The organism is Intrasporangium sp. (assembly GCF_035280925.1).
Taxonomy (GTDB): Bacteria; Actinomycetota; Actinomycetes; order Actinomycetales; family Dermatophilaceae; genus Intrasporangium.
In genome coordinates this window covers 1-40,739 of the sequence record NZ_DATEEY010000177.1, presented here as the reverse complement: position 1 = coordinate 40,739, position 40,739 = coordinate 1, and the positions used below count along the sequence as shown (strand labels likewise).

34 protein-coding genes are annotated in these 40,739 nt (G+C 68.7%); 17 read left to right on the top strand and 17 right to left on the bottom strand.

The window, feature by feature from the left end; all coding sequences use genetic code 11:
* Positions 1-470 precede the first annotated feature (470 nt).
* From VJN29_RS16085 to VJN29_RS16055, 7 genes are all read right to left on the bottom strand, one after another.
* The gene (locus VJN29_RS16085) at positions 471-1,760 is read right to left on the bottom strand and encodes a thymidine phosphorylase (protein WP_324144644.1); all 1,290 of its coding nucleotides are present in this window, start codon (positions 1,758-1,760) and stop codon (positions 471-473) included.
* Between the two features lie 37 nt (positions 1,761-1,797).
* On the bottom strand, positions 1,798-2,232 hold the full coding sequence (locus tag VJN29_RS16080; protein ID WP_324144643.1) for a cytidine deaminase: 435 nt from the start codon (positions 2,230-2,232) through the stop codon (positions 1,798-1,800).
* Positions 2,229-3,506 carry an ABC transporter permease gene (locus VJN29_RS16075; RefSeq protein ID WP_324144642.1) on the bottom strand — a complete coding sequence of 426 codons (1,278 nt, stop codon included), beginning with the start codon at positions 3,504-3,506 and terminating at the stop codon, positions 2,229-2,231. The genes VJN29_RS16080 and VJN29_RS16075 overlap by 4 nt, the downstream gene beginning before the upstream one ends.
* Positions 3,503-4,618, bottom strand: coding sequence for an ABC transporter permease (locus tag VJN29_RS16070; RefSeq protein ID WP_324144641.1), 1,116 nt, complete (start codon positions 4,616-4,618; stop codon positions 3,503-3,505). The genes VJN29_RS16075 and VJN29_RS16070 overlap by 4 nt, the downstream gene beginning before the upstream one ends.
* The gene (locus VJN29_RS16065; RefSeq protein ID WP_324144640.1) at positions 4,618-6,180 is read right to left on the bottom strand and encodes an ABC transporter ATP-binding protein; all 1,563 of its coding nucleotides are present in this window, start codon (positions 6,178-6,180) and stop codon (positions 4,618-4,620) included. The genes VJN29_RS16070 and VJN29_RS16065 overlap by 1 nt, the downstream gene beginning before the upstream one ends.
* A 209-nt stretch (positions 6,181-6,389) precedes the next feature.
* Positions 6,390-7,451: a BMP family ABC transporter substrate-binding protein gene (locus tag VJN29_RS16060; protein ID WP_324144639.1), complete on the bottom strand. Its 1,062-nt coding sequence runs from the start codon at positions 7,449-7,451 to the stop codon at positions 6,390-6,392.
* Positions 7,452-7,572: 121 nt separating this feature from the next.
* Positions 7,573-8,799: an amidohydrolase gene (locus VJN29_RS16055; protein WP_324144646.1), complete on the bottom strand. Its 1,227-nt coding sequence runs from the start codon at positions 8,797-8,799 to the stop codon at positions 7,573-7,575.
* Positions 8,800-8,862: 63 nt separating this feature from the next.
* Here VJN29_RS16055 and VJN29_RS16050 point away from each other — a divergent pair, with 63 nt between their 5' ends.
* Both VJN29_RS16050 and VJN29_RS16045 read left to right on the top strand, forming a co-directional pair.
* On the top strand, positions 8,863-9,519 hold the full coding sequence (locus VJN29_RS16050; RefSeq protein WP_324144638.1) for a (2Fe-2S)-binding protein: 657 nt from the start codon (positions 8,863-8,865) through the stop codon (positions 9,517-9,519).
* 106 nt (positions 9,520-9,625) lie between these two features.
* On the top strand, positions 9,626-10,531 hold the full coding sequence (locus tag VJN29_RS16045) for a DUF559 domain-containing protein (protein ID WP_324144637.1): 906 nt from the start codon (positions 9,626-9,628) through the stop codon (positions 10,529-10,531).
* Between the two features lie 55 nt (positions 10,532-10,586).
* Here VJN29_RS16045 and VJN29_RS16040 read toward each other — a convergent pair whose 3' ends face one another.
* Positions 10,587-11,186 carry a TetR/AcrR family transcriptional regulator gene (locus VJN29_RS16040; protein WP_324144636.1) on the bottom strand — a complete coding sequence of 200 codons (600 nt, stop codon included), beginning with the start codon at positions 11,184-11,186 and terminating at the stop codon, positions 10,587-10,589.
* 77 nt (positions 11,187-11,263) lie between these two features.
* Between VJN29_RS16040 and VJN29_RS16035 the strand changes: the two genes are divergently transcribed.
* On the top strand, positions 11,264-12,778 hold the full coding sequence (locus VJN29_RS16035; RefSeq protein ID WP_324144635.1) for an MFS transporter: 1,515 nt from the start codon (positions 11,264-11,266) through the stop codon (positions 12,776-12,778).
* Positions 12,779-13,030: 252 nt separating this feature from the next.
* On the opposite strand, the gene VJN29_RS16030 is transcribed toward VJN29_RS16035, so the two are convergent.
* Positions 13,031-14,623, bottom strand: coding sequence for an acyl-CoA mutase large subunit family protein (locus VJN29_RS16030; protein ID WP_324144634.1), 1,593 nt, complete (start codon positions 14,621-14,623; stop codon positions 13,031-13,033).
* Positions 14,624-14,763: 140 nt separating this feature from the next.
* Positions 14,764-15,306 (bottom strand): transcriptional regulator TrmB, encoded by a 543-nt coding sequence (locus VJN29_RS16025; protein WP_324144633.1) that lies wholly within the window; start codon positions 15,304-15,306, stop codon positions 14,764-14,766.
* A gap of 65 nt (positions 15,307-15,371) precedes the next feature.
* Here VJN29_RS16025 and VJN29_RS16020 point away from each other — a divergent pair, with 65 nt between their 5' ends.
* The 3 genes from VJN29_RS16020 (at position 15,372) to VJN29_RS16010 (ending at position 19,219) form a co-directional block, all read left to right on the top strand.
* Positions 15,372-16,322, top strand: a complete 951-nt coding sequence (locus VJN29_RS16020) for an ABC transporter ATP-binding protein (RefSeq protein WP_324144632.1) — start codon at positions 15,372-15,374, stop codon at positions 16,320-16,322.
* A complete protein-coding gene (locus tag VJN29_RS16015; RefSeq protein ID WP_324144631.1) occupies positions 16,319-17,920 on the top strand; it encodes a polyketide antibiotic transporter in 1,602 nt (533 codons plus the stop codon). Before VJN29_RS16020 ends, VJN29_RS16015 begins: the two co-directional genes overlap by 4 nt.
* 201 nt (positions 17,921-18,121) lie before the next feature.
* Complete coding sequence (locus VJN29_RS16010) at positions 18,122-19,219, top strand: mannose-1-phosphate guanylyltransferase (protein ID WP_324144630.1); 1,098 nt, start codon at positions 18,122-18,124, stop codon at positions 19,217-19,219.
* Positions 19,220-19,264: 45 nt separating this feature from the next.
* Here VJN29_RS16010 and VJN29_RS16005 read toward each other — a convergent pair whose 3' ends face one another.
* Positions 19,265-20,431, bottom strand: a complete 1,167-nt coding sequence (locus VJN29_RS16005; RefSeq protein WP_324144629.1) for a nucleotide sugar dehydrogenase — start codon at positions 20,429-20,431, stop codon at positions 19,265-19,267.
* 308 nt (positions 20,432-20,739) lie between these two features.
* Between VJN29_RS16005 and VJN29_RS16000 the strand changes: the two genes are divergently transcribed.
* From VJN29_RS16000 to VJN29_RS15965, 8 genes are all read left to right on the top strand, one after another.
* The gene (locus VJN29_RS16000) at positions 20,740-21,915 is read left to right on the top strand and encodes a glycosyltransferase family 1 protein (RefSeq protein WP_324144628.1); all 1,176 of its coding nucleotides are present in this window, start codon (positions 20,740-20,742) and stop codon (positions 21,913-21,915) included.
* A gap of 96 nt (positions 21,916-22,011) precedes the next feature.
* A complete protein-coding gene (locus VJN29_RS15995; protein WP_324144627.1) occupies positions 22,012-22,854 on the top strand; it encodes a hypothetical protein in 843 nt (280 codons plus the stop codon).
* On the top strand, positions 22,854-24,809 hold the full coding sequence (locus tag VJN29_RS15990) for a fumarate reductase/succinate dehydrogenase flavoprotein subunit (RefSeq protein WP_324144626.1): 1,956 nt from the start codon (positions 22,854-22,856) through the stop codon (positions 24,807-24,809). Before VJN29_RS15995 ends, VJN29_RS15990 begins: the two co-directional genes overlap by 1 nt.
* On the top strand, positions 24,806-25,561 hold the full coding sequence (locus VJN29_RS15985) for a succinate dehydrogenase/fumarate reductase iron-sulfur subunit (protein ID WP_324144625.1): 756 nt from the start codon (positions 24,806-24,808) through the stop codon (positions 25,559-25,561). Before VJN29_RS15990 ends, VJN29_RS15985 begins: the two co-directional genes overlap by 4 nt.
* Before the next feature lie 143 nt (positions 25,562-25,704).
* Positions 25,705-26,418, top strand: coding sequence for a succinate dehydrogenase cytochrome b subunit (locus VJN29_RS15980; RefSeq protein WP_324144624.1), 714 nt, complete (start codon positions 25,705-25,707; stop codon positions 26,416-26,418).
* A gap of 3 nt (positions 26,419-26,421) precedes the next feature.
* The gene (locus VJN29_RS15975) at positions 26,422-28,392 is read left to right on the top strand and encodes a fumarate reductase/succinate dehydrogenase flavoprotein subunit (protein ID WP_324144623.1); all 1,971 of its coding nucleotides are present in this window, start codon (positions 26,422-26,424) and stop codon (positions 28,390-28,392) included.
* 67 nt (positions 28,393-28,459) lie between these two features.
* Complete coding sequence (locus VJN29_RS15970) at positions 28,460-29,203, top strand: succinate dehydrogenase/fumarate reductase iron-sulfur subunit (protein WP_324144622.1); 744 nt, start codon at positions 28,460-28,462, stop codon at positions 29,201-29,203.
* Between the two features lie 139 nt (positions 29,204-29,342).
* On the top strand, positions 29,343-30,770 hold the full coding sequence (locus tag VJN29_RS15965) for a D-alanyl-D-alanine carboxypeptidase family protein (RefSeq protein WP_324144621.1): 1,428 nt from the start codon (positions 29,343-29,345) through the stop codon (positions 30,768-30,770).
* Between the two features lie 14 nt (positions 30,771-30,784).
* Here VJN29_RS15965 and VJN29_RS15960 read toward each other — a convergent pair whose 3' ends face one another.
* From VJN29_RS15960 to VJN29_RS15945, 4 genes are all read right to left on the bottom strand, one after another.
* Positions 30,785-31,825, bottom strand: a complete 1,041-nt coding sequence (locus tag VJN29_RS15960; RefSeq protein WP_324144620.1) for a YihY/virulence factor BrkB family protein — start codon at positions 31,823-31,825, stop codon at positions 30,785-30,787.
* A gap of 7 nt (positions 31,826-31,832) precedes the next feature.
* Positions 31,833-32,369 (bottom strand): 2'-5' RNA ligase family protein, encoded by a 537-nt coding sequence (locus VJN29_RS15955; protein ID WP_324144619.1) that lies wholly within the window; start codon positions 32,367-32,369, stop codon positions 31,833-31,835.
* A gap of 52 nt (positions 32,370-32,421) precedes the next feature.
* Positions 32,422-33,552 carry a glycosyltransferase family 4 protein gene (locus VJN29_RS15950; RefSeq protein ID WP_324144645.1) on the bottom strand — a complete coding sequence of 377 codons (1,131 nt, stop codon included), beginning with the start codon at positions 33,550-33,552 and terminating at the stop codon, positions 32,422-32,424.
* Between the two features lie 90 nt (positions 33,553-33,642).
* A complete protein-coding gene (locus VJN29_RS15945) occupies positions 33,643-34,482 on the bottom strand; it encodes a hypothetical protein (protein ID WP_324144618.1) in 840 nt (279 codons plus the stop codon).
* 115 nt (positions 34,483-34,597) lie between these two features.
* On the opposite strand from VJN29_RS15945, the gene VJN29_RS15940 reads away from it, so the two are divergent.
* The 3 genes from VJN29_RS15940 to VJN29_RS15930 are packed head-to-tail and all read left to right on the top strand — an operon-like array spanning position 34,598 to position 38,313.
* A complete protein-coding gene (locus VJN29_RS15940; RefSeq protein ID WP_324144617.1) occupies positions 34,598-35,866 on the top strand; it encodes a glycosyltransferase family 4 protein in 1,269 nt (422 codons plus the stop codon).
* A gap of 36 nt (positions 35,867-35,902) precedes the next feature.
* Positions 35,903-36,751, top strand: a complete 849-nt coding sequence (locus VJN29_RS15935) for a glycosyltransferase (RefSeq protein ID WP_324144616.1) — start codon at positions 35,903-35,905, stop codon at positions 36,749-36,751.
* Positions 36,748-38,313, top strand: a complete 1,566-nt coding sequence (locus tag VJN29_RS15930; RefSeq protein WP_324144615.1) for an oligosaccharide flippase family protein — start codon at positions 36,748-36,750, stop codon at positions 38,311-38,313. The genes VJN29_RS15935 and VJN29_RS15930 overlap by 4 nt, the downstream gene beginning before the upstream one ends.
* Before the next feature lie 90 nt (positions 38,314-38,403).
* Here VJN29_RS15930 and VJN29_RS15925 read toward each other — a convergent pair whose 3' ends face one another.
* Both VJN29_RS15925 and trpS read right to left on the bottom strand, forming a co-directional pair.
* Positions 38,404-39,261 carry a glycosyltransferase gene (locus tag VJN29_RS15925; protein WP_324144614.1) on the bottom strand — a complete coding sequence of 286 codons (858 nt, stop codon included), beginning with the start codon at positions 39,259-39,261 and terminating at the stop codon, positions 38,404-38,406.
* Positions 39,262-39,479: 218 nt separating this feature from the next.
* Positions 39,480-40,496: a tryptophan--tRNA ligase gene (trpS, locus tag VJN29_RS15920; RefSeq protein WP_324144613.1), complete on the bottom strand. Its 1,017-nt coding sequence runs from the start codon at positions 40,494-40,496 to the stop codon at positions 39,480-39,482.
* Between the last annotated feature and the right edge of the window lie 243 nt (positions 40,497-40,739).

Below are 40,739 nucleotides of genomic sequence, written 5' to 3'. Positions count from 1 at the left end.
TGACTGAGCAAGAACAACTAGCCAAAAGCTAGAAATTCACATCAACCAAAGGATAAAAAAACGCGTGGAGACACAACCAACCACCCCAAAACAAGGCAGCCAGCCACACCCCCACAACGAGGTAATTGGCATCGATCATTTGACACGCTGTTGAGTTCTCAAGAACCGGACACACACCATCAACCAGCCAACAGACCAGCCTCCGGGGCAACCCTTCAAGTTTGCCGCTCGTCTGCTTGGGAGTCAAATCCGTGACCGCCTCTTGGAGGCGCCGGACCCGCTCGCTTGGTTTCCCTTGCGGCAGAGAGAACACTACACGGCCCGCCGCCGATCTCCTAATCCCGTCTTGGACCGGTCCCAGACCGGCCACGGACCGGCCCCAGACCGGCAACGGACGGACCGGACACATGCCCTGACCTGCTCAAACGCGGTCCCCGGGGGTGCTACGGGGAGGTGACTTGGACGGCGGATCAGGCGATCCGGTCGATGACGATCGGGGGCAGGTCCGGCCGCGAGCCCTCAGGGGCGATGGTGAACCCGCCGTCGAGCGCTTCCAGAGCCCGGTCGAACCGCCCCGGGTCATCGGTGTGCAGGGTCAGCAGCGGCTCCCCGCCCCTGACGACTGCGCCGGGCTTGTAGTGCATCTCGACCCCTGCGGCGGCCTGCACCGGGTCCTCCTTGCGCGCCCGCCCGGCACCGAGGCGCCAGGCCGCCACGCCGACCGCGAGGGCATCGAGCTCGACCAGGACGCCGTCGGCCGGCGCGAGGAGGTGGTGGGTCTCCTTGGCCGTCGGCAGCGCCGCGTCGGGGTCACCGCCCTGGGCCCGGATCATCCGGCGCCACACGTCCATGGCGCGTCCGTCCTCGAGTGCGTCCGCAGGGTCGACGTCGCCCCTCCCGGCGGCGGCAACCATCTCGCGGGCGAGGGCCAACGTCAGCTCGACCACGTCCTGCGGCCCCCCACCCTCGAGCACCTCCACCGACTCGCGGACCTCCAGGGCGTTGCCGGCCGTCAGCCCGAGCGGAGTCGCCATGTTCGTCAACAGCGCCACGGTCTCGACTCCAGCGTCCGTGCCCAGCCGGACCATGGTCTCCGCCAGCTCGCGCGCCTGGCCGAGCTCCTTCATGAAGGCCCCGGAGCCCACCTTGACGTCGAGCACGAGGGACCCGGTGCCCTCGGCGATCTTCTTGCTCATGATCGACGACGCGATGAGGGGCACGCACGACACCGTGGCGGTCACGTCCCTCAAGGCATAGAGCTTCTTGTCGGCGGGGGCGAGGCCAGCCCCCGCGGCGCAGATCACGGCGCCGACGTCCTCGAGCTGGCGCATCATCTCGTCGCTGCCCAGCGAGGCGCGCCAGCCCGGGATCGACTCGAGCTTGTCGAGGGTGCCGCCGGTGTGGCCGAGCCCGCGTCCGGAGAGCTGAGGCACCGCGACGCCGCATGCAGCGACGAGCGGTGCGAGCGGCAGCGTGATCTTGTCGCCGACGCCACCGGTCGAGTGCTTGTCGCTGGTGGGCCGGGAGAGCCCCGAGAAGTCCAGCCGCTCGCCCGACCTGATCATCGCGTCGGTCCAGCGGGCGATCTCCTCGGCGCTCATGCCGTTGAGGTAGATCGCCATGGCCAGCGCCGACATCTGCTCCTCGGCCACGACACCGCGCGTGTAGGCGTCGATCACCCAGTCGACCTGCTCGTCAGTCAGCTGGTTGCGGTCTCGCTTGGCAGCAATGATGTCCACGGCGTCGAAGGCTTCGGTCACGGTGCCATCATGTCCCAGCCCAGCGGCATACGGCCGCCTATCGCGCCAGTGCGTCCAGGTCTTCTCGGCCGAACGCCTGGGGGAGCACCTGGGTCATGGGCAGGACGCCCTCGGGGGTCATCAGGAGGCACTCGGGCCCGCCGTTCTCCCACAGCAACTGCCGACACCGACCGCAGGGCATGAGGGCGGTGCCGTCGCGGCCGACGCAGTGGACCGCGACGAGGCGCCCGCCGCCGGTCGCGTGGAGCTCGGACACCATGCCGCACTCGGCGCAGAGGCCAACGCCGTAGGAGGCGTTCTCGACGTTGCAGCCGGCCACGACCCGCCCGTCGTCGACGAGCCCCGCGACGCCGACCGGGAAGCCCGAGTAGGGGGCGTATGCCCGCTCCATGAGCTCCACCGCACGGCGGCGGAGAATCTCCCAGTCGATGTCGTATGCCGCTGGGCTCGGTCCCGGCCCAGCCTCCGTCACGAGGCCTCCCCCTTGCGATAGACGAGGCCGTCGGCCTTGGGCATCCGTAGTCGTTGTGACGCGAAAGCCAGCACGATGAGCGTCGCGAGGTACGGCGTCATGCCGGTCAGCTCGCGGGGGAAGGTCGAGCTGACCATGAACCAGACGAGGACGACGACCGCCGTGACCGCACTGACCACTCCGACCACGCGCTGTCCGTTGCGGCGACGCCAGAGTGCCCACAGGCCCCACAGGAGGAGGAACACCCCGAAGGGCAGCAGGTAGGCACGCACGATGTTGCCACCGCCACGCAGGTTCACCGTGTCGGCGTAGCCGAACAGGCCGGCCCCGGCCGCGAGGCCTCCGGGGCGCCAGTTGCCGAAGATCATGGCCGCGAGGCCGATGTAGCCGCGGCCTCCGGTCTGGCCCTCGCGGTAGAGGTTCGACGCGACCATGGCGAGGAAGCCCCCGCCCAGACCGGCGAGCCCGCCGGAGACGAGGACCGCCATGAACTTGTACCTGATCACGTTGACGCCGAGCGTCTCCGCGGCCACCGGTGACTCCCCGCAGGACCGCAGCCGCAGGCCGAATGCGGTGCGCCAGAGGATCCACCAGGTGGCCACGAGGAGCAGCACGACGATGACCGTCAGGACGGACAGGTTGGTGACGAGGGCGCGCAGCACGCTGGCGACGTCGGCGAGGATGAAGACCCCACCCTGCTCGACGTCCGCGAGGGCGTCGGAGAGGGGCGTGATGGTCAGGCGCGGCAGCTCGGGCAGGCTCGGCGACTGGGTGCCACCGGTCTCCGTGAAGGTGCGCGTGGCGAGGTAGGCCGCCGCACCAGCACCGAGCAGGTTGAGCGCCACACCGGAGACGATGTGGTCGACACCGAAGATGACCGTTGCCAGGGCGTGGATGGCCCCGCCGATGACGCCCATCATGATGGCGCCCAGCACGCCTGCCCAGGCGCCGTAGTGCACCGCGAAGAAGGCTGCGCCCCAGGTGCCCATGATCATCATGCCCTCGAGGCCGATGTTGACCACGCCCGCACGCTCGGACCAGAGGCCGCCGAGTCCAGCGAGGGCGATGGGTGCTGCGAGGGCCAGGGCGGCGATGAGCGCGCCGGACGAGCTCATGTCGTCCGCACCCGTGATGACCCGGGTCAGGGAGACCACGACCAGGCCGACGGCGGCGAGGACGAGGACGCGACGCCACCCGACGAGGTTGGACAGTCCCCGACGCGGCGCACCGCCGGCGGGCGATTCGGGCGTGGTCTGCGTCGTCAGCTGGCTCATGCCGGCGCCCCTTCCTTCGTCATGGATCCTTGCTCGGCCAGCGCCTGCGCGACCTTGCGCTGCTCGAAGCGAACGTTGGCCCGGCGGATCACCTCGTAGGCGATGACGACCGACAGGACGATGACGCCCTGGATGATGAGCACGAGTCGGTCGCTCACCCCCGCGGTGATCTGCAGTGCGTTGGACTGTTGCTCGAGGAAGCCCCAGAGAAGCGCGGCGAAGACGATCCCGATGGCGTTGTTGCGACCGAGCAGGGCGATGGCGATGCCCGCGAAGCCGAGACCGGGCTGGAACGTGGAGCCGTAGGAGTAGTCCTGGCCGAAGAGCAGCGGCATGCCGACGAGCCCCGCGACGACACCCGAGAGCACCATGGACGTCATCACCATGCGCTTGACCTTGACTCCGCTCGCTACTGCCGCGGTCTCCGACCGGCCGGTCGCCCGCAGGTCGAAGCCGAACCGGGTCTTCTCGAGGATGAACCAGTAGAGGAAACCGACGATGACGGCCAGGAAGAGGAAGCCGTACACCTCGCGCGACACCCCTGGGATGAGCTGGATGCCGGGGACCCGGGACTCCTCGGTCAGCGGCCTCGTGCTGACGACGTTGGATCCCTCGGTCCGGAAGGCGACCTTCCGGAGCAGGAAGGCGACGAGGATCGTCGCGATCGCGTTGAGCATGATGGTCGAGATGACCTCGGAGACTCCTCGATAGACCTTGAGCAGACCCGCGATCCCGGCCCAGATCCCGCCCGCGAGCATGGCCACGACGAGGCCGAGCAGAATGTTGAGCGGCCCGGGCAGCCAGGCTTCGCCGACCACGACCGCCGCGGCGAACGCCGCGATCCGGTACTGCCCGTCGACGCCGATGTTGAACAGGTTCATCCGGAAGCCGATCGCCACGGCAATGGCCGAGATGTAGTAGACGATCGAGGCGTTGATGATCGCCACCACGACCCGTGGCCGCGGCACCGACAGGATGGTGCTCCAGACCTCGCCCACGGGGTCACCGGCCGCGACGAGGATGGCCGACGTGACAATGACGGCCACGACGATGGCCAGCGCCGGGGCGGCGAGGCTCATCAGGATCCGGCGCAGGTCGAATCGGTCGCTCATCAGGCTGCTCCGTCCGTCGCCGTTGCCCCGGTCATCGCCCCGCCGAGCTCTTCCTTCGTCACGGTGTCGGGATCGAAGGGCCCGGACAGGCGTCCTCGCAGGATGACCCTGATGGTGTCGGACAGGCCGATCAGCTCGTCGAGGTCGGCGGAGATGAGCAGGACGGCAAGGCCGTTGCGCCTCGCCCGCTTGAGCTGGTCCCAGATCGCCGCCTGGGCGCCCACGTCGACGCCGCGCGTGGGGTGTGCGGCCACCATCACCTTGGGCTCGCGACGCATCTCACGGCCGATGATCAGCTTCTGCTGGTTGCCGCCTGACAGCGAGCCGGCAGTCACGTGGATCGATGGCGTCCGGACGTCGTACTGCTTGACGACCTCTTCGGTCTCCTTCCGTGCGGCACCCGCGTTGACCAGCGAGCCCCCCGGCCCGGAGGCGTAGATCGGCTCGGTCTGGTGACCCAGGATGACGTTCTCCCACAGGGGTGCCTCGAGCAGCAGCCCATGCCGGTGCCGGTCCGCGGGGATGTAGCCGACGCCGGCCTCCCGGAGCTCCCGGGTCTCCCAGGTGGAGGTGTCCACCTCGCCGAGCAGGATGCGGCCCGATGAGGGCTCGCGGATTCCCATGATCACCTCGACCAGCTCGTCCTGGCCGTTGCCCTCCACGCCGGCGATTCCGACGATCTCGCCCGCGCGGATGGTCAGCTCGATCTCGCTGAGCAGGGGACGCCCGCCGAGGGGGTTGTCGAGGGAGGTGTCCTCGATGACGAGCAGGGGCGTCTCGGTGACGGTCGACTCCTCGGTACTCGGCGACGGCAGCTCTGAGCCGACCATGAGCTCAGCGAGGTCGCGAGCGGTGACGTCCTGGGGCAGGACCTCGGCCACCGTCGTTCCCCTCCGGATGACGGTGATCGCGTCGGCGACGCTGAGCACCTCGTCGAGCTTGTGCGAGATGAAGATGACGGTCAGGCCCTCCGCCTTCAGCTCCCGGAGGTTGTCGAAGAGCTCCTCGACCTCCTGGGGCACGAGGACGGCGGTCGGCTCGTCGAGGATGATGATCCGGGCGCCTCGATAGAGAACCTTGAGGATCTCGACGCGCTGCTGCGCTCCGACGCCGAGGTCCTCGACGAGGACGTCCGGGTCGATGCCCAGGCCATAGGCGTCGGAGATCTCCCTGACCTTCGCGCGGGCCGCGTCGCCGATGCCGTGGAGCCGCTCAGCCCCGAGGACGACGTTCTCGAGGACGGTGAAGTAGTCGGCGAGCTGGAAGTGCTGGAACACCATCCCGATCCCGGCGTCGATCGCGTCCGCGGGTGACTTCAGCGCTCGCACGGTCCCCTCGACGGAGATCGTCCCCTCGTCGGGCTGCTGGACCCCGTAGAGGATCTTCATCAGCGTCGACTTGCCCGCGCCGTTCTCGCCGACGATGGCGTGCACCGTCCCACGATGCACCGTCAGCTCGATGTCCTTGTTGGCGACGACACCGGGGAACCGCTTGGTGATCCCGTGCAGCTCGACCACCGGCTCCCCACGCGCCCCGGCCGGCTCCACAGTGGGCGCAGGCATCGACCCCCGGTGCGACGGGACGCTGGCGGTTGTGTCATTGGGGACGATGACGCACGCTCCTCATCAGGGCCCGACGGCGCGGGCGGCGACCGAAAATGAACCACCACGCCGAACGTACACAGTCGACAGGCGGCTGGGCGGTAAACGGCCCGGACAACGCGGGCGCGTCGTCCGGGCCGTCCACGGCTGACCGGATGGGGTCTCGAGGCTCAGGGAGCCGTGGGGACCTTGATCTCGCCGGAGATGATCTTCTGCTTGAACTCGTCGAGCTGGCCCTTGATGTCGTCGATCTTGCCGCCCGTCGTGGAGTAGTCCACGCCACCGGCCTTCAGGTCGAACACCTTGTTGCCGGCCGTAAACGTGTCGTCGCTGACCGACTTGATGAACTCGAAGACGCCGACGTCGACCTTCTTGATCATCGAGGTGATGATGACGTCGCGCACCGCGGCGTCAGCGGTGAGGGCCTGGTCGGAGTCGACGCCGATGGCCATCTTGTTCGCGGCCTTCGCGGCCTGGAACACGCCCCCACCCGAGCCGCCGGCCGCGTGGTAGACGACGTCGGCGCCGGCCTGGTACATGCCGTCGGCGGCCGCCTTGCCCTTGTCGACCGAGTTGAAGCCGGAGAAGTCGGGGACCTGGGTCAGGTACTGGATCTTGATGTCGATGTCGGGCTTGACCTGCTTGGCGCCCATGACGTAGCCGGCCTCGAACTTCTTGATGAGGTCGGTCTCCACACCACCGACGAAGCCGATGACGTTGGACGTCGACTTGAGGGCCGCCGCCGCGCCGACGAGGAACGAGCCCTCGTTCTCGGCGAACGTGATCTGCTGGACGTTCGGACCAGCCGAGTCGGGCGATGCATCGTCGACGATCGCGAACTTGACCTCCGGGTTCGCCTTGGCGACGATCCCGACGGACTTCGCGTACGCGAAGCCGACGGCCACGATGTTGTCGTAACCGGCGTCGATGAGCTGCTCGAGGCGCTCCTCGCGAGCGGACTCGGGCTCACCCGACGTGGCGGTCGCCTCTTGGCCCTCGACACCCAGCTCGGCCTTGGCCTTGTCGAGCCCGGCAGCGGCAGCGTCGTTGAAGGACTGGTCTCCGCGCCCGCCAACGTCGTAAGCGAGCCCGACCTTGATCGGCTCGCCAGCAGGCGCTCCGGTGCCGGTGCCGTTCGCCCCCGGGGTGGCGTCCGGGGTGTCACTGCCACAGGCAGCGAGTCCGAGCGCGGCAGCGGCGACGACTGCTGCGATCTTGGTTGCGTGACGCAAGGGTTGCTCCTTCACTCCATCGGCCGATGACGACATCGGCCCTGATGCCACGCACTGTAGACCCGGACAGCGCCACGATTTGGAGCACTCCGCCAAACTCGCCGCAAGTGTTACCGATCCGCTACCGCGTGCGAGGCGCACGCATCCCGGTCGGCCGGGGCAGGAGGTGGTGTGCGGCGGAGGCCAGCACACAGCCGGCCAGCGTGCTCGCGCCGACCGCGATCGCACCCTCGTCGACGACCAGGTCGCCCCGGTGCAGGTCGTAGGTCGGGCCCCCCGGTCGGCGGGTGCCGAGCCGGGCCATGGCGCCGGGAACGTGGCTCAGGTACCACGCGAAGTCCTCGCCGCCCAGTGACTGGGGCGTCGAGGCAACCGTCGCCCCCGCACCGACGACCGCGGCGGTCAGTGCGTCGATGCAGGCGGCGTCGTTGTCGACCGGTGGCACGCCCTTGGTGATCGTCACGTCGGCGGCCACGGCGTACGGCGCGACGACGGCGTGGACCACCTCGTCGAGAAGCTTCTCGACCCCCTCCCAGGTCTCGGCGTCGAGCATCCGGAGCGTGCCACCCGCCCTGCCGGTCGACGGGATGACGTTGTGCGCACCGCCGCTGTGGATGGAGCCCCAGACGAGAGCCGCCGCCGCTCGTGGGTCCAGCCGGCGTGACAGCGCCGCGGGCACGTCGGTGACGACCTTGGCGAGGGCGTACGTCAGGTCCTGCGTCAGGTGCGGCCGGGAGGTGTGTCCGCCGCGTCCGGTGAGCGTCACCTCGACCTGGTCGGCAGCCGCGGTGATCGGGCCGACGCGCAGGCCGACATGGCCCACGTCGAGGGCGGGGTCGCAGTGCAGCGCGAAGATCCGGTCCACCCCGGCCAGGCCGTCCTGGGCGACGACGTCCTGGGCGCCGCCGGGCATGAGCTCCTCTGCCGGCTGGAAGACGAGCCGAACACCGACGCCGTGGTCACGCAGGAGGTCCTCCACCGCCTTGAGCGCGAGGCTGGCGCCGAGCAGCGCCGTCGTGTGCACGTCGTGACCGCAGGCGTGGCTGACCCCGTCGGTGCGAGAGGCGAACTCGAGCTCCGTCTGCTCGCGAATCGGCAAGGCGTCGAGGTCCGCCCGCAGGGCGACCCGGGTGACTGGTTCGGGAGCGCCGACGTCCGCGACCAGCCCGGTCCCGTGAAGCGGACGCACTGCGATGCCGGCGCTGTCGAGGCGCTCCGCCACGAGCCGAGTCGTGCGCACCTCGGCCCGGCCCAGCTCGGGATGCCGGTGCAGGTCCCTCCGGAAGTCGATGAGCTCGCCCTCGTGCTCGGTCACGACACGGGAGATCTCGTCGAACGGCGGGGGCATGGTCACGAGTAGGAGAGTCTACCGAGAGGATGGGTGGCGCCCGACCACGTCGAAGGAGCAGCAGTGTCCTCGCGCCCGCTCGAAGAGGTCGTGCACGTCGTCGACCGCGCGCTCCCCCACGTCACCGTCTCCGTTGAGGCGACGGGTGCGGTCACGTGGGTCGCCGACGTCACCGCGCACGCTGCCGCCGGGGCCGACCCGCTCGCGCCATGGCGGCAGGCACTCGCCGCCCGACAGGGCTCCGAGCGCAAGCCGCACGTGGCGGCTGCCTTCGTCCTGCAGTGGTGGTGCGAGGTCGTCGCAACCCCGCTGGCGTATGCCGCTGAGCTGGCCTCCGTGGTCATCGACCCCTCCCCGACGGGACTGGGTTTCCAGCTCGCGCCGGGGCTCTACCCGTCCCGCATCGTCGTCAGACCCGGTCACGCCAGCGTCGTGGAGCCCGCCGGCCACTCGAGGGAGGCTGCGCTGGAAGCGAGCTCAGCGGCATACGGCCAACTGGTGACGCGTGTGGTGCGGGACTACGCGCCCGACGTCAAGATGAGCTCACGGCAAAGGTGGGGGGTCGTGAGCGACGTGTGGGCCATCGCGGTGCGCAGCGCTACCGGCGCGGCCGGGCGGTATGCAGAGCCAGCCAGGAGAACGTCGTGCTGCTTCATCGTCGCGCTGCCCGGCATGACCGCGTGCGCGGGCTGTCCCCAGGGGTCAACCAACCGGAAGTAGGCGGTGGGCGCTGGTCCGGTGAGCGTGGATGCGGCTGGCGTTCCGGTCGGTTGACCCCTGTGGACAATGTCAGCGCGGCGTGGCGGCTGAGTCAGAGGCTGGGACCATGCATCCGCAGACCGCCCTCCGCAGACTCGGCGGCATCGCCCGTCGGGACCAGCTCCGCGCACTCACCCACTGGCGGAAGATCGACAGCGCACTGGTCGACGGATCGATCGTGCGCACCGCCCACGGGTGGTACTCGCTGCCCATCGCGGAGGGGGGCCGGTTGGAGGCCATGCGCCTGACTGGAACCGCCTCCCACCTGTCGGCGGCCAACCACTGGGGCTGGGCGGTGAAACACACCCCCGACGTGCCGCACGTCACGGTGCGGTCCAAGCGCAGCCTGCCGGCCGGGTCGGGCGACGGGGTGGTGCTCCACTGGCGCGATCTCGCCGCGGAGGACGTCGTCGATGGCTGGGTGACCAGCAAGGAGCGGACCGTCATTGACTGTTGCCTGGACCTGCCGTTCGACGAGGCGCTGGCCGTCGCGGACTCGGCGCTGCGCTCTGGTTTCAAACGTGCAGCGGTGCTGGAACGGGCCGAGTGGCTCGGCCCGCGGCAGCTGGTCAAGGTGCGGTGCGTGGTGGCCGCTGCGAGTCGCCGTCCGGCCAACCCGTTCGAGTCGGTGCTGCGGGCCATCGCCCGGGGCGTTCGAGGACTTGAGCCGGACCCGCAGCACCGCATCCGCCATGACGACTTCTACGCCCGCGTCGACCTCGCCGACCCGGAGCTGGGCATCGTGCTCGAGGCGGACAGCTTCGAGTTCCACGGGAAGCGGCCTGCGATGCGACGCGACTGCAAGCGATATGACGAGCTGGTGGCCCGTGGGTGGCTGGTGCTCCGGTTCACCTGGGAGCAGGTGATGTTCGAGGCTGAGTGGGTGGCCTCCGTCATCCAGCGAACGGTGGCGCTGCGGCTCGCCGAGCGGGGTCAGCCAACCGGAAGCAAGGGCCGGGTGCGGGCTGGCTGAGCACGAGCGGGGGCTGGACTTCCGGTTGGTTGACCCCCGGACCCGGGTGCGGGGGTCAGCCGCTGACCGGGCGGAACTCCTGCATGGCGCAGGCCATCAGGTCGGCCAGCGGGCCACCTTCGCCCAGGTGCTCGGGCGCCCGCATGGCGACGAGGACGTTGATGAGCATGCCGTGGGCGACGAAGACGCGCAGCTGCTCGTCCGTGCCTCCGGTGCGGCGGAGGAGGGCGAAGATCCGCCCCATGGACTCGCGGGCGGCCACCCCGATCTCCTCGACGCCGGCCGAGGTGAAGCCGTGCAGCATGACGAGCAGGAAGTCGCGGTCCTCGACGAGCTCCTTGTAGGCGTGGCCGAGCCGCGTCCAGTCGTCCGGCTCGTCGGGGTCGAAGGGCTGTGCGTCGAGCTCGCGCCCGAACGCCTCGATGATCCGCGCGCCGGCGTGCTCGAAGACCTCGACGAAGAGCTGGAGCTTGGTGCCGAACATCCGCACCACGTAGGGCTGGCTGACGCCGGCCTCCCGGGCGACGGTGTCCGTGGTGGTCGCGGCGTAGCCCTGTTCGGCGAAGGCGCGGGTCGCGGCGGTGAGGATGAGCTCGCGGCGGGCGCCGGCGGACATGCGGGTGGCGGTGGGTGCAGACGTCGAGGCGGAAGACATGTTGACATGTTATCAGTCGATTACCTATTGTCGAGCTGTTCGTTAGTAATCATCCAATGCATAGAAGGGTCCTCGACATGAGCACCTTGACCGGCGCCCCCTCCACAGACTCGACAACCAAGGTCGAGAAGCCGCCTAGCGAATCCCGCGAACGGACTCGACCGGCCACCGCCCTGTGGCTCGTCCTCGTGGCCACCTCGCTGCCGATGTTCCTCGCCACGCTGGACAACCTCGTCATGACGACGGCCCTGCCCGTCATCCAGGCAGAGCTGGACGCCACCGTCGGGCAGCTCTCGTGGTTCCTCAACGCCTACACGCTGGCCTTCGCGGCCTTCATGCTGCCGGCAGCGACGCTGGGTGACCGGCTCGGCCGACGACGGGTCATGGCCGCGGGGATCGTCATCTTCACCATCGGCTCCATCGGCGCAGCGCTCAGCTCGACGTCGGAGGCCCTCGTCGTCGCGCGCGCCGTGCAGGGCTTCGGCGCCGCAGCGATCATGCCGCTGTCCCTGGCCCTCCTCGCCGGTTCGGTCTCGGAGCGGCTCCGACCCATGGCGATCGGCATCTGGGGCGGCGTGTCCGGGCTCGGCGTCGCCGTCGGTCCGGTCGTGGGCGGTGCCATCGTGCAGGGCATCAGCTGGGAGGCGATCTTCTGGGTCAACGTGCCGATCGCCGTCATCGCCATCGGGCTGCTCCTCGTCGCGGTGCCGGAGTCGCGGGGCACCTTCACGCGGCTCGACCTGGTCGGCACCGGCCTGCTCGGCGGCGCGGTGTTCCTGGCGACGTGGGGAATCGTGCACGGCAACGACGACGGCTGGGCCTCCCCCGGCGTGCTCACGCTGCTCATCGGCGCAGCCCTGCTGCTCCTGGCCTACGTGCCTTGGGCCGCCCGCCGGCACGACGCGGTGCTGCCGCTGCGGCTCTTCCGGTCGAGGAGCTTCTCGGCTGCGAACGTCGTCGGGCTCTTCTTCGCCCTGGGCATGTTCGGCGCCGTCTTCCTGTTGTCGCAGTACCTCCAGATCGTGCAGGGCTACAGCCCGCTCGAGGCGGGCATCCGGACGCTCCCGTGGACCGCGGCCCCGATGGCCATCGCACCTCTCGCCGGTGCGCTGGCACCGAGGGTCGGTGTGCGCACCCTGCTCGTCAGTGGGCTCGCCCTGCAGACCGTGGCCCTCGCGTGGTTCGCCGTCATCACCGAGGCCGGCCTCGACTACGGGGCCTTCGTGCCGCCGCTCGCGCTCGCCGGCATCGGCATGGGGCTGACCTTCGCCCCCGCGTCGACGGCCGTCCTCCAGGACCTCCCGCACGAGGACTTCGCCATCGCCAGCTCGGCCAATGCGACGATCCGGGAGTTCGGCGTGACCCTCGGCGTCGCGACGCTGACCGCGGTCTTCCTCGGCGCCGGCGGGCAGCTGACACCGGTCGGCTACGACGGCGCTGTCGGGCCGGCCCTGCTCACCGGCGCGGTCGCCGTCGGCATCGCCGCCCTCGCCGCACTGTTCCTCCCCCGTGGCAAGGGCCGTTCGCAATCGGCTGACGCAAGCCACGCGGGGTCAACCAACCGGAAGCAGGGCCGCGTCCGGGTCGCCTGAGCGCGGCCGGGGCTGGAGTTCCGGTTGGTTGACCCATCGCACCCGGCCGGAGCGGGACTCAGCGTGGGGCTGGGAGCGAGCAGGACGACCCGGCCGGAACGGGACTCAGCGTGGGGCTGGGAGCGAGCAGGACGACCCGGCCGGAACGGGGCTCAGCGTGGGGCTGGAAGCGAGCTGGACGACCCGGCCGGAGCGGGACTCAGCGTGGGGCTGGGAGCGGGCCCAGCGGCATACGGCCTGCTGGTTTTGGTTCTAGAAGGTCTCGCGCGGCTGGTAGGTGCCCCACACCTCACGGAGCGCGTGGGCGACCTCGCCGCCGGTGGCGCGGGCCTGCAACGCCTGCTTCATGGGGTACAACACGTTGTCGGTACCGCGGGCGGCCTCCTGCAGCTCGGCCAGGGCGGCCTTGACGGCGTCGTTGTCCCGCTCGGCGCGCAGCCGCTGCAGACGCTGTCTCTGGTCCATCTCGATCTGCGGGTCCACGCGGAGCGGCTCGTAGGCCTCCTCCTCGTCGAGCGCGTACTTGTTGACGCCGACCACGGTCCGCTCACCCTCGTCGATCTCGAGCTGGACGCGGTAGGCAGAGCGCTCGATCTCGGACTTCTGGAACCCCTGCTCGATCGCCGCGACGGCGCCGCCCTTGTCCTCGACGGCCTGGATCAGCGCCAGCGCCGCCGCCTCGACGTCGTCGGTCATCGACTCGACGACGTAGGAGCCCGCGAACGGGTCGACCGTCTTGGTGACGTCGGTCTCGTAGGCGATCACCTGCTGGGTGCGCAGCGCGAGGCGGGCAGCCTTCTCGGTCGGCAGGGCGATGGCCTCGTCGAAGGAGTTGGTGTGCAGCGACTGCGTGCCGCCGAGGACCGCGCCCAGGCCCTGGAGGGCGACCCGGACCAGGTTGACTTCGGGCTGCTGCGCGGTCAGCTGGACGCCGGCGGTCTGGGTGTGGAACCGCAGCATCTGGCTCTTGGGGTTCTTGGCGCCGAAGTCGTCACGCATGATCCGCGCCCAGATCCGCCGGGCCGCCCGGAACTTGGCCACCTCCTCCAGCAGCGTCGTGCGGGCCACGAAGAAGAAGGAGAGGCGCGGCGCGATGTCGTCGACGTCGAGCCCCGCGGCCTGGGCGGCGCGGACGTACTCCATCGCGTTCGCCAGCGTGAAGGCGATCTCCTGCACGGGCGTCGCACCGGCCTCTGCCATGTGGTAGCCGGAGATGGAGATCGTGTTCCAGCGCGGCAGCTCCTTGTGGCAGTACGCGAAGACGTCGGCGATGAGGCGCAGCGACTCGCGCGGCGGGTAGATGTACGTGCCGCGGGCGATGTACTCCTTGAGCACGTCGTTCTGGATCGTGCCGGTCAGCTGGTCCCCGGCGACGCCCTGCTCCTCGGCGACGAGCTGGTAGAGCAGGAGCAGCGTCGACCCGGGGGCGTTGATCGTCATCGACGTCGAGATCTTGTCGAGCGGTAGCCCGTTGAACAGGGTGCGCATGTCGTCGAGCGAGTCGATCGCCACGCCGACCTTGCCCACCTCACCGTGCGCGATCGACTCGTCCGAGTCGTAGCCCATCTGAGTCGGCAGGTCGAAGGCGACGGACAGCCCGCCGGTGCCCGCCCTGACGAGCTGGTGGTAGCGCTCGTTCGACTCCTTCGCCGTGCCGAAGCCCGCGTACTGGCGCATCGTCCACGGCTTGCCGGTGTACATCGACGGGTAGACGCCACGCGTGAACGGGTAGCTGCCGGGCTCGCCCAGCTTGGCCTCCGGGTCGAACCCGTCCAGCGCGCCGGCGCCGTAGACGGCCTCGATCGGCAGGTCGGACTCCGAGCGCGCGCCAGTGCTGTCAGCCATGCTGCCGAGCGTAGTGGCGTCGGCCTGCCCCAGCGCCGGCCGGGAGCCCGAACGTCGCCGATCTCACGTGGTGCGTTCACCCCTTGGTCGTATGCCGCTGTGCTCGCCTGCGCACGTCGGTTCCCGGTCGGGTGGCCGGGTCAGTGGTCGGTGGGCCAGTCGCGAATGACCTCGGCCTTGCGCTCCTCCCAGCCCGTCCGGATCGACTCCATCTTCTCGAAGAGGTAGTCGAAGTACTCGACGGTGAGCTGGAGCCGCCGCCCGGCCTGAGTGTCCGGGCCGACGGCCTCCAGACCGGATCGGACGCTCGCCTCCATCTGCGTCAGGAGCCGGTCGCGGCTCAGCATCGCCGTGTGCCAGGCGTCCGTCTGCACGACGTAGACGTCACGCCGGGAACCGCGCTCCCGTTCCTTGCCGATGAGCATCGCGTGGGCGAGATAGCGGATCGCGCCGGAGATCGCCGCGGGACTGACGCCGAGGGACTCGGTGAGCTCTGTGGACGTCATCCGGCCGTCATCGTCAGCGAGGAGCTGGGCGAAGACGCGCCCCGCGAGTCGAGGCATGCCGGCGTCGGTCAGGACGTCGCCGAACCGCTCGACGTAGAGCCGGACCGCCCGGTCGTCGCGGGCCAGAGCTTCGGCCCGCTCGTTGCGATCCGTTGTCCCCTCTTCCAGCAGCCTCATGAGGGGACGGTATCGCATCGTTAATAACATTCACTACTTGCTGAATGCTGTGTAGTGTGCCGCGTATGACCGCAGCGATTCAGGTCACTGACCTCCACAAGCGTTTCGGCACCACGATCGCGCTCGACGGACTCGACCTCGAGGTCGACGCGGGCGAGATCCACGGCTTCCTCGGGCCCAACGGCGCCGGCAAGTCCACGACGATCCGGATCCTGCTCGGGCTGCTGCGCTCCGACAGCGGCAGCGCGAGCCTCCTCGGCGAGAATCCGTGGCGGGACGTGGAGACCCTGCACCGGCGGCTCGCCTACGTCCCCGGCGACGTAGCCCTGTGGCCGAACCTCACCGGTGGCCAGGTGATCGACCTGCTCGGTAACCTCCGTGGCGGCCTCAACGAGCGGCGTCGGGCCGAGCTGCTCCAGCGCTTCGACCTCGACCCGACCAAGAAGGGGCGGTCCTACTCGAAGGGCAACCGGCAGAAGGTCGCGCTCATCGCGGCGCTCGCCTCCGACGTCGAGCTGCTCCTCCTCGATGAGCCGACGGCGGGCCTCGACCCGCTCATGGAGGCGGTCTTCAAGGACACGGCCCGCGAGCGACGCGACGAGGGCGTGACGATCCTCCTGTCGAGCCACATCCTGAGCGAGGTCGAGTCGCTCTGCGACCGCGTGAGCATCATCCGCGACGGGCGCAATGTCGAGTCCGGATCCCTCGCCCAGCTGCGGCACCTGGCCAGAACCACCGTGGACGCCACGCTGGCACAACCTGTGACGGCCGAGCAGCTGGCGACCGTTCCCGGGCTCGGCGACGTCGGGGTCACCGACCACCACGTCGTGTGCACCGTCGAGTCGAACCACCTCGGGCAGCTGCTCGAGCTACTCGGCCGCCACGGCATCAAGAGCCTGACCAGCGCTCCCCCGACCCTCGAGCAGCTCTTCATGGCGCAGTACCGCAGCTCTCCGAGCGGCTTGGCTGGGAGCGAGGGGGACCCGTCGGCCCCCGAGGCGGCGACGACCCGATGAGCGGCTTCACCGGCACGGGTGCCCTGCTGCGCCTCGCGGCCCGACGCGACCGGGTCCTCATCCCGGTCAGCGTCATCGCGCTCGTCGTCCTCGTCGCGGGATCGGCGCAGGCGACGATCGACCTCTACCCGACCACCGACTCAGCGCTCGGTGCAATGGGTGACATCTTCACCAACCCCGCGCTGGTGGCCATGTACGGCCCCCTGACCAGTCCCACGATCGATGCCTTCGCGGTCTTCAAGACCATCCTGCTCGGTGGGGTCTTCCTCTGCCTGCTCGCCTACATCGTCGTGCGACGGCACACCCGGACCGAGGAGGAGGAGGGGCGGCTCGAGCTCGTCGGGGCCGGCGTCGTCGGCCGTCGTGCGCCCCTGGGTGCTGCCATTCTGCTCGGCGTGCTCGCTGTGCTCGTCACCGGCCTGCTGACCACCATGTCCGCCGTCGCCGTCGGTCTCGACCGGACGGGGTCCGTCGCCCTGGGGGTCGCCTGGCTGACCATGGGACTGACGTGGGTCGGTGTCACGGCGTTCGCAGCGCAGCTCACCGAGACTGCACGTGGCACCGCCGCCTTCTCCCTCGGCGCCCTGGCCGTCGCCTTCCTGCTGCGAGCTGTGGGAGACACCGCCGAAGAGGGCAGCGCGCTGAACTTCCTCACCTGGCTCTCACCGATCGGTTGGGGCGAGAAGGTCTCGCCCTACGGCGCGAATCGGCTCTGGCCTCTGCTGCTGGGCATCGCGGCGTTCGGGCTGCTCTGCGCGACGGCCTTCATCCTGCTCGAGCGGCGCGACCTCGGCGCGGGCGTCATCCCGCCTCGCCCCGGCCCCGCCCGGAGCCGGATGCGCACGGTCGAGGCGCTCACCGCGTACCTCGCGCGGGGCACCGCCATCGGGTGGGTGATCACGGCGGTCGTGCTCGGCTCCGTCGTCGGCTCCATTGCCGGGAACGTCCAGTCACTCATGGACTCGCCGCAGACAGCGGAGATGCTGCGCAAGCTGGGCGGCGGAGCAGGCACGATCGTCGACGTCTTCTTCTCCGCCGAGCTGCACATCGCGTCGGTTGCAGTGGCGGCCATGGGCATCTCGCTCGTGACCCGACTGCGGTCCGAGGAGGCCTCGCTCCGCGGCGAGTCGGTCCTCGCGACGTCGGTGACGCGGCCCCGCTGGGCCCTGTCCCACGTCGGCGTCGCGGTCCTGGCGACGACGCTCGTCATGGTGCTCGTCGGCATCGCCGCCGGGCTGGCCGACAGCCAGCGAACCGGCGACGCCGCAGGGTCGATCGGCCGGCTCGTCGGCGCAAGCATCGTGACCCTCCCGGCCATCTGGGTCTGTGTGGGCATCGCCCTCGTGTTCGTCGGACTCCTTCCACGGCACACGGGGCTCGTCTGGGCGGTCCTCATCGGGTTCCTGCTGCTCGGCGAGTTCGGCGCGATCTTCGGACTGCCCGACTGGGTGCAGAGCCTGTCGCCCTTCGGCCACGTGCCAGGCCTGCCCGCGGCGGACCTCGTCATGACGCCCCTCATCACGCTGACGGCCATCGCCGCGGGCCTCGTGGCGGTCGGGGCGGGCGCCCTCCGGCAGCGCGACTTCCCGACGACCTGACCCTTCCCCTCGTCGTCCTCTCCTCCTTCGTCGAGTGTGCAGAAGATGATGCCGCCCGCTGGGCGGCATCTTCTGCACACTCGACGCAAAGGGAGGGTCCTCTGCACACTCGACGCAAAGGGAGGGCGCGCGGGAGGTTCGGTTCAGCGGAAGCCAGCCCAGCGGCATACGGCATGGCGGTTTGTCGGTAGGTTCTGCCCCATGTCTGAGGGAACCCACATCGAGGGACTGTGGGCGGTCATCCCCGCGGGCGGGTCAGGCACACGGCTGTGGCCGCTCTCGCGTCGGGCCTCCCCGAAGTTCCTCCACGACCTGACCGGGTCGGGGCGCTCGCTGCTGCGGATGACGTGGGACCGGCTCTCGCCCCTCGTCGAGGACCGCTTCCTCGTCGTCACCGGAGCAGCCCACGAGGATGCCGTGCGCAGCCAGCTGCCGATGCTGCGCCGCGACGACGTCGTCGCGGAGCCGTCACCCCGGGACTCGATGCCGGCCATCGGGCTCGCCGCGGCCATCCTCGAGCGACGCGACCCCGAGGCGATCCTCGGCTCGTTCGCCGCGGACCACGTCATCACGGACGTCGCCGCCTTTCACGCTGTCGTTGCGGAGGCGGCCGCGGCGGCGCGCACCGGCGAGCTCGTCACCATCGGCATCGAGCCGACGCATGCGGCCACCGGGTTCGGTTACATCAAGCAGGGCTCGGGCCTGGACATCGAGGGGGCGCCCCACGCCCATCGGGTCCTCGAGTTCGTCGAGAAGCCAGACCCGGAGTCCGCGCGGCGCTACGTGGAGTCGGGCGAGTATCGCTGGAACGCAGGGATGTTCGTCGCCGGCGCGACGACTCTGCTCGAGCTGCTGGCCGAGCACCACCCCGATCTCGTCGACAACCTCCGGATCATCGCGAGCGACCCGCGTCGCATGCAGGACCTGTGGCCCTCGCTGCGCAAGATCGCCATCGACCATGCCGTGGCGGAGCCGGCGGCAGCCGCCGGACGGGTTGCCGTCGTACCGGCGTCCATCGGCTGGGACGACATCGGCGACTTCGCTTCACTCGCAACGATTCTCGGCCGCGGCAAGGCTCGGTCGCTCGAGGTGATCACCGGCGTGGACGACATCGTTGCCGTCGACTCGACGGGCATCGTCGCGGCCGACAGCGGACGGGCGGTGGCCATCGTCGGGCTCGACGACATCGTCGTCATCGACACCGCCGACGCCCTGCTCGTGACGACGAAGGAGCGCGCCCAGGACGTCAAGCGGGTCGTCGACGAGCTGACCGGACGCGGGCTGACCGAGCTCACCTGAGGCGCTGCCTCGCCCGGCCCAGGGCCACTCGTGCCGGAGAGCCGATCAGTCGCGGCCGTAGATGTCCCGCGTGTAGACCTTGTCGACGACGTCAGCCAGGTCGTCGGAGTGCCGGTTCGCCACGATGACGTCGGCCTCCGCCTTGAAGGCGTCGAGGTCACGGACGACGCGCGAGTGGAAGAAGTGGTCCGACTCGAGCGTCGGCTCGTAGACGATGACCTCGACGCCCTTGGCCTTGATCCGCTTCATGATGCCCTGGATGCTCGAGCTGCGGAAGTTGTCGGACCCCTCCTTCATCACGAGCCGGTACATGCCGACGACCTGCGGATCGCGCCGGAGGATGTCCCTCGCGATGAAGTCCTTCCGCGTCGTGTTCGAGTCGACGATCGACCGGATCAGCGTCTGTGGGACCTGGTCGTAGTTGGCGAGCAGCTGCTTGGTGTCCTTGGGCAGGCAGTACCCCCCGTAGCCGAACGACGGGTTGTTGTAGTGCGCCCCGATGCGCGGGTCGAGGCCGACCCCCTCGATGATCGACTTGGCGTCCAACCCGTGGGTCGCCGCGTAGGTGTCGAGCTCGTTGAAGTAGGCGACGCGCATCGCGAGGTAGGTGTTGGCGAAGAGCTTGGTGGCCTCGGCCTCGGTGGGGTTCGTCAGCAGCACCGGCACATCGGTCGACTCGGCGCCCTCGACGAGGAGGTCGGCGAACTGCTTGGCCTCGGCCGATGTGTCCCCGACGATGATGCGGCTCGGGTGCAGGTTGTCCCAGAGCGCCCTGCCCTCCCGGAGGAACTCCGGCGAGAAGATGACCCTGGCCTGCGGATGCCGGTCGCGCATGCGGGCGGTGAAGCCGACCGGGACGGTGGACTTGACGATGATGGTGGCCTGGGGGGCGAGCCCGCAGATGTCCGCGATCACCGACTCGACGCTCGACGTGTCGAAGTAGTTCGTCCTCGGGTCGTAGTCCGTCGGCGTGGCGATGACGACGAAGGACGCGCCGGTGTAGGCGTCGGCCGGATCGGTCGTCGCGCGCAGGTTCAACGGCTTCGACGCCAGGTAGTCCTCCAGCTCCCCGTCGACGATCGGGGAGCGGCGCTGGTTGACCGACTCCACCCGCGCGGAGTCGAGGTCGAGGGCGGCCACCTCGTTGCGCTGGGCCAGGATGACGGCGTTGGACAGACCCACGTAACCGAGGCCGACGACTGCGATTTTCACACCGACACCTTAGACGGTGCGAGAACCGCGGCTACCGACGAAGCCTGCGCTGGGCGTGAAAGGTCGCCCACCCCTAAATGTGGGCGACCTTCCCCACGGGGGTGGCTGCGCGAGAGCTGTGGATGACGGCCATGTGTCAGGGCCGCGCCCAGTGGGTGTCCCTTCACAGAGGGACTGAAGCGGGACGGCGCTTGAGGCCGGGAGGCTGCTCAGCGGCATACGGCATGGGGAGCGGTCGTCACTGGGACGTCACCCAACACACCCTCCCGCGTCGCCCTCGCATCACCTGACCACGCCAGCGTCGAGGAGTGCGAGTCGCGATCGTCACCGAGTCGTTCCTCCCGAGCCTCAACGGCGTCACCACGAGCGTGTGCCGGGTCGCCGACCACCTCCGGGCGCAGGGCCACGACGCGGTGATCCTCGCGCCGCGCTCGCGGGACGCCACGCCCGAGAGGTACGCCGGCTTCCGTGTGCACCGCGTCGCGTCGGTGCCGGTGCGCAGCTTCGACGTCGGCCTGCCGACCGGGGAGATCGAGGCGATCCTCGCCGAGGCCGCACCTGACGTCGTGCACGTCGCGAGCCCATTCGTCGTCGGCGCGAGGGGGCTGCGCGCCGCTGGACGGCTCGGCCTGCCCACGGTGGCGATCTTCCAGACCGACATGGCCGGCTACGTCCGTCAGCACACGCCCGGCCCGGCGGGCGCCGCTGCAGGCCGCACGACGTGGCGCTGGATCCGACGCGTCCATTCGTGGGCGGATCTCACGCTGGCGCCATCGACCGCGGCGCTGGCGGACCTGCGGGCGCACGGGGTCGCTCGGACCGCCTTGTGGGGACGCGGCGTCGACACGACCCTCTTCAGCCCGGCGTGGAGGTCCGACGCGGTGACTCGGGCGATGCGGCGCGAGCTCGCTCCGGCCGGCGAGAGGCTCGTCGGCTACGTGGGCCGGCTGGCCCCCGAGAAGGAGCTCGAGCGGCTCGCCGAGATCGCGGACGTGCCCGGCACGCGCCTCGTCATCGTCGGGGGCGGCCCGTCCCGCGAGTCGGTCGGAGCCCTGCTCACCGAAGCAGTGGCTGCAGCAGCGGGTCGGCCGAACCTCCCGCCCGTCTTCCTCGGGCCGCGTCAGGGCGAAGACCTGGCGCGCGCCTACGCCGCTCTCGACCTCTTCGTCCACACGGGAACCCACGAGACCTTCGGCCAGACGATCCAGGAGGCGGGCGCATCCGGTCTGCCCGTCGTCGTACCGCGCGCGGGTGGGCCGATCGACCTCGTCACGGACGGCGACAACGGCCACCTGTTCGACCCCGCCGTCCCGGGGTCGCTCCGCGATGCCGTATGCCGCTCACTCTCCTCCCAGCACCACCTCTCCGAGCTGGGTCGGCGGGGTCTCGAGAGGGTCAGCGACCGTTCCTGGGCAGCCGTGGTCAGCCGGCTCATCGGGCACTACGAGGAGGTCGCTCGCGCGCGAACGCTCGTCGCCGCGTGACCTCGCTGTGCGGCCCGGCGCGAATCCCCCTCTGCCGCCGATGTTGCGGCTATGGTGTGGCACGGCGCCCGACCAATGACGGTGGAGGTTCGCACGATGAGTGACACACGGCTCGATCCCGGACCTCAGGGTGGTTCGGTACCCGGTGGCGTCGGCTCGCCCGGACGGGCGCAGATCAGTGCCGGGACCCTGCGGACCGACCGCTGGTGGCTCCAGCCGGCCGTCACGTTCACGCTCCTGACGATCTGGGTGCTCTACGCCCTGGTCCGGACCGCCTTGCAACGGAACTACTTCGTCGAGGCGTACGACTACCTGACGCCGTTCTACTCGCCCTGCGTCACGGCCTCGTGCGAGCCCGGCGCCCGCCACTTCGGGACGTGGTTCGGAGAGTTCCCGCCGCTCGTGCCGTACGCGTTGGTCGTGCTGCCGTTCCTGCTCGGTTTCCGGCTCACCTGCTACTACTACCGGAGGGCGTACTACCGGTCGTTCTGGCTGTCACCGCCCGCCTGCGCCGTCGCGGAGCCGCATCGGAGCTACACCGGTGAGACCCGATTCCCCCTCTTCCTGCAGAACTCGCACCGCTTCTTCTTCTACTCGGCACTGGTGGTCTCGTCGATCAACACGTACGACGCGGCACGGGCGTTCAAGGGCGTCGACGGCGGGTTCGGGATCGGCCTCGGCACGGTGATCATCGTGGTCAACGTCGCCTTCCTCTGGCTGTACACCCTGTCCTGCCACTCCTGCCGTCATGTCGTCGGCGGGCGGCTCAGACACTTCTCGAAGCACCCGGTCCGCTACCGCGCCTGGACGATCGTGTCGCGGCTCAACACCAGGCACATGGAGCTCGCGTGGATCACCCTCGGCACCCTCATGGTGACCGACGCCTACATCGCCCTGGTCGCCTCCGGGGCCCTCTCTGATCTGAGGTTGGTCAACTGATGGCTGCAGAGCTCGAGCGGCACGACTACGACGTGCTCATCATCGGGGCCGGCGGAGCCGGACTGCGTGCCGCGATCGCGGCCCGGGAGGCCGGCATGCGCACCGCCATCGTCTGCAAGTCCCTGTTCGGCAAGGCCCACACCGTCATGGCCGAGGGCGGCATCGCGGCGAGCATGGGCAACGTCAACAGCAGGGACAGCTGGGAGGTGCACTTCCGGGACACCATGCGCGGTGGCAAGTTCCTCAACTCGTGGCGGATGGCCGAGCTGCACGCCAAGGAGGCGCCGGACCGGGTCTGGGAGCTCGAGACCTATGGCGCCCTCTTCGACCGCACCCCCGACGGCCGGATCAGCCAGCGCAACTTCGGCGGCCACGAGTACCCGCGCCTCGCGCATGTCGGCGACCGCACCGGCCTCGAGCTGATCCGCACGATGCAGCAGAAGATCGTGTCGCTCCAGCAGCAGGACGAGCGCGAGACCGGTGACGCCGAGAGCCACCTCAAGGTCTTCGCCGAGTGCACCATCACGGATCTGCTCACCGACTCGCGCGGCGCTGCCGGCGCTGGCGGCGCTGCGGGCAGTGCCGGGGCCATCGCGGGCGCGTTCGGCTACTGGCGCGAGTCGGGGCGCTTCGTCCGGTTCGACGCTCCCGCGGTCGTGCTGGCCACGGGTGGCATCGGCAAGTCCTTCAAGGTGACGTCCAACTCTTGGGAGTACACCGGGGACGGGCACGCCCTCGCGCTGCGGGCCGGTTCGACCCTGGTCAACATGGAGTTCGTCCAGTTCCACCCGACCGGCATGGTCTGGCCGCCCTCCGTCAAGGGCATCCTCGTCACCGAGTCCGTGCGCGGCGACGGTGGCGTCCTGCTGAACTCCGAGGGCAAGCGGTTCATGTTCGACTACGTCCCGGACGTCTTCCGAGGGCAGTACGCCAAGACCGAGGAGGAGGGCGACCGCTGGTACACGGATCCCGACAACAACAAGCGCCCGCCCGAGCTGCTGCCCCGTGACGAGGTCGCCCGGGCCATCAACGCCGAGGTCAAGGCCGGACGTGGCACGCCACACGGCGGGGTCTACCTCGACATCGCCTCACGCCGCAGTGCCGCCGAGATCCTCAAGAAGCTGCCGTCGATGCACCACCAGTTCAAGGAGCTGGCCGACGTCGACATCACGGCGGAACCCATGGAGGTCGGCCCCACCTGCCACTACGTCATGGGCGGTGTCGAGGTCGACCCCGACACCGCTGCGGCCGCTCGCGTGCCGGGGTTGTTCGCCGCGGGTGAGGTGTCGGGCGGCATGCACGGGTCGAACCGGCTCGGCGGGAACTCGCTGTCCGACCTGCTCGTCTTCGGCGCTCGGGCCGGCACCGGCGCGGCCGCCTACGTCAGGGGCCTCGGGTCCGCCCGTCCGCAGGCCGACGAACCCGCCATCGACGCGGCGTCAACAGCCGCGCTCGCCCCGTTCGCCGAGGAGGGCGGTGAGAACCCCTACACCGTGCACCAGGAGATGCAGCAGACGATGAACGATCTCGTCGGCATCATCCGCACCGCCGAGGAGATCGAGCAGGCGCTCGCCAAGCTCGAGGAGCTCACGGTCCGCGCCCGGCGCCTCACCGTCGAGGGGCACCGCCAGTTCAACCCCGGCTGGCACCTCGCCCTCGACCTGCGCAACATGCTCGCCGTCAGCGAGTGCATTGCCCGGGCCGCGCTGCTGCGACAGGAGAGCCGCGGCGGACACACCCGCGATGACTACCCGGGCATGGACTCCGCATGGCGATCCAGGCTGCTCGTCTGCTCCATGGACGCAGACAGCATCAGCGTCAAGGAGCAGCCGGTGGAGCCGATGCGCGACGACCTCATGGCGTTGTTCACCAACGACGAGCTGGCGAAGTACCTCACCTCGGAAGAGCTCGCGGCCAGGCCGGCGCCGAGCGCCAGTGACGGGAGTGGATCATGAGCTACGACGCGAGGTTTCGGGTATGGCGCGGGGATGCCGACGGTGGCGAGCTCGTCGACTACACGGTTGAGGTGAACGAGGGCGAGGTCGTGCTGGACATCATCCACCGCCTGCAGGCCACCCAGGCCCCGGACCTCGCGGTCCGCTGGAACTGCAAGGCCGGCAAATGTGGCTCGTGCAGCGCCGAGGTCAACGGCATGCCGCGGCTGATGTGCATGACGCGGATGTCGACCTTCGCCGAGGACGAGACGGTCACGGTCACCCCCATGCGCGCCTTCCCGGTGGTGCGCGACCTGGTCACCGACGTGTCGTACAACTACGAGAAGGCGCGCCAGATGCCGGCCTTCGAGCCGCCGGCCGACCTGGCACCGGGCGAGTACCGGATGGCTCAGGTCGACGTCGAGCGCTCGCAGGAGTTCCGCAAGTGCATCGAGTGCTTTCTCTGCCAGGACACGTGCCACGTCGTGCGCGACCACGAGGACAACAAGGAGGCGTTCGCCGGGCCACGATTCTTCATCCGCGCGGCCGAGCTGGACATGCATCCGCTCGACGCGCGGACCGACCGGGTCCAACGGGCACGCACCGAGCAGGGCATCGGGTTGTGCAACATCACCAAGTGCTGCACCCAGGTCTGCCCTGAGCACATCAGGATCACCGACAACGCGATCATCCCGATGAAGGAACGCGTCGCCGGCGACCGCTACGACCCGCTCGTGTGGCTCGGCCGCAAGATCGGGCTGCGCAAGCCCTGAACCAGGGCGAGCCACGGGCGCCCGAGGACGAAAGGGCTGGGACGCAGCCTTTCGCGCGCGTCGAGCTCAGCGGCATACGGCATCTCGCCCGTAGTGGAAATGGTCACACTGCCGGCGTGCGGGCGCGACGATAGGGTGCGCACGTGGCCACCAACACTCTCCCAAGGACGGGACCCGCATCGGCGCGCCGCACCACCGTGTTCATGAAGGTGGTCATGGCCGCGTCCGGTGCGCTCTTCGTCCTGTACGTCCTCCTGCACATGTACGGCAACCTGAAGATCTTCAGCGGCGTCAAGGCGTTCGACGACTACGCGCTGTCCCTGCGGACGATGTTCACACCGATCCTGCCCTTCGGCGGGTTCCTCTGGATCATGCGCGCGCTGCTCGTCCTCGCGGTGCTCGGGCACCTGTGGGCCGCGTTCCACCTGTGGAGCCGCGCCAACGGGGCGCGCGGCTCGCGCTACTACGCCAAGGAGGCCGCCAAGGCCGCGGCCAGGTCGAAGATGATGCGGTGGGGTGGCGTCGCGATCCTTCTCTTCGTCATCTGGCACCTGCTCCAGTTCACCTGGGTGAAGTTCAACGTCGGCCCCGACCGGGCCGGAGACAGCGTCGGCCTCCTCGTCGTCAGCAGCTTCCGGGTGTGGTGGGTCACCCTCGTCTACGTGCTCGCGATGATCGCCCTCGGACTGCACCTCTGGCACGGCGTCTTCAGCGCCAGCCAGACCCTTGGCCTGTCGACGACGGCGCAGGCCCGCAACCGGGCCCGGGCCACGGCAACGATCATCGCCCTCGTGACAGCCGTCGGCTTCATCCTGCCGCCGCTCGCCATTCTCTTCGGACTCGTCAAGGGGAACTGATCGATGACTGAACTGATCCACGGGCTCTACACCGAGGGCGAGCCGATCCGGGACACCAAGACTCCCCCCGGTCCCATCGCGGACAAGTGGAGTACGCGCAAGTTCGAGGCCGGCCTCGTCAACCCCGCCAACCGTCGCAAGCTGTCGATCATCATCGTCGGCACCGGTCTCGCCGGCGGCGCAGCGGCGGCGACGCTCGGCGAGGCGGGCTACCAGGTCAAGTCCTTCTGCTACCAGGACTCTCCCCGTCGCGCGCACTCGATCGCGGCACAGGGCGGCATCAACGCCGCGAAGAACTACAAGAACGACGGCGACTCGACCTACCGGCTCTTCTACGACACCGTCAAGGGCGGCGACTACCGCTCGCGCGAGTCGAACGTCTACCGCCTCGCCGAGGTGAGCGCGAACATCATCGACCAGTGCGTCGCACAGGGTGTGCCGTTCGCTCGCGAGTACGGCGGCCTGCTCGACAACCGCTCCTTCGGTGGCGTGCAGGTCTCGCGGACGTTCTATGCCCGAGGGCAGACCGGTCAGCAGCTGCTCCTGGGCGCCTACCAGGCGCTCGAGCGGCAGGTCGCGGCCGGCACCGTCGAGATGTTCAGCCGCCACGAGATGCTCGAGATCATCGTCGTCGACGGACGGGCGCGCGGCATCATCGCCCGCGACCTCGTCACGGGAGAGACCGAGACGCACCTCGCGGACGCCGTCGTGCTGGCCAGTGGCGGCTACGGCAACGTCTTCTTCCTGTCGACCAACGCCATGGGCTCCAACGTCACTGCGACGTGGCGGGCGCACCGCAAGGGCGCCTACTTCGGCAACCCCTGCTACACGCAGATCCACCCGACCTGCATCCCGGTCTCGGGGGAGCACCAGAGCAAGCTGACGCTCATGTCGGAGTCGCTCCGCAACGACGGTCGCATCTGGGTGCCCAAGCGGGCCGAGGACTGCGAGAAGGACCCGCGGCAGATCCCCGAGGAGGACCGCGACTACTACCTCGAGCGGATCTATCCCTCCTTCGGCAACCTCGTGCCCCGCGACATCGCCTCGCGGGCCGCGAAGAACGTCTGTGACGAGGGCCGCGGCGTCGGGCACAAGGTCGGCGACTTCCGGCGCGGCGTCTACCTCGACTTCACCGACGCCCTCAAGCGGATGAGCGCCGACGCCGTCGCCGAGAAGTACGGCAACCTGCTCGACATGTACCAGCGGATCACGGGCGAGAACCCCTATGAGGTGCCGATGCGCATCTACCCCGCGGTGCACTACACGATGGGCGGTCTCTGGGTCGACTACGACCTCGAGTCGACCATCCCAGGCCTCTTCGTGGCCGGCGAGGCGAACTTCAGCGACCACGGCGCGAACCGCCTCGGCGCCTCGGCCCTCATGCAGGGCCTGGGCGACGGCTACTTCGTCCTGCCCCACACGATCCGTGACTACCTCGCCAAGGGCCCGTACTCCAAGATCGACGAGGACCACCCAGCGGTCGTCGAGGCCCGTGCGGCCGTCGACGCCCGGGTCGCCCGGCTGCTCGAGATCAACGGCGACCGCTCGGTCGACTCCTTCCACCGCGAGCTCGGCAACATCATGTGGGAGTACTGCGGGATGGAGCGCACGGAGGAGGGCCTGCTCAAGGGCATCGACCTCATCCGGGGGCTCCGCGACGAGTTCTGGCGCAACGTGCGCGTCCTCGGCGCCGCCGACACCCTCAACCAGAGCCTCGAGAAGGCCGGCCGCGTAGCCGACTTCCTCGAGCTCGGCGAGCTCATGTGCATCGACGCCCTCCACCGCCGCGAGTCCTGCGGCGGCCACTTCCGTGGCGAGAGCCAGACCGCGGACGGCGAGGCCCTGCGACACGACGAGCAGTTCGCCTACGTCGCGGCGTGGGAGTGGGGCGGCGAGAGCGGCGGCGCCCCGATCCTGCACAAGGAAGACCTGGTGTACGAGTTCATCGAGATGAAGCAGCGGAGCTACAAGTGAGCGGCATGAAGATCACCCCACACAGTTCTACGCTCATACCTCACTTCGATGCTGCGCGGGGGCTCCGATGAACCTGACCCTGAAGATCTGGCGGCAGCCCGGCCCGAAGGCCAGGGGCGAGATGGTGACCTACCCGGTCACGGACATCTCCCCCGACATGTCGTTCCTCGAGATGCTCGACGTGCTCAACGAGCAGCTCATCGCGCGCGGCGAGGTGCCGATCGAGTTCGACTCCGACTGCCGTGAGGGTATCTGCGGCATGTGCGGCCTGATGATCTCCGGCAAGGCACACGGCCCGGAGGTCACGACGACCTGCCAGCTGCACATGCGCTCCTTCCAGGATGGTGAGGAGATCACCATCGAGCCGTGGCGCGCCGATGCTTTCCCGGTCATCAAGGACCTCGTCGTCGACCGAACCGCCTTCGACCGCATCATCCAGGCGGGTGGCTTCATCAGCGCCAACACCGGGTCGGCTCCCGAGGCGCACTCCGTCCCGGTGCCGAAGACGAACGCGGACCGCTCCTTCATGGCGGCGGCCTGCATCGGCTGCGGCGCCTGCGTCGCCGCGTGCCCCAACGCCTCCGGCATGCTCTTCCTCGGCGCGAAGGTCACCCACCTCGGTGAGCTGCCCCAGGGCCAGCCGGAGCGGGACGCCCGCGTCGTCGCGATGGTGAACCAGCACGACCACGAGGGCTTCGGCGGCTGCACGAACATCGGCGAATGCTCGCGGGCCTGCCCGAAGGAGATCCCCCAGGACGTCATCAACCAGCTCAACCAGGACCTGCTCCGCGCACTCGCACGCGGCCGGTGACGCGCCGAGCGCCGTTGACGAGGCCCGTCCCCTTCCGAGGGGGCGGGCCTTTGCCCATTGGCCGTATGCCGCTGAGCTCGCTCGCGCTCCGAGCCGCCGTCAGGCAGGTGGCTGGGTCGGCCGGGTTACCCTGTCCGCGATGATCCGACCCACCACAGTGCTGCGTGGTTCCCGGACTGCCGTGCGGGCCGGGGCCGTTGCGGCGTGTCTGGCGATCCTCGCGTCCGTCGCGGTCGGGATTCCCGGCGCGGTGGCCCGTGCGCCGCAGTCCCCCGCCGCGACGCCGACCTGCAAGGAGTGGCAGACGGTCACGCAGGTGCCGGTGCCGGGCCCGCGCCGGTCGGCGAGCGGATCGGCGAGCCGGTCGGCGAGCGGGTCGGCCAGTGGATCAGCCAGTGGCTCTGGCACGACGACGCCGACGCCCAAGACGACGCCAGTCTGTCGCAACGCACCACCCACGCCCTTTGCGCAGCCTGCCTGGGCGCCCGACACCGTGGTCGGCGGCGCACGCCTGGGCACGACTGGTGTGGTCGTCGACCTCAAGCCGGGAGCGGCTGCCCCACCCACCGGGCCTGATGTCTCCTACGTCGTGGCAGACATGGACACCGGCGAGGTGCTCGCCGCGAAGTCCCCGCATGCCTGGCTGCGGCCGGCAAGCACCCTCAAGACCCTGACCGCGCTCGCGCTGATTCCTCGACTCGACCCGCGCCAGGTCGTCGTCGCAAAGCCGGAGCACGAGGCGGCGGCCGGGACGCGCGTCGGTGTCCTCGCCGGCAACGCCTACCCGGTCGGCCGGCTCTTCGACGCCTTGCTCATGTCGTCCGCGAACGACGCCGCCTACCTGCTCGCCGATGCCGCCGGCGGCACCGAGCAGACCGCTGCCCTGATGAACGAGACGGCGGCGGCGCTTGGTGCCCACGACACCGTCGCCATCGACCCGAGCGGTCTTGATGAGCAGGGCCAGCACTCCAGCGCCTACGACCTGGCCCTCATCGGCCGTGCCGCGATGAAGCTGGCGGACTTCCGGGTCTACGTCACGAGGCGCCACGCCGTCTTCCCGGGCGGCAAGGCGAAGTCGACCGGCAAGGTGTACCAGCCCTACCAGATCCAGAACATCAATGACCTGCTGCCGAACTACCCCGGAGCGATCGGGATCAAGCCGGGGCGGACCAACCGGGCGCAGCACACCTTCATCGGCGCGGCCACCCGCGATGGCAGGACGCTGATCGTCACGCAGATGGGCAGCACGACCGGCGACTGGGAGGACACCGCGGCCCTGCTGGACTGGGGCTTTGCTCACGGCGACGCGGTGGCCCCGGTGGGGCGACTCGTCGAGCCCGGCGAGGCCGCCGCGCCACGCGCGGCTGCGACTGCGACGGCGAGTGTGACCGGCACGCCCGTCCCGGCCTCAGCGGTGCCGGCTCCGGCAGGTCTTGAGCCGCCGTCCGGCGCCGGTGCGCGAGAGGAGGCCGCCGCCTCAGTGGTCATGTGGGGCGTCGCGGCGCTGGGCGTTGGCGTCCTCGCGCTGGCGGGGTCGCTGGTCGTGCGTCGACGGTCACGCACCTGACTCGAGGCGGGGCGTCACCGGCGTCTGCCCCGCAGCGCTCCGATGGTCAGCGCCCCCAGCGCACCCAGCACGGCTCCAGCGGCGAAGGAGACCCGATCACCCGCTCGACTCGGCGGTGCATCGGTGACGACGTGAGCGGCATACGGCATGACGGTGGTCCGGGACATCACAGGCGACGGCTCCTCCACCCCAGCGAGACGGGCCAGGTCGAGGTCGTTGGCCGCCAGCGCCGAGGAGAAGAGCACCACGCGCGCCATGAGATTGAGCCAGACGAGAAGGCCGGCCGCCACGGCGACGGTTCCCAGCAGCGGGTTCGACGAGGCGCGCTCCACGAGGAGGCCGCCGAAGTACTTCATCGCGGTGAGCAGGACGGCGCCCACGATGGCGCCGGTGCGGACGTTCACCCACGGGAGTGGGGCCCCGGACAGGACCCGGATGAGGATCACCATGAGCAGGGCGTCGAAGAGGACGCCGAGGAGCAACCCAGTTGCCGTGAACAGAACGGGGTTGCCCGGCAGCACCTCGATCCAGCCCGCGATGCGTTCCGCCCAGCCACCGACCGCGCTCGTGACGATCGCGGAGACGGCAATGCCCAATCCCAAGGTCAGCAGGACCGCGAGGTCGCGCACCTTGGCCAGCACCGCGTTGCCCGGTGCGGCGTCAAGGCCGAAGACGCCCCGGATGCCCCTGCGCAAGGCGCCGACCCAACCCATGCCCGCCCAGAGCAGGGTGACGAACGAGACGATGCCCGCGATCGTCAATGTGGAGGTCTGTGGGGCGGAGATCCCGATGAGCCCATCAGGGTTGTCCGCCGTCTTCACCAGGCCGGGAAATGTCTCGTTGAGCGATTCAGCGATCGTGTCGAGGATGTCGGGCCGGCCTTGGAGGAAGAAGGCGAATCCGGTAAGAGCCAACGCGAGCGCCGGAAAGATCGAGAAGAAGGCGAAGTAGCAGACGCCTGCGGCGAGGAGCCTGCCGTTGGCATCCCGGTAGCGCTCCCACGCCCGGTACGGAGATGTGGCAGTGGCACGGTCGACGAGGTCCTTGAACGCCATGACCGAGTCACTCTCCCTGCGCGGCCGCCCCGAGTCTGAAGTCGTGCTTGGGCCGCCACACACCGTCAGCACCGAGCTCATAGAGGAAGAAGGCGTCGACGGTGAAGGCAATGTGGAAGTCGGCGAGCTCCTCGAAGGCCCGGTCGAGGGCGTCATCCGGAACGTTGTGGGCAACCGTCACGTGCGGGTGGTAGTAGAAGTCGAGCTCACGGCTCAGCGGCCCCGATCGCAGAGCCGACTCGAGCCGCTCGCAGGCGGAGACGCCCTGGGCAACCTGGATGTAGACGACGTCGGAGACGGGCCGGAAGGTTCCCGTGCCGCGCAGCACCACCTCGAAGCTGTCACGCTCACTGGCAACGTGCTTGCAGTGGGCGATGAAGTCCTCGCAAACGCCGACCTCAACCGGGGTCGGCGGCAGCAGCGTGATGTGGGCCGGGATACCCCAGGCCGACGGATCACCGAAGGCCGCGCGTCGTTCCTGGAGGAACTCGCCGTGTGGGGACGGGATCGGGATGGAGACACCGATCGTCGTTGATGCGGTCACACCACGAACCGTACCGAACGCCGCGGCCCGCCTGCTGCCAGGTCGGGCATCGTCAAGGGAGTTGCGCGTAGATGCGGTCGTAGTCCCGGGCGACTCTCTCCCACGTGTACTCCTGAACGGAGTTGAGGCCGCCCGCCGCCAAGCGGCGACCCGTGCTCGGTTCCGAGAGGACACGATCGATCGCGGCTGCGAGCGCGTTGATGTCCTCGGGATCGACGACCAAACCGGTCATGCCGTCAACCACGAGTTCTCCCGGACCCCCTCGCGACGTCACGACCACCGGCGTGCCGCTGGCCCACGCCTCGAGCACAACGATTCCGAAGGCTTCCTTCCTGCTGGGTACGACGACGACATCGGCCTTGGCCATTGCCTGCTGGACCTCCTCTGAACTCGCCCTGCCGCGAAAGTCCACTCGCCCCGAAAGCCCCAGCTCTCGCACGAGGTCAGTCAGCTCCCGCCTGGCAGGCCCATCTCCCAGCACGGTTAGCCTTGGCATGGTCGACGCCCTTGCCAGGGCTCGCAACAAGAGGTCAAAGCCCTTGACCTGGACCAGGCGTCCGGCGGCGACAACTTGTCTGGGCGATCGCTCCGTCGCAGCTGTCGCCCGCACAAGGGGAGTGGACATGACCACACCGTTCGGGACGACGTCCACCTCACGAGCACCGAATCGCTCTTCGAGGTCCTCCGCCACGAATCGTGAGCATGCGGTCACCGAGGCACTCTTGCGAAGTGCCCGGGCCAACTCGTGCCGCATGAGAAACGACTGCCCAAAGATGTCGTCACTGTCCATGAACGTCTCGCCATGGGCGGAGAGGACCAGAGGTGTCCGACCAATGGCGGCTGTGAGCATGGCATAGGGCCCGTTGGGCCCGAAGCACTGCACGTGCAGAACGTCCGGACGAAACTCACGCCGTGCCGCGGACCAGCGTGCTAGCGCAGCCGGTCCCTTGAGTGCGAAACGCGCAAGATTTGGCAGTCGGGAGGCCGGCAGCGGAGCTGGCAGGTAGCGGACGCGGACTCCGTCCACTGTCCGCTTCCCGAGGTGTTCGCCTCGGTCCACGGTCCAGACCTCCACCACGTGTCCCTGTGCCAGTAAGCGCGTGGCCGTGTGGCGAGTGTGCTCCTCCACGCCTCCGAAGTAGGGATGGTACGAACTGGAGACGAGGGCCACCCGCCGCGGCATCTTGGTCAGTGGCATGCATCCTCCGGCTGTCCAAGATCACAGCCCGATGCATGCGGGGCCCGCCCATTCCCATGCATGACGACGGCACCATCAATTCTCAGGAAGACGCTTGAAGCGCGGCCCGATCGACGCGGGCAGCCGGTCCAACACCGTCCACCCGAACTGCCACAGCAGGCGAATGCGCACGTCATCCCACCGGCTGCCACCCGTCCGGTCGAGTACACCGGGCAGCGATGTGTTCGTGTCGTAGTGGACGTTCACGGCGGTGGCGCGGAAGAGGCCCGAAGAGCGCTGGTAACTCTCCATTCGATACTCGAAGGTGTAGGGGTGGGGCGCGTGACGGACAACGGCTGCCGGCGCGAATGTCCTGAACCGAGCCTTGAGCAGTCGATCGCGTTCGAGCAGGAAGACGTGGTCGCTGAAGCCATAGCTGTAGACGTAATCCCCATGGCGCTCGACGGCCTCGTGACAGATGTTCGGCTCCCACTCGGTCCGAGGCGGGCGGTGCAGGGAGACGTGGAAGACGCGGCTGTCCGACTGAAGCAGATCGAGCGCGGGGTCAATCCAGTTGCTGGGAGTGACCAACGTGGTCTCGGCATCCCAGCCCAGCAACCATCGGGTTCGGAGGACGTGGGGCATGACGAGACCAAAGCTCGTCAGGTACGGTCGTGGGCCCAGTCGCCGACGTGACGCCTTCACGCGGGTCAGGGCCTCGTTCAGGTGTTCGTCGACGAAGGCGAAAGACGATATCTCGCCCCGACGCACGGCCTCGGCAGCGAGTTCCGCCGCGTTGGCCCGGGAGTCGACGTTGTTGATAAGCACAACGACATCGTCCAGTGGGCGCCGTTGCGATGATGTCAGGGCAGACATGAAGCCCGAGGCAAGCACCATGCGATAGGTACGCTCGTACACATTGGTGACCAGGCCCACAGACAAGGACAGCCTCCCAACTGGTCCACACACGCGAAGGACAAACAGCGCCTAGATTACACTCGGCCGAGGCCGGGCCAACGGGGTCCGGGTGAGCGGATGAGGTGCGGTGGGCTTGAGCGACGTCAGCCCTGATGGCACGCCGCAGGAGGTCCCGCCGCTCCGCGTTCTCCTGATCTCGCCCCTTCCCGCGCTGGACCCGCCGTCCGGGGACGTTACCTACACCCAACAGCTTCTCGGCGCACCCCCGCCAGGAGTCAGCTACACCACCTACGACCAGGCTCTCCGTGATGGACGCCTCGTTGAGCTGGGTACCCGGGCGGCCGTGCGCCAGGCAAGCGGCGTCGATCGAGTGAGTCAATGTCTGATAGCCATGGCTCGCAAGAGCGAGCACCTGTTGCGCCGGTCGGGCTTGGCCTTTCGCGAGCAGATCCGAGTCTTTCGGGTGCGGGCCAACGAGTTCGACCTCGTGCACGTCCACGTCTTCCACCACCGCTTCTTGGGCAGCCATCCCCCTGTGGTCGCCAGTGCTGGTGGCCCGTTGCGCTGGGTCTACGCGGACGCCTGGGGATGGTCCGAGTATCGTCTGCGAGTGGCGGAGACATTCGACCGCCTGATCGCTCTGCCCTGGGACGCGACCATGTGCGCGTCTCGCCCTGGACGGGTCGACCTGTTCATCTCCCCCAGTGAGTATCTGCGACGGTGGCTGATCGGCCGCGGCTGGCAGGCTACGCGGATTGCCGTGCAACGGAACTACTTGGCCGGCGCGGGAGGCCCACCTCGCAGCCGGCTTCGTCGCTCGCCCCGCACGCTCGGATTCGTCGCCCGAGACTTTGACGCCAAGGGTGGCCACGATGTGCTGGCGGCTTACGAGCAGCTGCGCTCGCGACACCCAGGTCTGCTGCTGCGCATCGTTGGCTCGCCGCCGCGGCTGAGCCCGAATGAACTCACTGAGGCCGCGGTGGAGTGGACGAACGAAGTCGATCGCGACCAGTTGCTGGCTGAGCTTCTTCCTGAAATCGACGTGCTCGTCTACCCGTCACACTTCGACACCGGCGTTCCCTACAGCGCGATGGAGGCACTGGCCCAGGGCATCCCTGGCGTGGTGTCGGACTACGGCACACTGCCAGATCTGGTGGATGGTGACGCCGGACGCGTCAGCGCAGTCGGTGACGTCACTTCCATCGTGCGTGCGGTCGAAGACCTGCTCAACCCTGCGACGTGGAGAGATGCCTCCGAAGCGGCATCTCGCCGCTTCCGCCACACATTCGCGTCTGGCTCCCAGTCCCCGCGGCTAGGAGCTTTGTATCGGGCAGCCATCGAGTCCAAGCAGGGCCGATCCCCAGCAGCTCCAGACGGTTCCACGACAGGTGCGCGCGGGTAGCGTGTGCCGGTCCCAGTACGGCAGGTGTGAGGTCACATGACAGACAGGCTCGTCTCCATCGTCATCCCATGCTTCAACGACGAACCCGAGCACTTGATTTCGTCGGTCAGGTCGGCTCAGAACCAAACACATCCTCACACCGAGGTGGTCGTCGTCAACGACGGGAGTACGCGCACCGAGACGATCGCCGCCCTCAGACAACTGGAGGGCGCCAAGGTGCTCCATCAGGACAACCGTGGCCCGGGCGCTGCCCTCAACCTGGGGATTGAGGCGGCCTCGGGGCAGTACATCCTCCCCTTGGGAGCGGACGACACTCTGGACGACCGCTTGGTGGAACTGACCTACCGAAGGCTTGTCTGCGAAGGGCCTCAGGTCATGGGAGTGTATCCGCGGGTCGAGTTCTTCGGCCTGCGCGAGGGCACGATGAACGCCCCACCTTCAGTCGACTTCAGAGAGCTTGCGGTACGAAACAAAGTGGTCGCCACCACGCTCTACCGCAAGAGCGACTGGATGCGTGCCGGCGGCTACGGATCGTTTGACGACTGTTCCGAGGATTGGTATTTCTGGCTCATCCTGACCGGCCGGCTCGGCGGCCGGCTCGTGCAGGAGCCCGAAGCAGTATTCCACTACCGGATCAGGCCCTCGTCCCGCAACCTCATCAACCGCGGTGTGGATCGGAAGGAGGCGTGTCGCCGGCACGCTGCTGCCGCATTGCCACCAGACCGGGTCATGGAGCTCTACCTGGCCGCGGCCAGGGAAGCAGATGAGGCGATCGCCGACGCGGATCGATACGGTTCCTACGTTGCTTCTTGGCGCCACCGCCTGCGGTACCTCCTGCCGGCCTACAAGGGCGCACGTGATCTGAAGCGAAGGCTCATGGCGTGACTCCACCCGAGGAGGAAGCACCCAGGACGACACCAGCCGGACTCCAGCATCAGGCGATCCGCGGCGCCGGCTGGACCGTCCTCCACACCATGCTGGCGCTCCCGACAGCCTTCGTCGTCAACCTCCTTCTCGCGCGAGTCCTTGGAGTCGTCGACTACGGACGCCTCACCTTCTTGACGCTGGTGATAACGACCGCAGGTTCGATCGCGGCGCTTGGTGTCGGAACAGGGGTGCTGCAGTTCGGCGCCAAAGCTCACGCAGCAGGGCGGACGGCCGAAGTCCAGCAACTTCTCGGCGCCGACTCGGCCTGGCGGCTCTTGGTCAGTGCACCGCTGGTTACCCTCGTGGTGCTCATTTTCGTTGACCTCGACCCCGGGATCATGGCGGTCGCGCTGGCGTTCGGGGTGTGGGTTCCTTCCGCACTGGGCGGACTCGGCATCGCCATCAACATCGAGAACAAGACCGCCCGCGCAGCGCAGGTGGCCATGGTCGGCAACATCGTCACGCAAGTGGCCGTCATCGCCGTCTTGTTCTGGCGTGAGAGCGCGGACGCCGTGTGGGCTGCCCGCATGGTGACGGGTTCGGTCGTCGTCTTGATGCTCTACCCCGCCATCACGAAGGCCTATCGACGAGCAGTTCTCCTTCCAAGGAGCCTTCGTACACTTCCTCGGGGCTTCTGGAGTTTCGCAGTCCCCGCGGGGCTCTCCAGCACGATCGGCATGCTCGTCGTCTCGAGGTCCGAGGTGCTGTTTCTGCAGTGGCTGTCCGACCCCGTTTCCGTGGGCCTGTTCGGACTCGCATTCGGGCTTGCCCTGCACCTTTTCGCGCCAGCACAAGCGTTCATTGGGCCTCTGGTGCCGGCGGTTTCCGGCTTGGCCGAAGTTGATCCCCAGATGGTCACTCGCGCCTACACGCGAACGCTGCGCTGCAGCTCCACGGTCGCCTCGATCATGACCGCGAGCGCGCTACCCGCGTTCGCTGCGCTGGTTCCGCGCCTGTACGGACCTGAGTTCGCCGAGGCAGCGGAACTTGTCCTGGCACTCGGCATCGTATGTTCCTTCGGCATCGTGGGAGGACCCCTCACCGCTTTTGCCATGGCCCGTCTCGGAGGTACCCGCTTGCTCCGAATCGACGTGATCGCCTTGCTCATCAACGTCGCAGCCGCTATGGCTCTTATTCCACTGGCCGGAGTCTGGGGAGCTGTCGTCGCCAACGCCTCCGGAATGATCGTTCGAGTGTCGATGCTTCTGACGGGTGAGGCCAGCCATCTCGGCGTCGACGTGAGAACTCGTTGGGCCTCGATTCTGCCGGTGCTGCTCGGACCCTTGGTGGCAGGAACGGTCTGGCTCATCACGCTGGGGCTTTCCCACAACGACGTCTTGCGCGCGTGCCTGCTGGCCGCCTCAGGCGGTCTAGGACTCATTCTGCTGGCTCGACTGACCAAAGCCGGCATCACCGACGCAGACCGGGCGGCAATAGTCAGGGTGGCGCCTGGTCGAATTCGCAGAGCGGTGGATTTCGCGCTCGGTCTCTTCACATCGGCGAGGACCCTGCCGAACTGACCGCCACCAATCGTCAGAAGTTGTGTCGCCCCGAGAGCCGAGCACCGAGCGATCGATCCGACGGCAGCACCGGTTCGCGTGCAGGAAGGGCTACGCAGGTGGGGCGAGGCCGACCGACGCCCAAATGCGAGCATGCTCGCGCGCGGACCGCTCCCACGTGAACTGCCTGGCCCGGGCACGTCCAGCGGCGACCATGGTCGTGAGCCCAGCGTGGTCCGACGTCGCATCGATGATGCCTTCCGCAATGGCATCGCCAGTTGGCTCGACGAGCAAGCCTCCGTCGCCGACAACCTCGGGCAGCGAAGAGGTGGCCGCTGCCACCACCGGAACGCCAGCGGCCATGGCCTCGAGTGCCGGGAGGCCAAAGCCCTCGTAGAGCGACGGGATGACCACGACGCTCGCAGCCGCGACAAGGCCCGGGACGGCTTGGTCCGCCAGTCGCCCCACCAAATGGGTACCCGGCAACGAGGCGAAGAGATCCGTACGGCGTCGATGTGGCGGCCCCGCGAGCACGAGGTCGAGGTCCGGTCGGGCGGCACGCACGAGCGGCCAGGCCGCCGCGAGCGCTTCGAGGTTCTTGCGTCGTGCGGCACCACCCGCGTGCAGCACGTAGCGCCGCTCGATTCCCCACTGCTTCAACGTGGTCGAGTCGTGCGGCGTCGCGTCGAAGAACGCAGTATCGACACCGTTGTGCACGACGTGCGGGTCACCAATGCCGAGTAGGTCCTGCGCCTCGCTGGCGCTGAACTCCGACACGCAGATGACGGCGGCAGCACGTCGTGCCTCCTCGGCGGCGGCCGGGACGGGCGGCGACTCGTCCGGAAAGCGCCACGCGACGACGTCGTGGATCGTGATGACGTCGCCGCGCGGTGCCGGGGGAAGCTCCAGGTTCATCCGATGCGACACCGGATGTCGCCCGTAGAACAGCCTGCCCAGCTCACGTCGCACGCCTGCAGGGGCCATCGCGACCTTGGCCACCGGAAGTCGGCGATTGCCGGGTAGCGATGCGCGAAGAGAGCGCGTGACGAGGCGGCGTACCTCCCAATCACCGGCCCCTACCTCACGTAGTGCGCCCCGTGCGCGACTCGCGACCTGCTCCTGGTACACCTGCGCGCCCATCGGTGCGTCTGTCGCGATGGTCGCGATGCAAAGGCGCTGGCCTACGGTCACGCTCGCACGGAACTGGGAAGCAGGCCAACCGTGTCATAGACGCGGCGGGCTGTAGCCTCGGCCACCGCGGCCGCTCGTTCTGCTCCGTCAGCCAGGATCTTGTCCAGCTGTGGCCGATCCCCCATGAGCTCGAGGACGCGCTCCCGGAACGGGCCGATCGCACCGACGACGACCTCGGCAACGTCCTTCTTGAGGTCGCCGTATCCCCTGCCGGCGTAGGTCGCCTCCAGGGCGGCGATCGGGGTGCCCGACAGGGCCGAGTGGATGGAGAGAAGGTTGGACACCCCAGGCTTCGTCTCGGGGTCGTACCGGACCTCCCGCTCGGCATCGGTGACGGCCGACTTGATCTTCTTGACGATGCGCGCTGGGTCCTCGAGTAGCGCGATGAGCCCCGCATCCGTGCCTGCGGACTTGCTCATCTTGGCCGTGGGTTCCTGGAGATCCTGGATCTTTGCGATCTCGCGGATGATGTGCGGCTCCGGAACCACCAGCGTGTCGCCGAATCGCTGGTTGAACCGGCCAGCCAGGTCCCGGGTGATCTCGAGGTGCTGGCGCTGGTCCTCACCCACCGGCACGACGTCGGCGTCGTAGATGAGGATGTCGGCCGCCATGAGGATGGGATACGTGAAGAGCCCGACGTTCGCCGGGGCGCCCTTGGCCGTCTTGTCCTTGAACTGGGTCATCCGGCTGGCCTCACCGAACCCGGTGATCGTCGAGAGGACCCAGGCCAGCTCCGTGTGTGACGCGATGTGGCTCTGGACGAACAGCACCGACCGCTCTGGATCGACACCGCCAGCGATGAACTGTGCCGCAGTGACCCGCGTCCGCTCGCGCAGCACGTGCGGATCCGGGGCGACGGTGAGGGCGTGCAGGTCCGCGACGAAGTAGAAGGCGTCATGGGTCTCCTGGAGCTTGACCCACTCGACGAGCGCGCCGATGTAGTTGCCGAGGTGGAGCGAGTCGCTCGTCGGCTGCATGCCGGAGAGGCTGCGGGGCTGGCGGGTCGAAGGCATGGATGCATTCTGGCGCATGCACGCGGCCCGGCCGAATCGGCATCAGCGTTCGGTGTGCACCTGACGATGACAGGCTCTTCCGATGGACAGTGCTCGATTCACTAGGGTTGCGCCCGAGGGAGGGCTGATGGAGGAACGACCATGGCGGCCTGGCCGACTCCATGTCGCCATCGTTGACCACACCAGTCAGCTCGGCGGCGCTGAGCTGGCTCTGGTGCGGTTGCTCGATGCACTCGGCGACAC

What these genes read in the sequence shown, in the direction of transcription:
- VJN29_RS16070 (WP_324144641.1), bottom strand. Translation starts at nt 4,618, where the DNA reads ATGAGCGACCGATTCGACCTGCGCCGGATCCTGATGAGCCTCGCCGCC.
- VJN29_RS16075 (WP_324144642.1), bottom strand. Translation starts at nt 3,506, where the DNA reads ATGAGCCAGCTGACGACGCAGACCACGCCCGAATCGCCCGCCGGCGGT.
- VJN29_RS15935 (WP_324144616.1), top strand. Translation starts at nt 35,903, where the DNA reads ATGACAGACAGGCTCGTCTCCATCGTCATCCCATGCTTCAACGACGAA.
- VJN29_RS16035 (WP_324144635.1), top strand. Translation starts at nt 11,264, where the DNA reads ATGAGCACCTTGACCGGCGCCCCCTCCACAGACTCGACAACCAAGGTC.
- VJN29_RS16020 (WP_324144632.1), top strand. Translation starts at nt 15,372, where the DNA reads ATGACCGCAGCGATTCAGGTCACTGACCTCCACAAGCGTTTCGGCACC.
- VJN29_RS16010 (WP_324144630.1), top strand. Translation starts at nt 18,122, where the DNA reads ATGTCTGAGGGAACCCACATCGAGGGACTGTGGGCGGTCATCCCCGCG.
- VJN29_RS15975 (WP_324144623.1), top strand. Translation starts at nt 26,422, where the DNA reads ATGACTGAACTGATCCACGGGCTCTACACCGAGGGCGAGCCGATCCGG.
- VJN29_RS16055 (WP_324144646.1), bottom strand. Translation starts at nt 8,799, where the DNA reads ATGCCCCCGCCGTTCGACGAGATCTCCCGTGTCGTGACCGAGCACGAG.
- VJN29_RS15970 (WP_324144622.1), top strand. Translation starts at nt 28,460, where the DNA reads ATGAACCTGACCCTGAAGATCTGGCGGCAGCCCGGCCCGAAGGCCAGG.
- VJN29_RS16030 (WP_324144634.1), bottom strand. Translation starts at nt 14,623, where the DNA reads ATGGCTGACAGCACTGGCGCGCGCTCGGAGTCCGACCTGCCGATCGAG.
- VJN29_RS15950 (WP_324144645.1), bottom strand. Translation starts at nt 33,552, where the DNA reads ATGCCGCGGCGGGTGGCCCTCGTCTCCAGTTCGTACCATCCCTACTTC.
- trpS (WP_324144613.1), bottom strand. Translation starts at nt 40,496, where the DNA reads ATGCCTTCGACCCGCCAGCCCCGCAGCCTCTCCGGCATGCAGCCGACG.
- VJN29_RS15990 (WP_324144626.1), top strand. Translation starts at nt 22,854, where the DNA reads ATGGCTGCAGAGCTCGAGCGGCACGACTACGACGTGCTCATCATCGGG.
- VJN29_RS16040 (WP_324144636.1), bottom strand. Translation starts at nt 11,186, where the DNA reads ATGTCTTCCGCCTCGACGTCTGCACCCACCGCCACCCGCATGTCCGCC.
- VJN29_RS16025 (WP_324144633.1), bottom strand. Translation starts at nt 15,306, where the DNA reads ATGAGGCTGCTGGAAGAGGGGACAACGGATCGCAACGAGCGGGCCGAA.
- VJN29_RS16015 (WP_324144631.1), top strand. Translation starts at nt 16,319, where the DNA reads ATGAGCGGCTTCACCGGCACGGGTGCCCTGCTGCGCCTCGCGGCCCGA.
- VJN29_RS15960 (WP_324144620.1), bottom strand. Translation starts at nt 31,825, where the DNA reads ATGGCGTTCAAGGACCTCGTCGACCGTGCCACTGCCACATCTCCGTAC.
- VJN29_RS16065 (WP_324144640.1), bottom strand. Translation starts at nt 6,180, where the DNA reads ATGCCTGCGCCCACTGTGGAGCCGGCCGGGGCGCGTGGGGAGCCGGTG.
- VJN29_RS16045 (WP_324144637.1), top strand. Translation starts at nt 9,626, where the DNA reads ATGCATCCGCAGACCGCCCTCCGCAGACTCGGCGGCATCGCCCGTCGG.
- VJN29_RS15985 (WP_324144625.1), top strand. Translation starts at nt 24,806, where the DNA reads ATGAGCTACGACGCGAGGTTTCGGGTATGGCGCGGGGATGCCGACGGT.
- VJN29_RS15965 (WP_324144621.1), top strand. Translation starts at nt 29,343, where the DNA reads ATGATCCGACCCACCACAGTGCTGCGTGGTTCCCGGACTGCCGTGCGG.
- VJN29_RS15995 (WP_324144627.1), top strand. Translation starts at nt 22,012, where the DNA reads ATGAGTGACACACGGCTCGATCCCGGACCTCAGGGTGGTTCGGTACCC.